General features: G+C 71.2%; 50 protein-coding genes and 2 pseudogenes (1 of these 52 cut by a window edge). 27 read left to right on the top strand and 25 right to left on the bottom strand.

All coding sequences use genetic code 11. The annotated features are described in order from the left end of the window. On the bottom strand, window positions 1-419 hold the 5' portion of the coding sequence (locus ACQEWB_RS21795; RefSeq protein WP_432833500.1) for a Uma2 family endonuclease. Its footprint begins 166 nt before the window's first position; the window shows 419 of its 585 coding nt (coding positions 1-419); it begins with the start codon at window positions 417-419; the stop codon falls past the left edge of the window. A 90-nt stretch (window positions 420-509) separates the two neighbouring features. Here ACQEWB_RS21795 and ACQEWB_RS21790 point away from each other — a divergent pair, with 90 nt between their 5' ends. Then, window positions 510-1,250: an aminoglycoside adenylyltransferase family protein gene (locus ACQEWB_RS21790; RefSeq protein WP_432833498.1), complete on the top strand. Its 741-nt coding sequence runs from the start codon at window positions 510-512 to the stop codon at window positions 1,248-1,250. Here ACQEWB_RS21790 and ACQEWB_RS21785 read toward each other — a convergent pair. Beyond that, a complete protein-coding gene (locus tag ACQEWB_RS21785) occupies window positions 1,238-1,912 on the bottom strand; it encodes an SGNH/GDSL hydrolase family protein (RefSeq protein WP_432833496.1) in 675 nt (224 codons plus the stop codon). The two genes, ACQEWB_RS21790 and ACQEWB_RS21785, sit on opposite strands and share 13 nt — an antisense overlap. 133 nt (window positions 1,913-2,045) lie before the next feature. Here ACQEWB_RS21785 and ACQEWB_RS21780 point away from each other — a divergent pair, with 133 nt between their 5' ends. Both ACQEWB_RS21780 and ACQEWB_RS21775 read left to right on the top strand, forming a co-directional pair. Next, complete coding sequence (locus ACQEWB_RS21780) at window positions 2,046-3,044, top strand: WD40 repeat domain-containing protein (protein ID WP_432833494.1); 999 nt, start codon at window positions 2,046-2,048, stop codon at window positions 3,042-3,044. Between the two features lie 133 nt (window positions 3,045-3,177). Next, window positions 3,178-4,686, top strand: coding sequence for a cellulase family glycosylhydrolase (locus ACQEWB_RS21775; protein ID WP_432833492.1), 1,509 nt, complete (start codon window positions 3,178-3,180; stop codon window positions 4,684-4,686). On the opposite strand, the gene ACQEWB_RS21770 is transcribed toward ACQEWB_RS21775, so the two are convergent. Together ACQEWB_RS21770 and serC are read right to left on the bottom strand one after the other, a co-directional pair. Further along, complete coding sequence (locus ACQEWB_RS21770; protein ID WP_432833490.1) at window positions 4,667-5,149, bottom strand: hypothetical protein; 483 nt, start codon at window positions 5,147-5,149, stop codon at window positions 4,667-4,669. The two genes, ACQEWB_RS21775 and ACQEWB_RS21770, sit on opposite strands and share 20 nt — an antisense overlap. A gap of 243 nt (window positions 5,150-5,392) precedes the next feature. After that, entirely contained in the window at window positions 5,393-6,511 is a 1,119-nt protein-coding gene (serC, locus tag ACQEWB_RS21765; RefSeq protein ID WP_432833488.1) for a phosphoserine transaminase, read from the bottom strand. 139 nt (window positions 6,512-6,650) lie between these two features. On the opposite strand from serC, the gene ACQEWB_RS21760 reads away from it, so the two are divergent. Then, window positions 6,651-8,135 carry a serine/threonine protein kinase gene (locus tag ACQEWB_RS21760; protein WP_432833485.1) on the top strand — a complete coding sequence of 495 codons (1,485 nt, stop codon included), beginning with the start codon at window positions 6,651-6,653 and terminating at the stop codon, window positions 8,133-8,135. An 8-nt stretch (window positions 8,136-8,143) separates the two neighbouring features. Here ACQEWB_RS21760 and ACQEWB_RS21755 read toward each other — a convergent pair whose 3' ends face one another. From ACQEWB_RS21755 to ACQEWB_RS21730, 6 genes are all read right to left on the bottom strand, one after another. Next, window positions 8,144-9,436, bottom strand: coding sequence for a cytochrome P450 family protein (locus ACQEWB_RS21755; protein ID WP_432833483.1), 1,293 nt, complete (start codon window positions 9,434-9,436; stop codon window positions 8,144-8,146). A 90-nt stretch (window positions 9,437-9,526) separates the two neighbouring features. Then, on the bottom strand, window positions 9,527-10,732 hold the full coding sequence (locus ACQEWB_RS21750) for a cytochrome P450 (RefSeq protein WP_432833481.1): 1,206 nt from the start codon (window positions 10,730-10,732) through the stop codon (window positions 9,527-9,529). Then, the gene (locus tag ACQEWB_RS21745; protein ID WP_432833479.1) at window positions 10,729-11,373 is read right to left on the bottom strand and encodes a GTP-binding protein; all 645 of its coding nucleotides are present in this window, start codon (window positions 11,371-11,373) and stop codon (window positions 10,729-10,731) included. The genes ACQEWB_RS21750 and ACQEWB_RS21745 overlap by 4 nt, the downstream gene beginning before the upstream one ends. Further along, complete coding sequence (locus ACQEWB_RS21740) at window positions 11,354-11,701, bottom strand: DUF742 domain-containing protein (protein WP_432833477.1); 348 nt, start codon at window positions 11,699-11,701, stop codon at window positions 11,354-11,356. Before ACQEWB_RS21740 ends, ACQEWB_RS21745 begins: the two co-directional genes overlap by 20 nt. After that, window positions 11,698-12,105 carry a roadblock/LC7 domain-containing protein gene (locus tag ACQEWB_RS21735; protein WP_432833475.1) on the bottom strand — a complete coding sequence of 136 codons (408 nt, stop codon included), beginning with the start codon at window positions 12,103-12,105 and terminating at the stop codon, window positions 11,698-11,700. The genes ACQEWB_RS21740 and ACQEWB_RS21735 overlap by 4 nt, the downstream gene beginning before the upstream one ends. After that, entirely contained in the window at window positions 12,102-14,000 is a 1,899-nt protein-coding gene (locus ACQEWB_RS21730) for a sensor histidine kinase (protein WP_432833473.1), read from the bottom strand. The genes ACQEWB_RS21735 and ACQEWB_RS21730 overlap by 4 nt, the downstream gene beginning before the upstream one ends. A gap of 266 nt (window positions 14,001-14,266) precedes the next feature. On the opposite strand from ACQEWB_RS21730, the gene ACQEWB_RS21725 reads away from it, so the two are divergent. The 4 genes from ACQEWB_RS21725 to ACQEWB_RS21710 all read left to right on the top strand — a co-directional run bounded on the left by ACQEWB_RS21725 (window position 14,267) and on the right by ACQEWB_RS21710 (window position 20,762). Then, a complete protein-coding gene (locus tag ACQEWB_RS21725; protein ID WP_432833471.1) occupies window positions 14,267-17,227 on the top strand; it encodes an FAD-binding and (Fe-S)-binding domain-containing protein in 2,961 nt (986 codons plus the stop codon). Window positions 17,228-17,435: 208 nt separating this feature from the next. Continuing rightward, on the top strand, window positions 17,436-17,570 hold the full coding sequence (locus ACQEWB_RS21720; RefSeq protein WP_432833469.1) for a hypothetical protein: 135 nt from the start codon (window positions 17,436-17,438) through the stop codon (window positions 17,568-17,570). A 98-nt stretch (window positions 17,571-17,668) separates the two neighbouring features. Beyond that, window positions 17,669-19,711, top strand: coding sequence for an ABC transporter ATP-binding protein (locus ACQEWB_RS21715; protein WP_432833467.1), 2,043 nt, complete (start codon window positions 17,669-17,671; stop codon window positions 19,709-19,711). Window positions 19,712-19,823: 112 nt separating this feature from the next. Next, window positions 19,824-20,762: an EamA family transporter gene (locus ACQEWB_RS21710; protein ID WP_432833462.1), complete on the top strand. Its 939-nt coding sequence runs from the start codon at window positions 19,824-19,826 to the stop codon at window positions 20,760-20,762. A gap of 9 nt (window positions 20,763-20,771) precedes the next feature. Here ACQEWB_RS21710 and ACQEWB_RS21705 read toward each other — a convergent pair whose 3' ends face one another. Then, a complete protein-coding gene (locus ACQEWB_RS21705; protein WP_432843935.1) occupies window positions 20,772-21,185 on the bottom strand; it encodes an antibiotic biosynthesis monooxygenase family protein in 414 nt (137 codons plus the stop codon). 33 nt (window positions 21,186-21,218) lie between these two features. After that, a pseudogene (locus tag ACQEWB_RS21700) lies at window positions 21,219-21,530 on the bottom strand (RidA family protein); the annotation flags it as partial. Between the two features lie 72 nt (window positions 21,531-21,602). Here ACQEWB_RS21700 and ACQEWB_RS21695 point away from each other — a divergent pair. After that, window positions 21,603-22,508, top strand: a complete 906-nt coding sequence (locus tag ACQEWB_RS21695) for a LysR family transcriptional regulator (RefSeq protein WP_432833461.1) — start codon at window positions 21,603-21,605, stop codon at window positions 22,506-22,508. Here ACQEWB_RS21695 and ACQEWB_RS21690 read toward each other — a convergent pair. Beyond that, on the bottom strand, window positions 22,483-23,478 hold the full coding sequence (locus tag ACQEWB_RS21690) for a helix-turn-helix transcriptional regulator (protein ID WP_432833459.1): 996 nt from the start codon (window positions 23,476-23,478) through the stop codon (window positions 22,483-22,485). The genes ACQEWB_RS21695 and ACQEWB_RS21690 overlap by 26 nt on opposite strands. A gap of 100 nt (window positions 23,479-23,578) precedes the next feature. On the opposite strand from ACQEWB_RS21690, the gene ACQEWB_RS21685 reads away from it, so the two are divergent. After that, entirely contained in the window at window positions 23,579-23,977 is a 399-nt protein-coding gene (locus ACQEWB_RS21685; RefSeq protein WP_432833457.1) for a VOC family protein, read from the top strand. On the opposite strand, the gene ACQEWB_RS21680 is transcribed toward ACQEWB_RS21685, so the two are convergent. Together ACQEWB_RS21680 and ACQEWB_RS21675 are read right to left on the bottom strand one after the other, a co-directional pair. Further along, the gene (locus tag ACQEWB_RS21680) at window positions 23,978-24,760 is read right to left on the bottom strand and encodes a class I SAM-dependent methyltransferase (protein WP_432833455.1); all 783 of its coding nucleotides are present in this window, start codon (window positions 24,758-24,760) and stop codon (window positions 23,978-23,980) included. 82 nt (window positions 24,761-24,842) lie between these two features. Continuing rightward, window positions 24,843-25,727: an SDR family oxidoreductase gene (locus ACQEWB_RS21675; RefSeq protein WP_432833453.1), complete on the bottom strand. Its 885-nt coding sequence runs from the start codon at window positions 25,725-25,727 to the stop codon at window positions 24,843-24,845. 115 nt (window positions 25,728-25,842) lie between these two features. Here ACQEWB_RS21675 and ACQEWB_RS21670 point away from each other — a divergent pair, with 115 nt between their 5' ends. Next, the gene (locus ACQEWB_RS21670) at window positions 25,843-26,415 is read left to right on the top strand and encodes a TetR/AcrR family transcriptional regulator (protein WP_432833451.1); all 573 of its coding nucleotides are present in this window, start codon (window positions 25,843-25,845) and stop codon (window positions 26,413-26,415) included. A gap of 3 nt (window positions 26,416-26,418) precedes the next feature. On the opposite strand, the gene ACQEWB_RS21665 is transcribed toward ACQEWB_RS21670, so the two are convergent. Beyond that, on the bottom strand, window positions 26,419-26,700 hold the full coding sequence (locus ACQEWB_RS21665; protein WP_432833449.1) for a DUF397 domain-containing protein: 282 nt from the start codon (window positions 26,698-26,700) through the stop codon (window positions 26,419-26,421). Beyond that, the gene (locus ACQEWB_RS21660) at window positions 26,660-27,505 is read right to left on the bottom strand and encodes a helix-turn-helix domain-containing protein (protein WP_432833447.1); all 846 of its coding nucleotides are present in this window, start codon (window positions 27,503-27,505) and stop codon (window positions 26,660-26,662) included. Before ACQEWB_RS21660 ends, ACQEWB_RS21665 begins: the two co-directional genes overlap by 41 nt. Window positions 27,506-27,623: 118 nt before the next feature. Between ACQEWB_RS21660 and ACQEWB_RS21655 the strand changes: the two genes are divergently transcribed. The 8 genes from ACQEWB_RS21655 to ACQEWB_RS21620 are packed head-to-tail and all read left to right on the top strand — an operon-like array spanning window position 27,624 to window position 37,778. Further along, complete coding sequence (locus ACQEWB_RS21655) at window positions 27,624-28,418, top strand: TIGR03084 family metal-binding protein (protein WP_432833445.1); 795 nt, start codon at window positions 27,624-27,626, stop codon at window positions 28,416-28,418. After that, window positions 28,415-30,157 carry an acyclic terpene utilization AtuA family protein gene (locus tag ACQEWB_RS21650; protein WP_432833443.1) on the top strand — a complete coding sequence of 581 codons (1,743 nt, stop codon included), beginning with the start codon at window positions 28,415-28,417 and terminating at the stop codon, window positions 30,155-30,157. The genes ACQEWB_RS21655 and ACQEWB_RS21650 overlap by 4 nt, the downstream gene beginning before the upstream one ends. Continuing rightward, window positions 30,112-31,752, top strand: coding sequence for an acyl-CoA carboxylase subunit beta (locus ACQEWB_RS21645; RefSeq protein WP_432833441.1), 1,641 nt, complete (start codon window positions 30,112-30,114; stop codon window positions 31,750-31,752). The genes ACQEWB_RS21650 and ACQEWB_RS21645 overlap by 46 nt, the downstream gene beginning before the upstream one ends. A gap of 13 nt (window positions 31,753-31,765) precedes the next feature. Beyond that, window positions 31,766-33,625 carry a biotin carboxylase N-terminal domain-containing protein gene (locus ACQEWB_RS21640; RefSeq protein WP_432833439.1) on the top strand — a complete coding sequence of 620 codons (1,860 nt, stop codon included), beginning with the start codon at window positions 31,766-31,768 and terminating at the stop codon, window positions 33,623-33,625. Next, on the top strand, window positions 33,622-34,755 hold the full coding sequence (locus tag ACQEWB_RS21635) for an acyl-CoA dehydrogenase family protein (RefSeq protein WP_432833437.1): 1,134 nt from the start codon (window positions 33,622-33,624) through the stop codon (window positions 34,753-34,755). Before ACQEWB_RS21640 ends, ACQEWB_RS21635 begins: the two co-directional genes overlap by 4 nt. Window positions 34,756-34,813: 58 nt before the next feature. Further along, a complete protein-coding gene (locus ACQEWB_RS21630; protein WP_432833435.1) occupies window positions 34,814-36,382 on the top strand; it encodes a 4-coumarate--CoA ligase family protein in 1,569 nt (522 codons plus the stop codon). Then, a complete protein-coding gene (locus ACQEWB_RS21625; RefSeq protein ID WP_432833433.1) occupies window positions 36,379-37,113 on the top strand; it encodes an enoyl-CoA hydratase family protein in 735 nt (244 codons plus the stop codon). The genes ACQEWB_RS21630 and ACQEWB_RS21625 overlap by 4 nt, the downstream gene beginning before the upstream one ends. Further along, entirely contained in the window at window positions 37,101-37,778 is a 678-nt protein-coding gene (locus ACQEWB_RS21620; protein WP_432833431.1) for a TetR/AcrR family transcriptional regulator, read from the top strand. The genes ACQEWB_RS21625 and ACQEWB_RS21620 overlap by 13 nt, the downstream gene beginning before the upstream one ends. Here the strand turns inward: ACQEWB_RS21620 and pdxH are convergent. Continuing rightward, window positions 37,768-38,436, bottom strand: coding sequence for a pyridoxamine 5'-phosphate oxidase (gene pdxH, locus ACQEWB_RS21615; protein ID WP_432833429.1), 669 nt, complete (start codon window positions 38,434-38,436; stop codon window positions 37,768-37,770). The two genes, ACQEWB_RS21620 and pdxH, sit on opposite strands and share 11 nt — an antisense overlap. 177 nt (window positions 38,437-38,613) lie before the next feature. Between pdxH and ACQEWB_RS21610 the strand changes: the two genes are divergently transcribed. After that, window positions 38,614-39,738, top strand: a complete 1,125-nt coding sequence (locus tag ACQEWB_RS21610) for a citrate synthase 2 (protein WP_432833427.1) — start codon at window positions 38,614-38,616, stop codon at window positions 39,736-39,738. Between the two features lie 45 nt (window positions 39,739-39,783). On the opposite strand, the gene ACQEWB_RS21605 is transcribed toward ACQEWB_RS21610, so the two are convergent. Further along, a complete protein-coding gene (locus ACQEWB_RS21605) occupies window positions 39,784-40,812 on the bottom strand; it encodes an isopenicillin N synthase family dioxygenase (RefSeq protein ID WP_432833425.1) in 1,029 nt (342 codons plus the stop codon). Window positions 40,813-41,263: 451 nt separating this feature from the next. Here ACQEWB_RS21605 and ACQEWB_RS21600 point away from each other — a divergent pair, with 451 nt between their 5' ends. Both ACQEWB_RS21600 and ACQEWB_RS21595 read left to right on the top strand, forming a co-directional pair. Next, on the top strand, window positions 41,264-41,704 hold the full coding sequence (locus ACQEWB_RS21600) for an N-acetyltransferase family protein (protein ID WP_432833423.1): 441 nt from the start codon (window positions 41,264-41,266) through the stop codon (window positions 41,702-41,704). A 146-nt stretch (window positions 41,705-41,850) separates the two neighbouring features. Next, window positions 41,851-43,257 (top strand): PAS domain-containing protein, encoded by a 1,407-nt coding sequence (locus ACQEWB_RS21595; protein ID WP_432833421.1) that lies wholly within the window; start codon window positions 41,851-41,853, stop codon window positions 43,255-43,257. 11 nt (window positions 43,258-43,268) lie between these two features. Here ACQEWB_RS21595 and ACQEWB_RS21590 read toward each other — a convergent pair whose 3' ends face one another. After that, window positions 43,269-44,024 carry an SIS domain-containing protein gene (locus ACQEWB_RS21590; protein WP_432833419.1) on the bottom strand — a complete coding sequence of 252 codons (756 nt, stop codon included), beginning with the start codon at window positions 44,022-44,024 and terminating at the stop codon, window positions 43,269-43,271. 302 nt (window positions 44,025-44,326) lie between these two features. On the opposite strand from ACQEWB_RS21590, the gene ACQEWB_RS21585 reads away from it, so the two are divergent. Together ACQEWB_RS21585 and ACQEWB_RS21580 are read left to right on the top strand one after the other, a co-directional pair. Continuing rightward, on the top strand, window positions 44,327-45,019 hold the full coding sequence (locus ACQEWB_RS21585) for a metal-dependent transcriptional regulator (protein ID WP_030941023.1): 693 nt from the start codon (window positions 44,327-44,329) through the stop codon (window positions 45,017-45,019). Between the two features lie 611 nt (window positions 45,020-45,630). Continuing rightward, a complete protein-coding gene (locus tag ACQEWB_RS21580; protein WP_432833417.1) occupies window positions 45,631-46,605 on the top strand; it encodes an alpha/beta fold hydrolase in 975 nt (324 codons plus the stop codon). 46 nt (window positions 46,606-46,651) lie between these two features. Here the strand turns inward: ACQEWB_RS21580 and ACQEWB_RS21575 are convergent. From ACQEWB_RS21575 to ACQEWB_RS21560, 4 genes and pseudogenes are all read right to left on the bottom strand, one after another. Further along, window positions 46,652-46,977 (bottom strand): annotated as a pseudogene (locus tag ACQEWB_RS21575) (adenylate kinase); the annotation flags it as partial. A gap of 16 nt (window positions 46,978-46,993) precedes the next feature. After that, a complete protein-coding gene (locus ACQEWB_RS21570) occupies window positions 46,994-48,604 on the bottom strand; it encodes a transporter (protein WP_432833415.1) in 1,611 nt (536 codons plus the stop codon). After that, window positions 48,601-49,371 carry an ABC transporter ATP-binding protein gene (locus ACQEWB_RS21565; protein WP_432833413.1) on the bottom strand — a complete coding sequence of 257 codons (771 nt, stop codon included), beginning with the start codon at window positions 49,369-49,371 and terminating at the stop codon, window positions 48,601-48,603. The genes ACQEWB_RS21570 and ACQEWB_RS21565 overlap by 4 nt, the downstream gene beginning before the upstream one ends. Window positions 49,372-49,489: 118 nt before the next feature. Beyond that, entirely contained in the window at window positions 49,490-50,152 is a 663-nt protein-coding gene (locus ACQEWB_RS21560) for a bifunctional DNA primase/polymerase (RefSeq protein ID WP_432833411.1), read from the bottom strand. A gap of 310 nt (window positions 50,153-50,462) precedes the next feature. On the opposite strand from ACQEWB_RS21560, the gene ACQEWB_RS21555 reads away from it, so the two are divergent. Beyond that, window positions 50,463-51,848: a transcriptional regulator gene (locus ACQEWB_RS21555; protein WP_432833409.1), complete on the top strand. Its 1,386-nt coding sequence runs from the start codon at window positions 50,463-50,465 to the stop codon at window positions 51,846-51,848. A 244-nt stretch (window positions 51,849-52,092) separates the two neighbouring features. Next, the gene (locus ACQEWB_RS21550) at window positions 52,093-54,111 is read left to right on the top strand and encodes a hypothetical protein (protein WP_432833407.1); all 2,019 of its coding nucleotides are present in this window, start codon (window positions 52,093-52,095) and stop codon (window positions 54,109-54,111) included. 44 nt (window positions 54,112-54,155) lie between these two features. Here ACQEWB_RS21550 and ACQEWB_RS21545 read toward each other — a convergent pair whose 3' ends face one another. Then, window positions 54,156-55,463 carry an ABC transporter substrate-binding protein gene (locus tag ACQEWB_RS21545; RefSeq protein WP_432833405.1) on the bottom strand — a complete coding sequence of 436 codons (1,308 nt, stop codon included), beginning with the start codon at window positions 55,461-55,463 and terminating at the stop codon, window positions 54,156-54,158. A gap of 117 nt (window positions 55,464-55,580) precedes the next feature. On the opposite strand from ACQEWB_RS21545, the gene ACQEWB_RS21540 reads away from it, so the two are divergent. Beyond that, window positions 55,581-56,081, top strand: a complete 501-nt coding sequence (locus ACQEWB_RS21540; RefSeq protein WP_432843933.1) for an SCO4402 family protein — start codon at window positions 55,581-55,583, stop codon at window positions 56,079-56,081. Window positions 56,082-56,103 lie beyond the last annotated feature (22 nt).

The raw sequence follows: 56,103 nt of genomic DNA, 5'->3' as shown, positions 1-56,103 counted from the left end.
GGGACCTCAGCGAGGGCGTAGGCGGCCTTCTTGGGACCGTAGTCGTTCTGGGCCGTGCTCTTTGAGATGACCTCGGCGACGAACTCGACGTCCTGGCAGTGCCAGAGGCCCTTCTCGTCCTTCTCGGCGTCCTCGGCCACGAGGGTCACGTCGGTGGCGAAGCCGTTGAGGTGACCGGGGTAGTCGATGCGGACATCGGACTTCACGCGCCTGCGCGGGTATTTGGTGCGCAGTTGCTCGTAGATGTCGGCAATGATCTCCCAGTGCGTGTCCCGCTGCGGCGACATGAAGATGGCCCCCTCGACGATCTCGACCTTGTAACCCTCGGGGGTGGTCCGCTCAAGCGACTCGAACAGGCGGTCCAGAGTCAGCTCGTCGTCTTCCTCGGCCATCTCGATCCTGTCTTCAAGGACGGTCATCGTGGCGCTCCTCCCCGGCTGCCCCACGGAAGAGTGCAGCCGCGCAGTACAACGATACGCACGGTCACCAGGACACGCGGAGAGGAACACATGCCCGAACTCGACCCCGTCCCCCTCCTCCGAGCCACTCTGGGCGACGACAACATCCTCGGCGTCCACCTCCACGGCTCCGCCGTCCTCGGCGGCCTGCGTCCCCACAGCGACCTCGATCTTCTGGTCGTCCTGCGGCGGCCTACGACGGTCGACGAACGCCGGGCGTTGACAAGGGAGTTGATGAAGGTGTCCGGCGGCGGCCATCGCCCCGTCGAGCTCATCGTCGTCGTACAGGACGAAGTGCGGCCCTGGCGGTATCCGCCCAACTGCGAGTTCCTGTACGGGGAATGGCTGCGGGGCGACTACGAGCGTGGGGTCGTTCCGGGGCCCGAGCCGATGCCCGATCTCGCGCCCCTGCTCACCATGACCCTCCTCGGGGACACCACCCTCCACGGGCCCGCGCCCGCCGAACTCCTCGACCCCGTCCCGCCCGTCGACCTCCGGCGGGCGATCGTCGCCGGGGTGCCCGAGCTGATGGCCGACCTGGAGACCGACACCCGCAACGTCCTGCTCACCCTCGCCCGGATCTGGAGCACCCTCGCCACCGGCCGTATCCGTTCCAAGGACGCGGCGGCGGACTGGGTGCTGGAGCGGTTGCCGGACGAACACAAACCAGTGATGGCACGCGCGCGTGCCGTCTATCTCGGGGAGGAGCGGGAGGGGTGGGGCGGCCTCAGGTCACGGGTGCGCCCCTGTGCCGAGGCCATGCGACGGGCCGTCGACGGTCACTCCTCGTAGCGCTCCCCGACGTCCCACGCCTGGTGCATCGCGTCCGCGAAGGCCGCCGCGATCCTGTGTTCGCCGTTCGCGTTCGGGTGCGTGCCGTCGTACGTGTCGAGATTGATGTCGTACGACGGTGGCGGCGACGCCAGGAGCAGGGGCGAGCGCGGCTCGTCCAGGTCGGCGATCGTCTTTGCGAGGAGTTCGTTGAAGCGGGTGACCTGGGCGGCGAAGGGGGCGTCCGACGTGGCGCGGACGTTCGGGATCACCGGCAGGACCGCCATGCGGATGCGGGGGTTGGCCGAGCGGGCCTCCGCCACGAAGCGGTGGACGTTCTCGGCGGTCTGCTCCGCGTTCGTGTAGAAGCCCAGGTCGATCAGGCCGAGGGAGACCAGCAGGACGTCCGCCCGACAGGAGCGCACCGCCTCGCCGATCAGCGGCACCATGTGCTGCCAGCCCTCGCCCCAGCCGGCCAGATGCGCGCGCGGGAAGTCGGGGTCGGCGTAGTCGTACGACGTCGGCGCGTCAGTCGCCTTGTCGTGCAGCGTCTCGCGCGGGCCGACCAGCGCGAACGGCCCGTCGTACGTGTCGCGCAGGTGCCGCCACATCCGGTATCGCCAGGTGTGTTCCCCCGCGCTCCCGATCGTCATGGAGTCGCCGACCGGCATGAACCTAAGCATCCGCTCATGATGGACGATCGACGGGGGAGGAAAGGGGCGGGTGGCGTGTGAAGCCTGACACCTTGCTGACAGCGCGCGTGGACAGCCCGGGTGCGCGTCTTGAACCGCTCGGCGGGATGGCAGGCTTGGGGGCATGCGCCGACCGTTCGCTCTCCTCGCCGGGATCCTGCTCGTGGGCGCCGTCGCCCTGCCCGCCTCCGCGGCCTCAGCCGCCGCCGACGACGGCAAGGGGGACCAGGGGTTCACCATCAAGGACCCCCGGATCACCGAGTCCAGCGGCCTCGCCGCCTCGCACCTCCACCCGGGCATCTACTGGACCCACAACGACCAGGACACCGGCAAGGGCGTCCACCTCTACGCCGTCGACAGCAGCACCGGCAGGACGGTCGCGACGATCACCCTGACGGGCGTGGGCACGCAGCGCGACGTCGAGGCCATCTCCATGGGGCCCGACAACCAGATCTACGTCGGCGACATCGGCGACAACGACGGCGTCACCTGGCCCTACGTCTGGATCTACAGGTTCGCCGAGCCCAAGGTCCTCAAGGACCAGTCGATCCGGGCCACCCAGTACGTCGTGAAGTACACCGACGGCTCCCGCGACGCCGAGTCCCTCCTCGTCCACCCCAAGACCGGGCGCGTCTACATCATCGACAAGCACGAGGACGGCGGACACCTCTACGAGGGCCCGGCCACCCTCTCCTCCACCGGTACGAACATCTTCAAGCCGGTCAAGCCCATCGACCTGTGGGCCACCGACGCCACGTTCTCGCCGAACGGCCAACAGATCGTCGTACGGGGGTACTTGGGCGGTATCTGGTACGACTGGAACGGCGGCGACCTCAAACGCGGCGGCCGCATCGACGTCCCCCTCGGGCAGGGGGAGTCCGTCTCCTACTCACCCGACGGCACGAAGATCCTGCTGGGCATGGAGGGTGCGAACAGCGAGGTGCAGGCGCAGGACGCGCCCGGCGGCGGGGGCGGCTCCGACTCGCCTTCGTCCAGCGGGAGTTCGGGGGCGTCGGGAAGTGGCGGCGACAGCGCGGGCGGGAAGCTGAAGGTCGGCGCCCTGGCCGTCGCGGTCGTGGCGGCGCTGCTGTTCGGCTTCCGTCGGCTGACGCGTCGTAACTAGTCATCGCTGGTCATAACTGACCCCGCCCAAGCGGTTGACGTGTTCATGTGAACTGACTTCCATGGGGGTGCAGGGTGGTGGGAGCGCTCCCATCAGGTTCCGGGCCTGCTCCCCCTTCGAGAGGAAGCAGCGAATGTTCCGCAGCTTGCGAAGAGTGCTGTGCGCGGCGGCGCTTGTCCTGCCGCTCCTGGTCGGAGCGCAGCCGGCGCACGCGGCCGAGGCGCCCGGTGCCGGGTACTGGCACACCAGCGGCCGGCAGATCCTGGACGCGGCCGGGCAGCCGGTCCGGATCGCCGGCGTCAACTGGTTCGGCTTCGAGACCGGCAACTACGTCGTCCACGGCCTCTGGTCCCGCGACTACAAGTCCATGATCGACCAGATGAGGTCGCTCGGCTACAACACCATCCGGCTCCCCTACAGCGACGACATCTTCAAGTCGTCCACCGTCCCCAACAGCATCGACTTCAGCAGCGGCAAGAACGCCGATCTCCAGGGCCTCAACTCCCTTCAGGTGATGGACAAGCTCGTCGCGTACGCGGGTCAAGACGGCCTCAAGGTCATCCTCGACCGGCACCGGCCGGACGCGGGCGGGCAGTCGGCGCTCTGGTACACGTCGGCGGTGCCCGAGTCGACGTGGATCGCGAACCTGAAAGCGCTGGCGGCTCGTTACCAGGGCCAGGACACCGTCGTAGGCATCGATCTGCACAACGAGCCGCACGATCCGGCCTGTTGGGGCTGCGGGGACGCGGCGACCGACTGGCGGCTGGCCGCTCAGCGGGCCGGGAACGCCGTGCTCGGCGTCAATCCCGAGCTGCTGATCTTCGTCGAGGGTGTGCAGACGTACAACGGTGTGTCGGGTTGGTGGGGCGGCAATCTGATGGGGGTGGCCCAGTACCCGGTGCAGCTCGAGGTCGCCAACCGGGTCGTGTACTCCGCCCACGACTACGCGACCAGCGTGGCCCAGCAGCCGTGGTTCAGTGATCCTTCCTTCCCCGACAACATGCCGGGGGTCTGGGACAAGTACTGGGGTTACGTCTTCAAGCAGAACATCGCGCCGGTGTGGGTGGGCGAGTTCGGTACGACGCTGGCGTCGACCGTCGACCAGAAGTGGCTTGCGACGCTGGTGAGTTACCTGCGGCCGACGTCGACCTACGGGGCGGACGCCTTCCAGTGGACGTTCTGGTCGTGGAACCCCAACTCCGGTGACACGGGCGGGATCCTGAAGGACGACTGGGTGACGGTGGACACGGTCAAGGACGGGTATCTGGCGAGCGTGAAGGCGCCGTTGTTCCCGAGCACGGGAGGGAGCTCAGGCGGCGGCGGTGGTGGTGGTGGTACGGCTGCCACTTGTAGCGCCGCCTACGCCGTCACCAGCGACTGGGGGAGCGGGTTCAACGCCGAGGTGAAGGTGAGCAACACCGGTACGACCGCGATCTCGTCCTGGAAGGTGACCTGGACCTGGAGCGGCGGTCAGCAGGTCACCAACATGTGGAACGCCTCGTACACCCAGAGCGGCGCGACCGTGACGGCCGTGAACGCCGCTCACAACGGGAGTGTGCCGGTGGGGAGTTCGGTGAGTTTCGGGTTCGGCGGGGCGCCGGGGGGCGGGGGTGTGCCGGCGGTCAGTTGCGCACCGGCATGATCCCGTGGAGCCGGCGTGGCCTGGGGGCGTCGAGCATGCTGACGCCGTTGTAGCGGCGGCCCTGGAGGAAGAGCACGGGGGCGGCGACGAACGTGACGAAGACGGAGACGACGCTGACGGGGAACAGGACCGGCAGCGACTGACCCTCGGGCAGCGTCTTGCCGCCCTCGTGGATCGCGTACCCGAACGCCACGAAGAAGACGATCGCGCTCACGGCGGCCAGTACCAGCAGGATGGTGCTGGTCCGGCGGGTGCGGGCCTCGTCGCGCACCTGGGCCAGCAGCGAGGCGTCGCACTCCGGGCAGGTCAGCTCCACGGTCTGCTTCCCGGACTTCGGCCTGCGCACCCGGTACAGGCTGTCCCGCCAGGTGATCCTGCGGGTCCGGGTGAAGACGCCGGTCGTACGGTCACTGAGGATGTGGCGGACGGCGACCTGCACGGTGCCGGGTATCGGTCTGTTCATGCCACGGCCGTACCCAACGGCGGGGGCACTGTCACCGACGGGGCCTTGCAACAAGTTGCGGAACCGGGGGGTTTGCGCCGACGGGTCGGGGAGAGGCGCACCGGGGCGGAGGCTGGGAGCGGGTGGGTTCCTGCTCGCTGTCGAGTCGCGGAGCCTGGTTCGGACCCGGTACGACGAAGGGCGCCCCGCGGAGTGCGTACCGCCGCCGGGCGCCCTTCGTCGTCGTAACCCTCAATACGACGGCTACAGCTTCTCGATCACATAGTCGATGCACTTCGTCAGCGCGTCCACGTCCTCCGGGTCGATCGCCGGGAACATGGCGACGCGGAGCTGGTTGCGGCCGAGCTTGCGATAGGGCTCGGTGTCGACGATGCCGTTGGCGCGCAGGACCTTGGCCACGGCGGACGCGTCGACCTCGTCGGTGAAGTCGATCGTGCCGATGACCTGCGAGCGCTTGGCCGGGTCGGTGACGAACGGCGTCGCGAACTTCACGTCCTCCGCCCAGCCGTACAGGGTGCGGGACGAGGTCGCCGTGCGGCGGACCGCCCAGTCCAGGCCGCCCTGGCCGTTGATCCACTCCAGCTGCTGGTTCAGGAGGAAGAGGGTGGAGAGGGCGGGGGTGTTGTACGTCTGGTTCTTGCGGGAGTTGTCGATCGCCGTGGGGAGCGAGAAGAACTCCGGGATGTGGCGGCCGGACGCGTGGATACGTTCCGCGCGCTCGATCGCGGCCGGGGAGAACACGCCGATCCACAGGCCGCCGTCGGAGGCGAAGGACTTCTGTGGAGCGAAGTAGTAGACGTCCGTCTCGGACACGTCCACCGGCAGGCCGCCGGCGCCCGACGTGGCGTCGACCAGGACCAGGGCGCCCTCGTCGGCACCGGCCACGCGCTTGATCGGCATGGCGACGCCGGTGGAGGTCTCGTTGTGGGTGAAGGCGTAGACGTCGACGCCCGCCTCGGCGGCCGGCTCCGGGTGCGTGCCGGGGTCGCTCGCGATGACCGTCGGCTCGGCCAGCCACGGGGCGAGCTTGGCCGCCTTGGCGAACTTCGAGCTGAACTCGCCGAAGTTCAGGTGCTGCGACTTGTTCTCGATCAGGCCGTGCGTCGCGACGTCCCAGAACGCGGTGGAGCCGCCGTTGCCGAGGACGACCTCGTACCCCTCGGGCAGCTGGAACAGCGCGGAGACGCCCTCGCGCACCTGGCCGACCAGGTTCTTGACCGGGGCCTGGCGGTGGGAGGTGCCGAGCAGGGACGCACCGGTGGCGGCGAGCGCGTCCAGCGCCTCGGTCCGCACCTTGGAGGGGCCCGCGCCGAAACGTCCGTCGGCGGGCTTGATGTCAGCGGGGATCTGGATATCAGCCACGGTCCGGAGCCTAGTCGTTTGAGGAAACGTGGGCGAAACGTCGTCCGTCGGGTGAGACACGTGCGGGTTCGTACGGCCTCTCGTGGAGGGTCGCGTTCCGCGTCACACTCGGAGGTCTGGGCGCAGGGGGGCGGGGCTGATGGACAGTGTGGACAACGGGAAGTACGAGCTGCGGCGGAAGCTCGGCGGCGGGGGCATGGGCGTCGTGTGGGAGGCCATGGACCTGGTGATGGAGCGCTCGGTCGTGGTGAAGCTGGTCCGCAAGGACCGTCGGGCGGACAAGGAGATGGGGGAGCGCTTCCTGCGGGAGTGCAAACTCATCGGGCGATTGCAGCACCGCAACGTCGTACGCGCCTACAGCTGTGGGTGGGACAAGGTCGACGGCCGCAGCGTGATGTACCTCGTCATGGAACTGCTCGACGGCAGCTCCTTGGGGGATCTGATACGGGCGAAGAGCAGGAAGAAGCACCGGCTCTCGGTGGAGGACACACTCCGCTGGAGCGCCGACATCTGCCGGGGGCTCACGGCCGCCCACAAGCAAGGGCTCGTCCACCGCGACCTCAAACCGGACAACGTCCAGATCACCGCCGACGGCACCGCGGTCATCCTCGACTTCGGCCTCGCCTGCCTCCAGGAGGACGAGCAGGGGACCCGGATCACCGACAGGGGCCAGATCGTGGGGACCGCCGCCTACATGTCCCCGGAACAGACCGAGGGCCCGCGGGTGGACCAACGCTCGGACCTGTATTCGCTCGGTTGCCTCCTGTACGAGATGCTCACCGGCGAGCCGCCCTTCTCGGGCTGGAACGTCATCATGGAACACCGGACGAAACCTCCGCTGCCGCCGAAGAGGCTCCGCCCGGACATCCCGGACGCTCTGGAAGAGCTCGTGCTCGACCTGTTGGAGAAGCTGCCCGACAACCGTCCGCGGACAGCCGCCGAGGTGCGCCAGAGGCTGAGGGGCATCGACGTGGTGCAGGCGCACCGCGAACCGGGACTGGACTCCGGTCCCCGAGCTCCGGAGAGGTCGCCCGACCCTCCGCCCACGTCGGTCGAGGAGTGGAGCCCGGGACCCGAGAAGTGGTACGAGGTGACCGGCACGAGCCTGATCACCGGTCTCGGCGCCTTCGGGTTGCTGTTCGGGGCCGGCGCGGTCGGCGCGGTTGCCTCGGTCGTCTGGGGTGCGGTGTTCACCGCCGTTCTCTTCTTGGTCGGGGCGGTGGCGAACTGGATGAGCGCGGATGCGGACACGGAGGCGGCGTGGAGTTGCCTCGGGGTTCTGGGCTGGCTCGCGAGCCTGGTCGGATGCGTCTGGCTCATGGCGGTCAGAGGCGACTTCCCCTGGTACTACGACTTCCTGATCGGCCTGGGCCTGAGCGCGGTCGTGCTCGTTCTCGAGTTCTCAGCCGTCGTGGTGGGTGACGAGTGGGGCTGGAGCAGGGGCTCCGGCACGATGGCTCTGCTGGGCTCGGGCCTGCTCGCCGGTCTGGGCTGCGTACTCTTCGCCGGGCACTTGCACTTCGTGTGGTGGACGACCGTCCTGACCGGGCTCGGCCTGTGGGCCGGGACGCTCGCCCTCACCTCGATCGCATCCGGAATCGCGTACGAAGTCGCCCACCGCTGACCGCGCCCTCAGCCCTCCGACGCCCCCAACCGCACCGGCACCTCGAACAGATCGTTCTGTGTCACCACCGGCTTGTTGCGGAGTTCCGTCGCCGGGACTGCCAGGTCGAGGTTCGGGAAGCGGGTGTACAGGGCCGGGAGGGCGACGGTGGCCTCCAGGCGGGAGAGGGCCGCGCCGGGGCAGACGTGGGGGCCGTGGCCGAAGGAGATGTGGCGGTTCGGGGAGGTGCGGGTGATGTCGAAGTCCGTCGCGGTCGGGCCGTGGGCCCGCTCGTCGCGGCCGATCGCGGCGTACGACACGATCAGCGCGTCGCCCGCCGGGAGGACCTTGTCGCCGACCTGGACGTCCTCCGTCGCGAAGCGGATCAGGACGTGCGAGGTGGGGGTGGAGTGGCGGAGGGTCTCCTCGACCACCGAGGACCAGTCCGCCTTGCCGGCGAGGACGAGCGCGCGCTGGTCGGGGTGGAGTGACAGCTGGACCACCGCGTTGACGATCAGGGAGATCGTGGTCTCGTGGCCCGCCGCGACCATCAGCTGGAGCGTGGAGACGATCTCCTCGTCGGTGAGGTGGTCGCCGTTCTCGGAGGCCAGGATCAGGGCGGAGGTGAGGTCGTCGCCGGGGGCCGCGCGCTTGGCGGCGACCGTGGCCGCCATGATGCCCGCCAGTTCCGTGAGGGTCGCGATGACCTCCGCCGGCGGCGTCTGCGTCGAGAAGAACTTCTCGAACAGCTCCTTGAGGCGCGGGAGTCGGGCCTCGTCGATGCCCATGAGGTCGGCGATGACGTACATGGGGAGGGGGTAGGCGAAGGCCGCCTTCAGGTCTACGACGGCGCCCGCGTCGCCCGCGTCGGCCTTGTCGGCGCCCGCGCTCTTGAGGTCGTCCAGGTCGTCCAGGAGGCCGTCCGTCAGCGCCGCGATCCGCTCCCGCATCCGCTCCACCCGCCGCGGCGTCAGTGCCTGCGCGACCAGCGTGCGCATCCGGCGGTGGTCGGCGCCGTCCACGGTGAGCATGGAGCGGCCGGGGTTGGCGAGCCCGATCAGTGGCCAGTCCGCCGGGATCTCGCCGCGCTGCCACGCACCCCAGACGTTGATGTCCTTCACGAGGCGGGGGTCGGTGAGGAGTTCCTTCGCCTCGGCGTGACGCGTGACCGCCCAGACGGGGACCCCGCCCGGGAGCTCCACGGCGGCCAGCGGCCCGGCGGCGCGCAGCCGTTCGCTCTCGCCGTCGAGGTCGGTGACGAAGGGGTCCAGGGCGATACGGGTCTCTTCCGTACGGTTCTCGTCCATACCGGTGGTGGTCATGGGGAAGCGCCTCCAAGGGCGGCCGGGGGCATGGTCGTAGGAGCGCTGCGCCTGTCTCTCGGGGACTCGGGGGGACTCGGTGGGGTGGGATCAGAGGGCCGGTACGGGAGTGAAGCGGACGGGCAGGCGGGTCAGGCCTCTGAGCCAGGGTGAGGGGCGGCGGGCCAGGGCGTCGGCCGGGACGGCCAGGTCGATGTCGGGGAGGCGGTCCAGTACGACCTCGATGCCGGTGCGCGCGATGACCTCGGCCACCTCCTGCGCGGGGAAGGGACAGCGGTGCTCGCCGTGCCCGAAGGAGAAGTGCGCGCTGTTGCCGCCGGTGAGCGCGGAGCCGTCGGTACGGACCTGGGGGTCGGAGTTGGCGCCCTGGAGGCCGAGCAGCAGCAGGTCGCCGGCCCGGATGCGGCGGCCGCCGAGCTGGGTGTCGCGGGAGGCCCAGCGGCCGGCCACGTTCTGCGTGGGCGTGTCCTCCCACAGCACCTCGTTCATGGCGTCCGCGACACTGTTGCGGCCGCCGAACAGCGAGGCCGCGAAACGGTCGTCGGTGAGCATCAGCCGCAGCGAGTTGCCGATCCAGTCGGCCGTCGGCTGATGGCCCGCCGCCATCATCACCATCAGGTCCTGGGCGATCTCCTCGTCGGTGAACCCACTGCGGTCGGCGAGCATCCGCGACACGACGTCGTCCGCGGGCCGGGCGCGCCGCTCGGCCAGCAACCGGGCCATGGACGCGGCCACATGCCCCTGCCCCGCGATCGCCCGCTCCCGCCCGTCGATCATGTCGTTGAGCGCGGTCACCAGCCCCGGTCCCTGCTCGTCCGGGAAGCCGAACAGCCGCGCGAGCACCCGCACCGGCAGCAGCATCGCGTAGTCGGCGACGATGTCCGTCTCGCCCCGAGCGCAGATCCCGTCGATCAGCTCGTCCGCGAACTTCTCGGCGTACGTGCGCAGTTCGGACGGGTTCACCGCCTCCAGCGCGTCGCTGATCATCGCCGCGCGCTCGCGGTGACGCTCCCCGACCGTGTAGAGGATGGACGGCTGCCGGCGGCCGATCATCGGCAGCAGCGGCCAGTCGCCGGGGATGTGCTCCCACTGGTTCCACAGGTCCGAGTCCCGGCTGAACAGCACCGGATCGCCGGTGACCTGGTGCAGCTCGCGGTAGCCGAGCACCAGCCAGGCCGGTACGTCCCCGTCCAGCACGACCGGCGTCACCGCGCCGTGCTCGCGCCGCATCTCCCGGTACAGCTCGGCCGGTTCGGTCTGGAACCTGGGTCCGCTGAGCGGCACGGGGGCGGTCACAGGGCGAACTCCTCACGAGTGGCGGCGACTTGACCGGCGTACCGGCTCCGGACGTGTTCTACGAGCGTGATCAGGACCTGCTTGCCCGAGGCGCGGGAGCGGGCGTCGCAGTCGAACAGCGGGACGTGCGGGTCGAGGTCGAGGGCCTCGCGGATCTGCTGCGGGGCGTGGGCGGGGCCGCCGAAGTCGTTGCAGGCCACGACGAACGGGGTGCCGTGGGTCTCCAGGCGGTCGATGGCGTACCAGGAGTCGTCGATCCGGCGGGTGTCGACGAGTACGACCGCGCCGAGCGTTCCGGCGAACAGCCGGTCCCACAGGAACCAGAACCGCTCCTGCCCCGGCGCCCCGAACAGGTACAGCACATTGCGCGAGTCGAGTGTGATGCGCCCGAAGTCGAAGGCGACGGTGGTGGCCTTCTTGTCCCTGACCTCGCTGATGTCGTCGACGCCCTCGCCGGCCCGGGTCATCGTCTCCTCGGTGCTGAGGGGACGTATCTCGCTGACCGAGCGGATCAGGGTCGTCTTGCCGACGCCGAAGCCGCCGACGACCACGATCTTCAGACCGTTGTCGGCCGAAGTGCCTAGCGGAGTACGGGAGTCGGGGCTTGGGTCAGAGGTCGTCTCAGAGGTTGCGGAGTCCAACGAGCACCTGTTCCAGGACGTCGGGATCGGGGACGGCGGCTTTCCTGGGGTGGCGGGCGCTGACGCGGCCCGCCGCGAGGAGGTCGGAGAGCAGGATCTTGGTGATGCTGACGGGCAGCCCCAGCTCGGCGGCCAACTCGACCACCGCGGTGGGGAGTTGGGTGAGCCGCAGGATCGCCGCGTGCTCCGACTGCATGCCGGTGGTCGGATCGCACTCGGCGACCACGAGGGTCACCAGGTCGAAGGGGTTGTCCGGGGCGGAACGGGCGCGGCCACCGGTGAGGGTGTAGAGGCGGTCGGGTGAGTCGTCCCTGCCGGGGCGGCTCATGACGTCCGGGGCTGCGCGGTCAGATGACGGCCGAGTTGCTCGACGAGTTCGCTCATGTTGTGGCCGACCAGTCCCGCGTCGGCGTCCTCGGCGGTCACGACGGCGAGATGAGCGCCGTCGCCTGCCTCCACGATGAACAGAACACCCCCGTAGAACTCGGTCATGGCCGACCGCACACCCCCGGTCCCGTCCCCGAACTCCATCGACGCCCCGTGCGACAGCGACTGGATTCCGGCGGCGATCGCGGCGAGCTGGTCGGCCTGGTCGACGGTGAGTTCGGGCGTCCGGCACAGCTTCAGCCCGTCCCGGGACAGCACGAGTGCGTGCCGCGCACCCGGGGTTCGCTCCAGCAGACCCTCGATGAGCCAGGTGAGCTTCTCGTCGGCGGTGGACGTGCCGGTCATGAGGTGGCGGGGCCTTCCTGGTGGGAGGGGGTGGCTGGTTCGGGGGTGCGGGTGGGGACTTCGGTGGTGTCGGTCGTACGTGCGCGGGTCTCGTCGCCGTCCGATGTGTGTACGTCCGTGTCGTGGGCGTTCTCGTCGGGTGCCGGCGGGGCCTGGTCGGAGAGGGAGCTGCGCACGGCCCGGCGGAAGCTGCCGAAGCGGGCGGCGCGGGTGAGCGGGTCGTCGAGGGAGACGCGGGCGGACTCGGGCGCGGAGTCGTCGGGACCGCCGAAGCCGCCGGAACCTTCGGCGAGCGCGCGCGTGCGCCCGTGCTCCCGGTCGTACTCGACGGCACGCGCGCGTGCCCGCGCCCGCTCCCGCTCGGCCTCGGCGAGCGCGTGCCCGCGACGCCGCTTGGGCAGGTCCGCGGGGAGCCCGTTGGGGAGCGTGTTGGAAAGCGTGTTGGGGAGCCCGTCGGGGAGCGAAGCGACGCTCCGTTCCGACCGTTCCAAGGACTCGTGCGTCGATACGGGGTCGAGGCCGGCGTGGGTGCGGTGGTCGTCGTCGGGCACGTGCCCGTGGCCGTCGTACGACACGCGCGCGTGGCCGTCGGAAGCCCCCGGCGCCTGCTCGTCCCCCGACACCCACGGCTTCCCGTCGGCGGGCATCCGGGGCGCCGCGCCGCCCGTCGGCCTTGCCTGCCCGTCCTCCGAACCAGCACCCTCATCCGCGGGTCGCGGCCTCGCCGACGGCAGCCCCTCCTGCGGGCCGTTCGCGTACTGCTCCGGTACGAGGATGTCCTGCGGGACCAGCATCAGGACGCCCGTGCCGCCGCGGGCCGAGGGGCGGTAGGAGACCTTGAGGCCGTATTTGCGGGACAGCCGGCCCACGACCGCGAGGCCGAGGCGGGTGCCGGTCAGGCCGCCGAGGTCGGCCTCGTCGCCGGAGACCGCGCGTTCGGCGCGGCGGAGCTGGACGTCGCCCATCACCAGGCCGCTGTCCTCGACGGAGACGATGACGCCGGCCGGCACCTCCTCGACGTAGACATGCACCTCCGCCGTCGGCGGCGAGAAGTTGGCCGCGTTGTCGAGGAGTTCGGCCAGGGCGTGCATCACGCCCTCGGCGGCGTGCCCGGCGACCGCGGCCTCGCTCGCGGAGTGCACCCGCACCCGCCGGTAGCCGCTGATCCGCCCCATCGCACCGCGCAGGATCGACTCCATGGCGATGGGCCGGGCCCAGCGACGCCCGGAGCGCGCGCCCGCGAGCACGGCCACGGAGTCCGCGAGCCGTCCCGCCTGTGCCGTGCGGTGGTCGAGATGGAGCAGGTCGGTGAGGACGTCCTCGTCGTCGTGCCGCTCCTCCATGGCGCGCAGGTCGGCGAGCATCCCGGTGGCCAGGGCCTGCATCCGCCCGGCCGCGTTGGCGGTCGCCGAGATCGCGGTGGCCCGCTCGGTGTCGGCGCGCCGGGCCCGCTCGGCCAGCCGCCCGTTCTCCGCGGTGAGCCGCGTCCGTTCCTCGGTGAACTCGGCGCTCAGCACGGCCCGTTCGTGCGCGAGCTCGGCGGCCAGCCGCCCCCGCTCATGGGTCAGCTCCTCGGTCAGCCGTACCCGCTCCTGGTCGAACTCCGCGCTCTGCCGGATGCGGTCCTGCAGCAGTCGCCCGGTGTCCGCGGTGACGGAGTCGAGCCGGCGCCGGGTGATCCGCGCCGTCACGACCGCGTGCGTGGCCACCGCGACGGCCGCGCACAGCAGCAGCGCGCCGATGCCCGCGCCTAGACCGAGCGCGGCGCGCTGCGACCTAGGCGCGAGGGCGACCGCTCCGGCGACCGCGAGCGCGGCGAGAAGGGCGGTGAGCAGGGGTACGGGCGCGAGGCTGCGAAGGCCGGGTCGTTCGCCGGGCAGGGAGGGGGCGGTCATGAATCGGGTCCTCGGTCGGTGTCCGCGGTCGGATCCGCGGGCGGGTCCTCGGTGGTTCGATCGTGCCGGTCGTGTTGCTGGGCGAGAAGCGACACCTGATGCTCAACTGGCGGTCACTATATGGGAGTTCGTGATCGAATTGGGAAGGTTCCGGATGCGTTCACAGATTCCTCGGGGCGCTTCGCGGAGCACCCGGCGCGACCCTCGCGGACGGTGATGTGGACAGAGGCATCGTCACTGTCAGTGGTGGGATGCATGCTGGGTGCATGACGGATCTGGAGCGGGTGCTGCGGGGGGTCGTCCGGGGTGAGGTCGGGTTCGGCGTCACCGACCGGGCGCTGGTCACCATGGACGCGTCGAACTACCGGCGGGTCCCGCTGGGGGTGGTGGCTCCTCGGGACGCCGAGGACGTGGCGGCCGTCCTGGCGGTGTGCCGGGAGCGCGGGGTGCCGGTCGTGGCGCGGGGCGGTGGCACGTCGATCGCCGGCCAGGCCACCGGCACGGGTGTCGTACTGGACTTCACCCGCCACATGAACCGCCTGGTCTCCCTGGACCCGGCCGCCCGTACCGCCGTGGTCCAGCCCGGCCTGGTCCTCGACCGCCTCCAGGAGGCCGCCGCCCCGCACGGCCTGCGCTTCGGCCCCGACCCCTCCACGCACAGCCGCTGCACCCTCGGCGGCATGATCGGCAACAACTCCTGCGGCTCGCACTCGGTCGCCTGGGGCACGACGGCGGACAGCGTGAGCGAGCTGGACGTGCTCACCGCGCGCGGGCAGCGCCTGCGCCTCGGCCAGGGCTGGGAAGGCGCGCCGGAAGGCCTGCGACCGCTGGTGGAAGGCGAGTTGGCCCGTCTGCGCACCGGCTTCCCGGACCTGCCCCGCCGCATCTCCGGCTATGCGCTGGACGCCCTGCTCCCCGAGAACCACACCGACGTGGCCCGCTCCTTCTGCGGCAGCGAGGGCACGCTGGGGGTGCTGACCGAAGCGGTCGTACGACTGGTCGAGGCACCCCGCGCGCGTGCGCTCGCCGTCCTCGGTTACGCCGAGGAGAGCGCGGCGGCGGAGGCCGCGTCCGGCCTGTTGCCGTTTGGCCCGCTGACCGTGGAGGGAATGGCGGCCGACCTGGTGCCTCCCGATGCGTCCGGCCTGCCCCGGGGCGGGGCCTGGCTCTTCGTGGAGACGGGCGGGGATTCGGCGGACGAGGCACGCGCGCGTGCGGAGGCGATCGTGCGGGCCGCCGATGTCGTCGACTCGCTCGTGGTCACCGACCCCGGCGACCAGCGGGCTCTGTGGCGGATCCGGGAGGACGCGAGCGGTACGGCGACGCGGATGCCGGACGGCAGCGAGGCGTGGCCGGGCTGGGAGGACTGCGCGGTGCCGCCCGCTCAACTCGGCGCGTACCTAAGGGACTTCCGGGAACTCCTGACCACCCACGGCCTGCGAGGCACCCCGTACGGCCACTTCGGGGACGGCTGCATCCACGTCCGTATCGACTTCGACCTGCTCACGGAGGCGGGCATCGCACGCTTCCGCCGCTTCTCGGAGGAGCTGGCCGAGGTGGTGGTGGCCCACGGCGGCTCCCTCTCCGGCGAGCACGGGGACGGACAGGCCCGTGCCGAGCTGCTGCCGAAGATGTACGGCGACGAAATGGTCGCCCTCTTCGAGCGCGCGAAGTCCGTCTGGGACCCGGACGACCTCCTCAACCCCGGCATGCTGGTCCGCCCGTCACCCCTGGACTCGAACCTCCGCTTCTCGGTCCTGCCCGGCAAGCCGGTCGACGTGGCCTTCGGCTACCCGTCCGACGGCGGCGACTTCTCGGCGGCGGTACGGCGCTGCGTGGGCGTGGCGAAGTGCCGTACGACCACCGCCCCCGGCCCATCCGTCATGTGCCCGTCCTTCCGTGCGACCGGCGAGGAGGAGCACTCCACGCGCGGGCGTGCCCGGTTGCTGCACGAGATGCTCGCGGGCGAGGTGGTCACCGACGGCTGGCGGTCGGCGGAGGTGCGGGACGCGCTGGACCTGTGCCTGTCCTGCAAGGGCTGCCGGTCCGACTGCCCGGTCGGGGTCGACATGGCCACGTACAAGGCGGAGTTCCTGCACCACCACTACGAGGGACGCCGCCGTCCGGCCGCGCACTACAGCATGGGCCGGCTGCCGGTGTGGCTGAACTGGGTGACACGTACGCATACGGCCGGGCTGGTCAACTCCCTTTCCTCCGTGGGGGCGTTGGCGGCGCTCGCCAAGCGGCTCGGGGGGATCGCGCCCGAGCGGGGGATTCCGCGGGTGGCGGGGGAGACGTTCACGAAGTGGTACGGACGCCGGGCCAGAGCGGAGGTGCGGCGGATGATCCGGGAGAAGGGGCTGGAGTACGAGGAGGACTCGCCCGAGGGCGTCGACGGTCTGCCCAAGCCGGTCTTCCTCTGGCCGGACACCTTCACGCAGCATCTCTCGCCTGAGGTCGGGAAGGCGGCCGTGCGGGTCCTGAAGGCGGCCGGACTGGCGCCGGTTCCGCTGCCGATGATGCCCAGGCACGTGAAGGAGACGAGGGAGGAGGACGGCAGCACCTCGTACACGCTCCGCCTGCGCCCGGCCCGCCGCCACCGCGTCTGCTGCGGCCTGACGTATGTCTCGACGGGCCAACTCGACCGTGCCCGCGAGGTGTTGCGGCGCACGCTGGACCAGTTCGGCGTGTTGATCGACCCCGAGGTGGCCGAGGAGCCCATCCCCCTGGTCGTCCTGGAACCCAGCTGCGCGGCAGCCCTCCGCAGCGACCTTCCCGAACTCCTCCACGACGACCCCCGCGCGGCCCGCCTCGCCGCCTCCGTCCTGACCTTCGCGGAGGCCCTGGAGCGCTACGCCCCCGACTGGACCCCACCCCACCTGAACCGCCCGGTCACCGGCCAGACCCACTGCCACCAGCACGCGGTCCTCGGCGACGCGGCCGACCGCCGCCTGCGCGAGGCAGCGGGCCTCACCGGCGAACTGGCGGGCGGCTGCTGCGGCCTGGCAGGCAACTTCGGCTTCGAGAAGGGCCACTACGAGGTGTCCCGGGCCTGCGCCGAGGACCAGCTGCTGCCGGCGGTCCGAGAGGCCCCGGAGGGCGCGACGGTCCTGGCCGACGGCTTCTCCTGCCGCACCCAACTGGAGCAACTGGCCGGAGTGCGGGGCCGGCATCTCGCAGAAGTGCTGGCCGAAGGGCTGGAGGAGCCGGAGGGGCGCCGATCGTAAAGGTCGCTCTCAGGTTCATAAGGGAACTCTCAGGCTCGGTGGCCTCTCTCAGGAAGCACAAAGGTATTCACAGGGCCTGTTTGCCTTTCCCTCGCCGACTTTGCCGTCCCTTGAGTTGTGGGCCGTGTAAGTTCTTCGATGTCGGGTACCGGCGACGGAATTCGACACCAAAGGCATCACATGTACAGCGCGAACCAAGGAGTCGGAAATGAGCCTCAAGAAGCTCGCCCCGCTGCCCCCCAAGCCGAAGAACAAGCAGCTGCCGCCCCCGCCCCCGCCGAAGCCGAAGAAGAAGCACCAGCCGAAGCCGGCGCCCAAGCCGCTGCCCGGCCAGGACAGCTGAACCAGCTGATCCGGACTTGATGAAAGGGGTCGATGGTGCACCGTCGACCCCCTTTCTGATTTCCAGGGAGATTTTCCAGGAAAGCGAAGGGGAGCGGAATGAGCAGGGATTATGAAGGCGATGATGACGAGGACCTCGAATATGAGGAAGACGAATTCACCCCCACCATTCCTTCCCGCGTCGCTTTCCGTCGTTTCTGGCCGCTGACCAGAGGCCTGCGCCGCTGGCTGGTCCTCGTCTGGGTGTGCACGGTCGTCGCCGCACTCGCCGAGACCGAGGCGATCCTGGTCTTCAGCGACCTCACCGACAACGCCCTGCAGAAGGGCTCGCTGGCCGCGTTCTGGGGCCCGGCCGTGAAGTGGCTGGGCGTCGCCGTCGTCGGCGCGATCGTCGCGTACGGCGGCAACTCCATCGCCGCCTGGGTCACCGAACGCTTCGTGATGAGACTGCGCGAGCATGTCTTCGACCACGTACAGCAGTTGCCGCCGCACTTCTTCCAACGCCACCGCCAGGGCGACCTGTTGTCCCGCCTGACCAGTGACGTCGACGCGATCGAGACCATGGTCGTGTCCGGCCTGGTGGGCGCCGCCTCCGCGGCCTTCTCCGCCCTCTTCTACGCGGCCGCCGCGTTCTGGCTGCGCTGGGACCTCGCCGCCGCCACCTTCGTCCTCGCCCCCCTCTTCTGGCTCGCGGCCCGCCGCTTCTCCGGCTCCATCAAGGACGTCTCCCGCGACGGCCGGGTCGCCGACGGCGCGATCACCTCCGTCGTCGAGGAGTCGCTCGGCAACATCGTGCTGACCCAGGCGTACGACCGCCGGGACGCCGAACGCCGGCGGCTGCACGAGGAGGCGACCGCCTGGTTCCGCGCCTCGGTCCGCTCCACCCGCCTCAACGAGGCATACGAGCAGCTCGTGGCCGTCATCGAGACGGTGTGCGTGCTCGCGGTCATCGGCATCGGCGCCTGGGAGATCTCCACCGGCCGGATGACCCTCGGCCAGCTCCTCGCCTTCTCCGCCTTCCTCGGCTACCTCTACCCGCCGGTCCGCGGCCTCGCCCAGCTGGGCCTCACGGTCACCGCGGCGACCGCGGGCGCCGAACGCCTCATCGAGATCCTGGACGTCGAGCCGTCCGTCACCGACCCCCGCCACGCCACCGAGACCGGCCGCCCCGACGGCACGGTCGAGCTCCGCGGCGTCACCTTCGGCTACCCCGGCGCCGACACCACCGCCCTCAACGACCTCTCGTTCACGGTCAACCCCGGCGAGCTGGTGATCGTCACCGGCCCCAGCGGCGCCGGAAAGTCCACCGTCTCGAAACTCCTCCTCCGCTTCTACGACCCCGAAGCGGGCGAAGTGCTCCTCGACGGCGTCCCGCTGCGCGACTTCCCCCTCGCCCGCCTGCGCGAGTACGTCACCCTGCTCCCGCAGGAGACCCTCGTCCTGCACGACACCGTCCGCGCCAACATCGCCTGCGGCCGCCCCGGCGCCAGCGACCAGGCGATCGAGGACGCGGCCCGCGCGGCCGACGCGCACGACTTCATCACCAGGCTGCCCGAGGGCTACGACACCCGGGTCGACCCCAACTCCGCCCGCCTGTCCGGCGGCCAGCTCCAGCGCCTCGCCATCGCCCGCGCGATCCTGCGCGACGCCCCGGTCCTGGTCCTCGACGAGCCGACGACCGGCCTCGACGCGATGGCCGCGCGCAGGGTGGTCAAGCCCCTGCGCCGCCTGATGACCGGCCGTACGACCATCATGATCACCCACGACCTCAACCTCGCCCCCGACGCCGACCGCATCCTGGTCGTCGACCGCGGCCGGATCGTGGAGACCGGCCGGCACGACGAGCTGCTGGCGAGGGGTGGGGCCTATGCCCGGCTGCACCGTTCGCAGAACAGCTCGGTGATGGACACGGGCGAGCTGCGGATGCCGCTGTTCGTGGAGCAGCCGGTGGCTCCGGTGCCGCAGCCGACATATGGATACGAGGGCTACGAGGCGTACGGAGCCTGGCAGACACCGTCGTACACGTATGACGCCTACCAGCAGTACGGCCACGACCAGTACGCCCCGCTGACGACAGTCCCCACCACCCTCCCCGACGGCCGCCCGCTCTTCCGCGACGAGGAGCCCTGGCCCGGCATCTGAGACGTCTCACATTCCAGGACAGCTGCAAAACGGGTTTACGTGCCTGACCCAGGTTATTACTCTGGACTCGACAGTGCACCAAGATGAACGAACCCGAGCACCTGGACCGCCCGTGACCACGCCCAGTACGACCACGACGACCTCACCCGCGGCGGTGCGGTCCGCCGCCGGCGCGAGCCGCCGCGGCGCCCTCGGCCCGGTCGGCCTGGTGCTGGCCGGTGGCGTGTCCGTGCAGTTCGGCGCGGCGCTCGCGGTGAACCTGATGCCGCGGGCCGGCGCGCTCGGCGTCGTGACCCTGCGGCTCGCCGCGGCGGCCGTGGTCCTGCTGCTGTTCTGCCGGCCCCGGCTGCGCGGCCACTCGCGCGCCGACTGGGGCACCGTGGTCGCCTTCGGCGTCACCATGGGCGCGATGAACGGCCTGTTCTACCAGTCGGTCGCCCGCATCCCGCTCGGCGCGGCCGTCACCCTCGAAGTCCTGGGCCCGCTCGCGCTCTCGGTCCTCGCCTCCCGCCGCCTGGTCAACGTCGTGTGGGCCGGGCTGGCCCTGGCCGGCGTCTTCCTCCTCGGCGGCGGTGGCTTCGGCGACCTGGACCTCGTCGGGGTGGCCTTCGCGCTGGCCGCGGGGGCGATGTGGGCGACGTACATCGTCTTCAGCGCCCGCACGGGCCGCCGCTTCCCGCAGGCCGACGGACTGGCCCTCGCCATGGCGGTGGCGGCCGTGCTCATGCTCCCGCTGGGCATCGCGGAATCGGGTACGAAGCTTCTCGACCCCACGACGATCGCGCTCGGCTCGGCGGTCGCGGTGATGTCCTCGGTCCTCCCCTACACCCTCGAACTCCTCGCCCTGCGCCGCCTGCCCGCGTCCACCTTCGCGATCCTGATGAGCCTGGAACCGGCCCTCGCCGCCACGGCGGGTTTCCTCATCCTCGGCCAGGCCCTCAGCCCGGTGCAGGCGGCCGCGATCGCCCTGGTCATCGCGGCGAGCATGGGCGCGGTGCGGACACAGGTGGGCCGGGGCAAGGCGCGTCCGCCGGTGGCGCCGGAGGCGTGACGGCCACGCTCATCTGCTGAACCCGTGGCTCCGCTCCACCTTCGCCACATGCAGGGTGTAGCTCTCGTACCACTCGGCCCGCCCGCGCCGCTGCGCCGCGCGGTGCTCGGCGTCGCTCCGCCACCGAGTGAGGGCGTCGGCGTCGCGGAAGTAGCTGACGGTGATGCCCAGCCCGCCGGGAGTCTGCGCGTGGTCCATCCCCAGGTACCCGGGGATGTCCCGCACCAGCTCGGCCAGACGGGCGTCGGTCTCGCGGTAGCCGTCCTGGTCCCGGGTCCGCACGGTGGTGAACACGGCCGCGTAGTAAGGGGGTTCGAAGGCTCCAACGGGTACGGGTACGGCGGTCGCCGCCGGGTGACTACTCGTGGCGCTGTCGTCGGGAGGGACGCGCCGCCGCGCCTCCACCTCGATCTCGATCCTCATCCGCGGGTCGGCGAGACCGCACACCAGCATCGTGGCGGCCGGCCGGACCTCGCCGAAGTGGCGGCGCAGGATCGGCCGGCAGAGTTCGAAGTCGGCGCGGTCGGGCAGCAGGTAGCGCACGCGCACCACGTCGGCGAAGGTGCAGTCCGCCTCGGCCAGCGCGGCTCCGATGTTGCGCAGACACTGTTCGGCCTGCTCCACCACGTCGTCGGAGATCGTCATGGTGGCGTAGTCGAACCCGGTCGTCCCTGACACATGCACCCGGTCGCCGTCGACCACGGCACGGGCATAGCCGATCCGCTCCTCGAAGGCCGAGCCGCCGAGGATCGCGCGTCGCTCCGTCATGCGCCGAACGCTAGAAGACCCGTACTCATACGTCTAATACGGCGGTACGCATGACCTGATATCTCTGGGCGTATGGAGCGCCCCGAACTCCCCCTGCCTCAGCTGCACGCCTTCGTCGTACTCGCGGAGGAACTCCACTTCGGCCACGCGGCCGCCCGCCTGGGCATCGCCCAGCCGCCGCTGAGCCAGCAGATCCGCCGCCTGGAGGACAAGGTCGGCCACGCGCTGTTCACCCGGGCCCCGGGGCGGGTCACCCTCACCCCGGCCGGCCGTGAACTGCTGCCCGCCGCCCGGCGGGTACTCACCGACCTCGCGGACGGTCTGGCCACGGCCCGGGCCGTCGGCAGCGGCCGGGCCGGCCGCCTGCGGATCGGCTTCGCCGCCTCCCTCGCCCTGACGGTCCTGCCCGGCCTGCTGCGCACCTTCCGGCACCGGTTCCCCGAAGTGCGCCTGGACATCCACGAGATGACCACGGCTCCGCAGATCACCGCCCTGCACGACAGGACCATCGACATCGGCCTGCTCCGCGAACCCCCCGCCGACGAGCCGGAACTCGGCTTCAGGACGGTGCTGACCGAGCCCTTCGTGGCCGTACTGCCGTCCACTCACCCTCTGGCCGCCCAACGGACGGTCCGGCTCGGGCAGTTGGCGGACTCGCCCTTCGTGCTGCTGCCCCGCGCGGTCGGTCCGCCGCTGCACGACCAGATCATCGGCCTGTGTACGGCGGCGGGGTTCACGCCGGAGGTGGTCCAGCACGCGGTGGAGTGGCAGACCGTGTGCGCCCTGGTGGAGGCCGGTCTGGGCGTCTCCCTGGCTCCGGCGAGCATCCGGCGCATCCGCCTCAAGGGCGTCGCCTTCCGCGGGATCGAGCCCGGCACGGCCCGTACCGAAGTGGCCGTCGCCTGGCGCGAGAACGACCACAACCCCCTGGTCGCACACCTGTTGGCGACCATCAGCCAAGAACGGCGCAGGACGTGAGGCGGCCGGCGAGCGCGGTGACCAGGTCGCGGAGTTCGGCGGGGCGCTCGATGACGAACGGCCGGTCGAGGGAGGCGAGTACCGGGGGCAGCCAGTCGAGCCGCTCCGCCCGCAGCTCGACGCGCAGCCAGCGCTCCTCGGTCGCCGGGTCCTCGTCGGCCGCGGGCTCGTACTCCTCCACGGTCGCGACGCTCGCCGGAATACGGGCGCGGATCTGGTCGACCGTCCCGTGGATCCGCAAGGTCACCTCATGCCGGTACTCGGCCGTGGCGAATCCCGACAACACGCGCTGTGCCGGATCGGCTCCCACGGGCGGCGCTTCGAACGAGCCGGGCAGGGTCCGTGCGTCCGTGATGCGGTCGAGCCGGAAGGTCCGGTCCTCGCCGACCCGGGCGTCCCCGCCCGTGACGTACCACCGGCCCGCGTGGGCGACGATCCCGTACGCGTGCAGTGTGCGTTCGCTGCGCCGTCCGTCGCGGTCGGTGTAGCGGATCGCGACCGGTCGGCGGTGGCGCACCGCGTCGGCGATCGTGAGCAGGACCTCGGCGTCCGGGGTGTCGAACCCGCCGGGCTGGTCCGTGAAGGCGAGAGCGTCCAGGAGGGTGTCGAGCCGGCGGGCGACGTGCTTGGGCAGCACCCGGCGGATCTTCGCCGCTGCCGTCTCGCTCGCCGTGTGCTCGGTCGTCGTCAGCCCTGTTCGGCGGCCGGCGACCAGGCCGAGCAGCACGGCCAGTGCCTCGTCGTCGCTGAGCATGAGCGGAGGCAGGCGGTAGCCGGGGGCGAGCCGGTAGCCGCCGTAGCGGCCGCGCACCGACTCCACGGGCACGTCGAGATCGATCAGCTGGTCCACGTACCGGCGCACGGTGCGGCCTTCGACGCCGAGGCGGTCGGCGAGTTCGGCGACGGTCCGGGTGCCGCCCGACTGGAGCAGCTCCAGGAGGGTCAGCACGCGGGCGGTGGGGCGGGGCATGTGCAGAACCTAGCGTGAATACAGGACCGATTCTGTCCTCTATTTCTCCTAGCCTGCGACGTGCACGCCCGCTTTGAGCAGCACGGCCAAGGAGATTGCCATGGACTTCGTCTCGATCCGCATCATCACCGGCGACGTGGCGCGCCTCGTCGAGTTCTACGAGCGCGCCACCGGGGCGAAGGCGAGGTGGGCCACCGAGGACTTCGCCGAACTCAGGGCCGCGGGCGCCACCCTCGCGATCGCCGGTACCCGCACGGTCCCGCTGTTCGCCCCGGGCTCCGCCCGCCCGGCGGAGAACCACAGCCTGATCACCGAGTTCCTCGTCGACGACGTGGACCGCGTCCACAAGGACCTGACCGGTTTCGTCACCGACTTCGTCGCCGGGCCGACCACGATGCCCTGGGGCAACCGGTCCCTGCTGTTCCGTGACCCCGACGGCAACCTCGTCAACTTCTTCACGCCCGTCACGCCGGAGGCCGTCGAGAAGTTCGCGCGCTGACTACTCGGCGACCTTCTCCCACACCGACACGTGCTGCCGGCTCTCACCGGTGAAGGGCTCCCGGGTCCACCCGTCCCACCGCTCCCGCAGCCGCATGCCGGCCAGCCGGGCCATGAGGTCGAGCTCCGACGGCCATACGTAACGGAAGGGGACGGCGAGATACGACCCCCGGCCGTCCTTGTCGACCCGGACGTGGTGCGAGCTCACCGACTGGGTCGCCAGGTCGTCGTACAGGTCGAACCCCACCCGCCCGTCGCCCACCCGGAACGGCACGGCGTTCTGCCCGGGCGGCAGCCGCCGCAGATCGGGGACGCCGACCTCGACGACGAAGTGCCCGCCGGGCCGCAGGTGTTCGGCGACGTTCCGGAAACAGTCGACCTGGGCGTCCTGCGAGGTCAGATTCATGATCGTGTTGAAGACGAGGTAGGCGAGGGAGAAGCCCCCGTCGACCTCGACATCGGCCTCGACACCGGCCTTGGCGTCGACCTTGGCGGTGGCGAAGTCTCCGATGGTCACGCCGATCGCGTCGCCGCCGGGCTTGGCCCGCAGCCGCTGCACCATCGCGCGGGACATCTCGATGCCGTGCACCTCGACACCCCGCTCGGCCAACGGCAACGCGATCCGCCCGGTCCCGACCCCGAGTTCGAGAGCCCGCCCGTCACCGGCCAGCCCGGCCAGCAGATCCACGGCCGGCTCGACCACGTCCGACGCGAACATCCCCGCCGACGACTTGTCGTAGTTCGCGGCGACCGACTCTCCGAAGTAACCGTCTTCATCAAGCACCGGGTGACCGTACTTCGGGGGTGGGGGGTGGCGCGCGGGAATTTCGGGGCGCACGGCGGAACACGCGCGGGGTGGGGCGAGGTCAGCCGGTGGTGAAGTAGTGGCCGGCTTCGAGGTCGGCGACCAGGCCGGGGTGCACCGGCTCCCAGCCCAGCGACCGCCTGGTCTCCGCGTTGGACATCGGGACGTCGAGCGTGATGAACGGGAAGCCCTTGAAGTGGTCCGCGGCCCGATCGGCGGGGATGCTCACGGCCGGGACGTCCAGATGGCGGCCGATGGTCTCGGCGATCTCCCGCACCGTGATCCCTTCCTCACCGGCGGCGTACAGCTGGGATCCGGCCGGGGCGTGCTCCAGTGCCAGCCGGAAGAGGCGGGCGACGTCCAGGGTGTGGCCGGCGGCCCACTGGTTGCCGCCGTCGCCGACGTAGCCGGACACGCCCGACTCACGGGCGATCCTGACCAGCATGGGGATGAAGCCGTGCCGGTCCCGTGTGCTGTGGGTGACCGGCGGGACCGCGACCAGCGCGGTCCGCACGCCCTGCCCGGTGAACCCGGCGATCGTACGCGCCACGGCGGAGCGGGGGTTGGCGTCGATCGCCGCGTCCCGCTTCGCGTCGCCGGTGTGTGTCAGGCCGACGCCTATGAGGGCCTTGCCCGTGCCGGTCAGCGCGTCGCCGAGGGCGCGTACGACGGCCAGGTCCGCGGCCACGGCGGCGGCGAACTCCCCGCGGAAAACGGCGTCATGGTCGAAGGCGAGATGGATGACCGCGTCCGCGTCGGCCGCGGCCGTACGCAGGCCGTCCGGGTCGGCGATGTCGCCGCGGTGCACCTCGGCGCCCATGGCTTTCACGGCGAGGGCCGAGGCGTCGGAGCGTGCCAGACCGACGACCTCGTGTCCGGCCTGGATCAGCTCGGGTACCACGGCCGATCCGATGTGGCCGCCGGCACCGGTGACGAATACACGCATGAGTAGTCCTCCTGAGATGGAGCACCCCGCCAGGACGGAGCGAGGGGTGATGTGACTCGGTACCGTCACTCTACCCGGTGTGACGGTACCAAGTCACATCACTTAGGCTGTTCTCATGGCTCGATGGGAACCGAACGCGCGGGAACGGCTGGTGCGCGCCGCACTCGACCTGTTCACCGAACAGGGCTACGAGGCCACCACCGTCAACGGAATCGCCGATCGGGCCGGTCTGACCAAGACCACGTTCTTCCGGCACTTCCCCGACAAACGGGAGGTGCTCTTCGCCGGCCAGGACATCCACGCCCGGCTCCTCGCCGACGCGATCGCCGAAGCGCCCGGGTCGGCCACGCCACTGGAAGCGGTCGGCGCGGCCGTCGACGCCATCACGGCCACCTTCACGGACGACCGCCGCGAGTTCAGCGCGGGGCTCCGCTCGGTCATCGCAGGCAACAGCGAACTCCAGGAGCGCGCCGCCTTCAAGCGCGGCCGGCTCACCGAAGCGGTGGCGGTTGCGCTGAATGAACGCGGCGTATCGGAACCGACGGCGAGTCTCGCCGCGGAACTCGGCATCCGCGCCTACTACGACGCCTTCGCCCAATGGGCCGACCCGGCCAACCAGCGGCCGCTCACCGAACTCGCCCGCCACACGCTCGACGAACTCCGAGCCGCGGTGGCCGCGCTCGACTGAGACTTACCTGGTGAGCCCGCCCCCGACAGCGGCACGGACCAAGGCCGAGAAGGCGGCGGGCGAGAGGGCCAGCACCCCGGCGGCGGGGTTCTTGGAGTCGCGGACGGCTATGTGGGGGGTGAGGTCGGCGACCTCGACACAATCACCGCCGCTGCTGCCGCTGTGCGAGGACTTGAGCCAGGTGGCGGTGCCGAGGGGGGCGCACTCGACGCAGTCGCCTCCGGTGTCGCCGCTGTGAGAGGACTTACGCCATGTCGCGCCCGGCAGGTCCAGGTTCGTTCCCATAACGCTCCTCCATCACGCGGGCGATCAGTGCGGCCGAGTCTCGCGGTGACAGGGCTGCGGCCTGCAAATGATCGTAACGGGCCGAACCCTCCTTGATGGCTTCGGGATTGGCCGTCATATGCCCCTGGACGAAGTCCTCGGTGTAGACGATGGCGGGGTCGTTCTCGAAGCGCAGCAGGTTGAACGAGCCCATCAACCCCGTGTGTGCACCCGCTTCGAACGGCAGCACCTGGATGTCCACCCACTTGCGCTGCTGCATGGTCAGCAGGTGCGCCAACTGCTCCCGCATGACCTCGCGACCGCCCACCTCCTGATGCAGCACGGCCTCGCTCAACACGACCCAGATCACCGGTGGTTCATCCCGGTCCAGGATGCGTTGACGATCCAACCGCGCAGCCACCTTGGCGTCGAGGTCGCCGTCCTCGCGAACCCCGAGTAGGGCGCGTGCGTACGCCTTGGTCTGGAGAAGTCCGTAGACCACCTGAGCCTGGAACGCGGAGATGTAGGCCGCCTTCGCCTCCATCTCCGCATACGGCTGAAACCAACTCGGCAACTGGCTCCGCAGAACCAGCCCCACCAACCGCGAGAACACCCCGTCCGTCCCCAGCGCCACATCCACCCGCTCGGAGAACTCTCGTGTGGGCACCTTTAGCGTCGTCTCGATCTGTCCGATCAGCGAGCCGGAACAGAAGACGATCGAGCCGAGCGCGTTCTGAGTGAGCTCCGCCCCCTCCCGAGCCCGCCGCAGCTCGAACCCGTAGTAGTCCAACGGCGACGCACTCGGATCAAGTTCGCGAATGTGCATGCAGACCACCTCCCGTCACCGACGGTAGCCGATCGACTGCGCACAGATCCCGGCATGTGGAAAACTAAATAATGCAAGCACGCTTGCTTGTTTCCGGCGCCGGTGCCATGCTCGCCCCATGGCAGACCCGACGCCCGTGATCGACGATCTCCGCGCGGAGGGCGACGAACTCGACGCCCTCGTGGGCGAGTTGAGCCCGGACCAGTGGGCGCTCGACACCCCCGCCGCCGGCTGGACCGTCGCCCACCAGATCGCGCACCTCGCCTGGACCGACCACCACTCCGTGCTGGCCGTCACCGATCAGCCCGCCTTCTCCCGCGAGGTCGAGAAGGCGCTCGCCCAGCCCGGCGACTTCGTCGACAACGGCGCCGAGGAGGGGGTACAGAAGCCCCCGGCGCAGCTGCTCACGGACTGGCGGGCCGGCCGGCACGCGCTCGCGGACGCCCTCCGCGCCGCCCCCGACGGCGCCCGTTTCCCCTGGTACGGCCCACCCATGGCGACCGCGTCCATGGCCACCGCCCGCCTCATGGAGACCTGGGCCCACGGCGGCGACATCGCGGACGCGCTCGGCGTCACCCGTGCCCCCACCGACCGCCTCCGCCACATCGTCCGCCTCGGCGTCCGCACCCGCGACTTCGCCTTCGGAGTGCACGGACTGGAGACGCCCTTCGAGGAGTTCCGGGTCGAACTGACAGCGCCGTCCGGTGAGTTGTGGGTGTACGGCCCCGAAGACGCCGACGACCGCGTAACCGGCCCCGCCCTCGACTTCTGCCGCCTCGTCACCCAGCGTGCCCACCGCACCGACCTCGCCCTCGAAGCCGTCGGCCCCGACGCCGACCGCTGGCTGGACATCGCCCAGGCCTTCGCCGGGCCTCCGGGCGGCGGACGCCCGCCGAAGGGAGACGGAGCGTGACCCTCCGTACCTCCAGTACCCCCAGTGCCTCCAGCACCCCCGGTACCCCCCGCACCCTTCGTATCGGCAACGCGTCCGGCTTCTACGGCGACCGTTTCGACGCCATGCGCGAGATGCTCACCGGCGGTGAACTGGACGTCCTCACCGGCGACTACCTCGCCGAGCTGACCATGCTGATCCTCGGGCGGGACCGGCTGAAGGACCCCGGCGCCGGGTACGCGCGCACGTTCCTGCGGCAGTTGGAGGAGTGCCTCGGGCTCGCCCATGAGCGGTCCGTCAAGATCGTGACGAACGCCGGTGGGCTGAATCCGGTCGGACTCGCCGATGCAGTAAGGGAGTTGGCCGGCCGTCTCGGCCTTCCCGTCCGCGTCGCGCACGTCGAGGGCGACGATCTCAAGGCCCGGTATCCCGACCGCCTCGCCGCGCACGCCTACCTCGGCGGCTTCGGGATCGCCGAGTGTCTGAAGGCGGGCGCGGACGTCGTCGTGACCGGGCGGGTGACGGACGCCGCGCTGGTCACCGGGCCCGCCGCCGCCCACTTCGGCTGGCAGCCCACGGACCACGACCGGCTCGCGGGCGCCGTCGTCGCCGGGCATGTGCTGGAGTGCGGGGCGCAGGCCACCGGCGGCAACTACGCGTTCTTCAACGAGCGCTCCGGCGACCTCCGCCGCCCCGGCTTCCCCCTCGCCGAGCTGCACGAGGACGGCAGTTGCGTCATCACCAAACACCCCGGCACCGGCGGTTTCGTCGACGTCGGCACGGTGACCGCGCAGTTGTTGTACGAGACCGGGGGCGCCCGGTACGCGGGACCCGACGTCACCGCCCGGCTGGACACCGTACGGCTCACCCAGGACGGGCCCGACCGCGTCCGCGTCGAGGGGGTCCGCGGCGAGGCCCCGCCGCCCACCCTCAAGGTCGGCCTCAACCGCCTCGGCGGCTTCCGCAACGAGGTCGCCTTCGTCCTCACCGGCCTCGACATCGAGGCCAAGGCCGCGCTCGTACGCGAGCAAATGGAGGCCGCCTTCAGCGAGGCCAAGTCCGCGCCCGCCGACGTCCGTTGGGACCTCGTCCGGACCGACCGGCCCGACGCCCCGACCGAGGAGACCGCCAGCGCCCTGCTGCGGCTCGTCGTCCGCGACCCGGACGAGCGCGTCGTCGGGCGGGCGCTGAGCGGAGCCGCCGTCGAACTGGCCCTCGCCAGCTACCCGGGCTTCCATGTGCTCGCGCCACCGGGAAAGGGCTCGCCCTATGGGGTCTTCGAGGATGTGTACGTCCCCCATGGCGCCGTCGACCATGTGGCCGTCCTCCACGACGGGCACCGGGTCTCTGTGGCGCCGGCCCACCGCACCCTCGTACTCGAAGACCTTCCGGAACCGCTGGCTCCGGAGCCTCTGGCCGATGACGGGCCCGTCCGACGTGCCCCCCTTGGGCTCCTCGTCGGCGCCCGCAGTGGTGACAAAGGCGGGAACGCCAACGTCGGGGTCTGGGCCCGTACGGATGAGGCCTGGCGGTGGCTCGCGCACACCCTCACCACCGACCGCTTCCGCGAACTCCTCCCGGAGACCGCCGAATTGACCGTCACCCGGCATCCGCTCCCCAACCTCCGCGCCCTCAACTTCGTCGTCGAGGGCATCCTCGGCGCCGGTGTCGCCGCGCAGCACCGTTTCGATCCGCAGGCAAAGGCGCTCGGCGAATGGCTGCGCTCCCGCCACCTGGACATTCCGGAGGCCCTTCTGTGACGGTCATCAACTCGGGCCTGGACACGGCCGGTTCGGACTACCGGGCCAACCGTGAGGCCATGCTCGGCAAGCTCGCCGACCTGGACGTCGAGCACGGGAAGGCGCTCGCGGGCGGCGGGGAGAAGTACGTCCAACGGCACCGGAAACGCGGGAAGCTGCTGGCGCGGGAGCGTATCGAGCTGCTCCTCGATCCGGACACGCCCTTCCTGGAACTGTCGCCGCTGGCCGCCTGGGGCAGCGACTACACGGTCGGCGCCTCGCTGGTCACCGGCATCGGGGTCGTCGAGGGCGTGGAGTGCCTGATCACCGCCAACGACCCGACGGTGCGGGGCGGCGCGAGCAATCCGTGGTCGCTGAAGAAGGCCCTGCGCGCGAACGACATCGCCCTCGCCAATCGCCTTCCCTGCATCAGCCTGGTGGAGTCGGGCGGCGCCGATCTGCCCTCCCAGAAGGAGATCTTCATCCCCGGCGGCGCCATCTTCCGGGACATCACGAGACTGTCCGCCGCCGGCATCCCGACCGTCGCCGTCGTCTTCGGGAACTCCACCGCCGGGGGCGCCTACATCCCCGGCATGTCCGACCACGTGATCATGGTCAAGGAGCGCGCGAAGGTCTTCCTCGGCGGTCCGCCGCTGGTGAAGATGGCGACCGGCGAGGAGAGCGACGACGAGTCGCTCGGCGGTGCCGAGATGCACGCGCGCGTGTCGGGGCTCGCGGACTACTTCGCCGTGGACGAGCAGGACGCGCTGCGGCAGGCCCGGCGGGTCGTCGCCCGCCTCAACCACCGCAAGGCGTACGCCGATCCGGGCCTCGCCGAGCCGCCCAAGTACGACGCGGAGGAGCTCCTCGGAATCGTCCCGGGGGATCTCAAGACCCCGTTCGACCCGCGCGAGGTGATCGCCCGGATCGTCGATGCCTCGGACTTCGACGAGTTCAAGCCGCTCTACGGGACGAGCCTGGCGACCGGCTGGGCCGCCCTGCACGGCTGTCCGGTCGGCATCCTGGCGAACGCCCAGGGCGTGCTCTTCAGCGAGGAGTCCCAGAAGGCCGCCCAGTTCATCCAGCTCGCCAACCAGCGCGACATCCCCCTCCTCTTCCTCCACAACACCACCGGCTACATGGTCGGCAAGGAGTACGAGCAGGGCGGCATCATCAAGCACGGCGCGATGATGATCAACGCGGTCAGCAACAGCAGGGTGCCGCATCTCTCCGTCCTGATGGGTGCCTCCTACGGCGCCGGGCACTACGGCATGTGCGGGCGGGCGTACGACCCGCGCTTCCTCTTCGCCTGGCCCAGTGCCAAGTCGGCCGTCATGGGCCCGCAGCAGCTCGCCGGCGTGCTGTCGATCGTCGCCCGGCAGTCGGCCGCCGCGCGCGGACTGCCGTACGACGAAGAGGGCGACGCCGCCCTGCGCGCCATGGTGGAGCAGCAGATCGAGTCCGAGTCGCTGCCGATGTTCCTGTCCGGGCGGCTGTACGACGACGGCGTCATCGACCCGCGCGACACCCGCACCGTCCTCGGCCTGTGCCTGTCGGCCATCCGCACGGCGCCCTACGAGGGCGCGCGCGGTGGCTTCGGCGTCTTCCGGATGTAAGGGATCAGATCACGTGATTGGGACTGTGCTCGTCGCCAACCGGGGCGAGATCGCCTGCCGGATCTTCCGCACCTGCCGTGAGTTGGGAATCCGGACGGTCGCGGTGCACTCGGACGCCGACGAGAACGCGCTCCACGCGCGCGTGGCCGACACGGCGGTACGGCTGCCGGGCGCGGCGCCCGCGGAGACGTACCTCCGCGCCGACCTGGTGGTGAAGGCGGCGGTGAGCGCCGGTGCGGACGCCGTGCACCCCGGCTACGGCTTCCTCTCCGAGAACGCCGACTTCGCGCGCGCCGTCGTCGACGCCGGGCTGGTGTGGATCGGGCCGCCCCCGGAGGCGATCGAGGCGATGGCGTCCAAGACGCGCGCCAAGGAGCTCATGGGGATCGCGCCTCTGGGGGAGGTGGCTGAGACCGACCTGCCGGTGCTGGTGAAGGCGGCCGCGGGCGGCGGGGGGCGCGGGATGCGGATCGTGCGCCGCCTTGAGGAGCTGGGCGCCGCGCTGGAGGGCGCGCGCGCCGAGGCCGCGAGCGCCTTCGGGGACGGGGAGGTGTTCGTCGAGCCGTACGTGGAGGGCGGTCGGCACGTCGAGGTGCAGGTGCTCGCGGACGCGCACGGCACGGTGTGGGCGCTGGGCACGCGCGACTGCTCGCTCCAGCGCCGCCACCAGAAGGTGATCGAGGAGGCGCCGGCGCCCGGGCTCCCGGAGGGGCTCGCGGACGAGTTGTGCACGCTGGCCGTGCGCGCCGCGCGCGCCGTCTCGTACGTCGGCGCGGGCACCGTCGAGTTCCTCGTGGCGCCCGACGGCAGGGCGCACTTCCTGGAGATGAACACCCGCCTCCAGGTGGAACACCCCGTCACGGAGGCGGTGTTCGACGTGGACCTGGTGGCCGCGCAGATCCGCGTCGCCGAGGGGCACCCCCTCGAAACCGACCCTCCACGCGCGCGTGGCCACGCGATCGAGGCCCGCCTCTACGCCGAGGACCCGGCGAACGACTGGGCCCCGCAGACCGGCACCCTCCACCGCCTCACCGTCCCGGAAGGCGTCCGCCTGGACACGGGCTTCGGCGACGGCGACGGTATCGGCGTCCACTACGACCCGATGCTCGCCAAGGTCGTCGCACACGCCCCCACGCGCGCCGAGGCGCTCCGCAAGCTGGCGGGCGCCCTGGAGCGAGCCACGATCCACGGCCCGACGACCAACCGCGCCCTCCTCGTCCGCTCCCTGCGCCACGAGGAGTTCACGGGGGCGCGCATGAACACGGGCTTCTACGACCGCCACCTCGCGGAACTCACCACCGCCGCCCCCGACCCGCACGCCCCCTTGGCCGCAGCCCTCGCCGACGCGGCGACGAACGGCTCCCGCTTCGGCGGCTGGCGCAACGTTCCGTCACAGCCGCAAACCAAGCGGTACGAGATGGCGGGAGAGGAACACGAGGTCCACTACAGGCACGCCCGCGCGGGCCTGGAGGCAGACGGGGTGCGGGTCGTCCACGCCGGCGCCGACCTCGTCGTACTCGAAGTGGACGGTGTACAGCGGAAGTTCGAGGTGACGAGGTACGGCGACGAGGTGTACGTGAACGCGACGGCACTCAGGGCCCTGCCCCGCTTCCCGGACCCGACCACGCAACACGCGCCGGGCTCCCTCCTGGCCCCGATGCCCGGAACCGTCGTGAAGGTGGCGGAGGGCCTGGCGGTAGGGGCCGAGGTGAAGGCCGGAGAGCCCCTCCTCTGGCTGGAGGCGATGAAGATGCAGCACAGGATCACAGCGCCGCTCACGGGCACGCTGACGGCCCTGCACGCCGTAGTGGGCCAGCAGATCGAGGTCAACGCGTTGCTGGCGGTAGTCGAGGCTTCTCAGGAGGACAAGTGAGCGCCACGTTGGAAACGGATGAGCACAAGGCTCTGCGATCGGCTGTTGCCGCCCTGGGCAAGCGCCACGGCCGTGACTTCAGTCGTGAGGACCTGTGGTCCGAGGCGGCCAAACTCGGCTACCTCGGCGTCAACCTTCCCGAGCAGTACGGCGGCGGAGGCGGCGGCATCTCCGAACTCTCCATCGTCCTCGAAGAGCTGGGTGCCGCCGGCTGCCCCCTGCTCATGATGGTCGTCTCCCCGGCGATCTGCGGCACGGTCATCGCCCGCTTCGGCACCGAGAAGCAGAAGCAGGAGTGGCTCCCGGCCCTCGCCGACGGCTCCCGCACCATGGCCTTCGGCATCACCGAACCCGACGCCGGTTCCAACAGCCACCGCATCACGACGACAGCCCGGAAAGACGGCACCGACTGGCTCCTCACCGGCCGCAAAGTCTTCATCTCCGGTGTGGACCTGGCCGACGCCACCCTCATAGTCGGCCGCGCCGAAGACGCCCGTACCGGCCGTCTCAAGCCCTGCCTGTTCATCGTCCCGCGCGACGCCGAAGGCTTCTCCCGGCGGCAGATCGACATGGAACTCCAGGCCGCGGAGAAGCAGTTCGAGCTGACCCTGGACGACGTACGGCTGCCGGCGGACGCGCTCGTGGGGGACGAGGACGCAGGGCTGCTCCAGCTCTTCGCCGGCCTCAACCCCGAGCGCATCATGACGGCGGCCTTCGCGATCGGGATGGGCCGCTACGCGCTCTCCCAGGCGATCACGTACGCCCGCGACCGCACCGTCTGGAACACCCCCATCGGCGCCCACCAGGCCATCGCACACCCCCTCGCACAGGCGCACATCGACCTCGAACTCGCCCGCCTGATGATGCAGAAGGCGGCGGCGCTCTACGACGCCGGGGACGACGTCGGCGCAGGTGAGGCGGCGAACATGGCGAAGTACGCGGCGGGCGAGGCATGCGTGAAGGCCGTCGACCAGGCCGTGCACACCCTCGGCGGAAACGGACTCACCCGGGAATTCGGGCTCGCCAGGTTGATAACGGCCGCCCGCGTGGCTCGTATTGCTCCGGTGAGCCGGGAGATGATTCTCAACTACGTCTCCCACCAGACCCTGGGCCTGCCCAAGTCGTACTAAAGCAACCCTGGGGAAGTTCAGGCACGCCCCGGCCCTCTTCGGCCGCCTTGGAGGAACCGTGTTCCGCAGCGAGTACGCAGACGTCCCGCCCGTAGAACTCCCCATCCACGAAGCCGTGTTGGGCCGGGCCGCGGAGTTCGGTGACCGGCCCGCCCTGATCGACGGGACCGACGGCACCACCCTCACGTACGACCAACTCGACCGTTTCCACCGGCGGATAGCCGCCGCGCTCGCCGAGGCGGGCGTGCGCAAGGGCGATGTGGTCGCCCTGCACAGCCCGAACACGGTCGCCTTCCCGACGGCGTTCTACGCGGCCACGCGCGCGGGTGCCTCTGTCACGACCGTGCATCCGCTGGCCACCGCCGAGGAGTTCGCCAAACAGCTGCGGGACTCGGCGGCCCGCTGGATCGTCACCGTGTCGCCGCTCCTGGAGACGGCACGACGGGCCGCCGAACTCGCGGGCGGCGTCGAGGAGATCTTCGTCTGCGACAGCGCGCCGGGACACCGTTCGCTGATCGACATGCTGGCCTCCGCCGCGCCCGAACCGGCCGTCGACATCGACCCGGTGGAGGACGTGGCCGCGCTGCCGTACTCGTCCGGGACGACCGGCATCCCCAAGGGCGTGATGCTCACACACCGTCAGATCGCCACCAACCTCGCCCAGTTGGAACCCCTCGTACCGATCGCCCCCGGCGACCGTATCCTCGCCGTCCTGCCCTTCTTCCACATCTACGGCCTCACCGCCCTGATGAACGCGCCCCTCAGGCAGGGCTCCACGGTCGTCGTACTGCCGCGCTTCGAGCTGGAGACCTTCCTCGCGGCGATCCAGAACCACCGCATCACCGGCCTGTTCGTGGCCCCGCCGATCGTCCTCGCGCTCGCCAAGCACCCGCTGGTCGCCCAGTACGACCTGTCGTCCCTGAAGTACATCGTCAGCGCCGCGGCCCCGCTCGACGCCCGGCTCGCCGCCGCCTGCTCCCAGCGGCTCGGCCTGCCGCCCGTCGGCCAGGCCTACGGCATGACCGAACTCTCGCCCGGCACCCACATGGTCCCCGTCGATGCCATGAACGACGCCCCGCCCGGCACCGTCGGCAAGCTCATCGCCGGCACCGGGATGCGGATCGTCTCCCTCGACGACCCCGACAAGGACCTCGGCGTCGGCGAGTCCGGCGAGATCCTCATCCGCGGCCCCCAGGTCATGAAGGGCTACCTCGGCCAGGCCGACGCCACCGCCGCGATGATCGACCCCGACGGCTGGCTGCACACCGGCGACGTCGGCCATGTCGACGCCGACGGCTGGCTGTTCGTCGTCGACCGGGTCAAGGAACTCATCAAGTACAAGGGCTTCCAGGTGGCCCCGGCGGAGCTGGAGGCACTCCTGCTCACCCACCCGGGCATCGCCGACGCGGCCGTCATCGGCGTCTACAACGAGGACAACAACGAGGTCCCGCACGCCTACGTGGTCCGTCAGCCGACGGCGACCGACCTCTCCGAAGGGGAAGTCATGATGTACGTCGCCGAGCGCGTCGCCCCCTACAAACGCGTCCGCCAGGTCACCTTCATCGACGGCGTCCCCCGGGCCGCCTCCGGCAAGATCCTGCGCCGGGAACTCAGGGAGCGCACGTGACGTTGATCGGACGAGCACGCGCGCGTGGCGTCGAGACCCTCAGCCTCGACTCCCCGGCCAACCGCAACGCGCTCTCGGCGACCCTGGTCGGCGAGCTGTCCGACGCGCTCGCGGACTGCGCCAAGGACGGGGACGTCCGCGCGATCGTTCTCACCCACAGCGGCAACACCTTCTGCGCGGGCGGCGACCTGCGCGACGCGCCGAGCCCGGGCGGGCTGGTGGACCTGCTCCGGCAGATCCTCGAACTGCCCAAACCGGTCGTCGCCCGGGTGACCGGCCACGTCCGCGGCGGCGGCGTGGGTTTGGTGGCCGCCTGCGACATGGCGGTCGGCGCCACCGGAGCGACCTTCGCCCTGACCGAGGTACGGATCGGGGTCGCCCCCGCGGTCATCTCCCTGACGCTGCTGCCCCGCACCGACCCCCGCGCCCTCGCCCGCTACTGTCTCACCGGCGAGCGCTTCGACGCCCCCGAGGCCGCCCGCATCGGGCTGCTCACCGCGGCCGGCGACGACGTGGACGCCGTACTCGAACCGATCCTGGACGGTCTGCGCCGGTCCGCCCCCGAGGGGCTGGCCGAGACGAAAGCGCTGCTCACGGCTAGGGTGCTGGAGTCATTCGACCGGGACGCGGCCGGCCTCACCGCGCTCTCGGCCCGGCTGTTCGCCTCCCCGCAGGCCCGCGAGGGGATGACGGCCTTCCTGGAACGACGGGATCCACCATGGGTGCTGTGACCACGGACGCGGACGCCGAGCGCGTCGAACGCCTCCCCAAGCAGGACCGCAGCCGGGCCACCCGGCAGCGGCTCCTGGAAGCCGCCGTGGCCTGCCTCGCCGAACACGGCTGGGCGGGCTCCACGGTCTCCGTCGTCGCCGAACGCGCCGGCGTCTCCCGCGGCGCCGCCCAGCACCACTTCCCGACCCGCGAGGACCTCTTCACGGCCGCCGTCGAATACGTGGCCGAGGAAAGGTCCACGGCGATCCGCGCCCTGTTCCCCGAGGGCGCGGCCGGCGACCACCGTGCCGTGGTCTCCGCCCTGGTCGACCTCTACACCGGACCGCTGTTCCGCGCCGCCCTGCACCTGTGGGTCGCCGCCTCCAACGAGGAGCAACTGCGGCCGCAGGTCACCGAGTTGGAGGCCCGGGTGGGCCGCGAGACCCACCGGATCGCCGTGGACCTGCTCGGCGCCGACGAGTCCCGCCCCGGCGTACGGGAGACCGTGCAGGGCATGCTGGACATGGCCCGCGGCCTGGGCCTGGCGAACCTCCTCACCGACGACACCGGCCGCCGGGACCGCGTGGTCCGCCAGTGGACGGAGATCCTCGACCGGGAACTCAAGGAGACCCGAGAACTCAAGGAGACCCGAGAACTCAAGGAGACCCGGGAGCTCAAGGGCTGAGGCGCTCGACCCGCCAGCCGCCGTCCGGTTCCGCCACGTACCGGAGGCGGTCGTGGAGGCGGTTCTCGCGGCCCTGCCAGAACTCCACCGTCTGCGGGGCCACCCGGAAGCCGCCCCAGTTCGGCGGCACCGGCACCTGCTCGCCCTCGGGGTAGCGGGACTCCAACTCGGTGTACGAGGCGTCGAGTTCGGCGCGCGAGGAGATCACGCTGGACTGGGCGCTGGCCCACGCACCGAGCTGGGAGCCGTGCGGGCGGGTGCGGAAGTAGGCGGCGGTCTCGTCGCGGCCGGTGCGGCGGGCGATGCCGGTCACGATGACCTGGCGGGCCATCGGATGCCACGGGAAGAGCAGCGAGACGTACGGGTTCTCCGCGAGCTCGCGCGCCTTGCGGGAGTCGTAGTTGGTGTAGAAGACGAAGCCCTGCTCGTCGAACTGCTTCAGCAGCACCGTGCGCACGCTGGGCCGGCCCTCGGCGCTCGCCGTCGACACGACCATGGCGTTCGGCTCGAAGAGATGGGCCTCCGTCGCGGCCTGCTCGAACCAGTGCGCGAACTGCGCCACCGGAGTGGCGGCCAGCCCGGACTCGGCGAGGCCTTCGGCGCGGTACTGCTTGCGCATCGCGGCGGGATCGAGGGGGACGGCGTCTGGGTCGGTCACGCGGTCATCCTGCCGTATGGCACTCAGTGCCGCACTGTCTCCCCAAAAGTGGCACTCGGGGATATCGTGCTGATGAGGTTCCGGTACCGAGCCGCCGGCCGCTTCCTCCGCTATGCGCTACCCGCTGTCCGCTGTCCCGCCCTCCGACACGTCGCACACATCACGAGGAGCCGCCTGATGTCCGACTTCGACCCCGGCTTTGACCCCGGCTTTGTGCCTGGCCTCGAGGGAGTCGTCGCGTTCGAGACGGAGATCGCCGAACCGGACAAGGAGGGCGGCGCCCTTCGGTACCGGGGCGTCGACATCGAGGACCTGGTCGGTCACGTCTCGTTCGGCAACGTCTGGGGGCTGCTGGTCGACGGCACCTTCAACCCCGGCCTGCCGCCCGCCGAACCGTTCCCGATCCCCGTCCACTCCGGCGACATCCGGGTGGACGTCCAGTCGGCGCTGGCCATGCTGGCGCCGGTGTGGGGCCTCAAACCCCTGCTCGACATCGATGCCGAGCAGGCCCGCGACGACCTGGCCCGCGCCGCCGTCATGGCCCTGTCGTACGTCGCCCAGTCGGCCCGTGGCCAGGGGCGGCCGATGGTGCCGCAGCGCGAGATCGACAAGGCGCACTCCATCACCGAGCGGTTCATGATCCGCTGGCGGGGCGAGCCGGACCCGAAGCACGTCGCGGCCGTCGACGCGTACTGGACCTCGGCCGCCGAGCACGGCATGAACGCGTCCACCTTCACGGCGCGGGTGATCGCGTCCACGGGCGCGGACGTGGCCGCGGCGCTCTCCGGTGCCGTAGGAGCGATGTCCGGTCCGCTGCACGGCGGGGCACCCTCCCGCGTCCTCGGCATGATCGAGGAGATCGAGCGGACGGGGGACGCGGAGGCGTACGTCAAGCAGGCCCTCGACAAGGGGGAGCGGCTGATGGGCTTCGGCCACCGGGTGTACCGGGCCGAGGACCCACGCGCGCGCGTGCTGCGGCGTACGGCGCGTGAACTGGGCGCTCCGCGGTTCGAGGTGGCGGAGGCGCTGGAGAAGGCCGCGCTGGCGGAGCTGCACGCGCGCCGTCCCGACCGGGTCCTTGCCACGAACGTCGAGTTCTGGGCGGCGATCGTGCTCGACTTCGCGGAGGTGCCGGCGCACATGTTCACGTCGATGTTCACGTGTGCGCGGACGGCGGGATGGTCGGCGCATGTGCTGGAGCAGAAGCGGACGGGGCGGCTTGTGCGGCCGTCCGCGCGGTATGTGGGGCCAGGGGTGCGAGGGCCGCAGGACATCGAGGGGTTTGGGGACATCGCCCACTGAGGGGGTGCTCGCGCCCATGGAAAACGGGCCCGACGGGCCCGTCTTTCACGCCGCCGTGAGCAAGTCCGCGTGGTGTCGCTCCGCGACCAGCGGATGTGCCCTCAGCTTGCCCTTGAGCTCGTTGTAGCCGTACTCGGCGAAGAGGGGGTTGGTCGGGTCGTCGGTGATTCCCGGGGCCGTGCTCGCGTGCGGGAACGGCAGCGGTGCCACCCTCGCGTCGAGCCTCGGGTTGTAGAAGAACGGCACGGAGAAGCGCTCCGTGGCTCCCCGCGGACTCACCACTCGGTGATTGGTGGCCAGGAGGTACCCGTTGGTCGCCACCTCCAGCAGCTCGCCCAGATTGACCACGAAGGCGCCGTCGACCGGCGGCACGTCATGGAACAACCGGTCCCCGCGCTCCACCTGCAGGCCGCCCACCTGGTCCTGGAGCAGCAGCGTCAGGAAGCCGTAGTCCTTGTGCGCCCCCACCCCCTGATCGGCGCCGTCACTCGCGCTGCCCGGGTACCGGACGAGCTTGAGGTGCGGGTGGGCGTGGGCGCCGAAGACCGGGTCGTAGAAGTCGGCGGGGGCGCCGATGGCGGTGAGGAGTTCGTGCAGCAGCCGCTGGGCGACGGCGCTCAGCCGGTCCATCCAGCCGAGCGCGGCGGTACGAAGCTCGGGAAGCCCGTCAGGCCACTGGTTCGGCCCCTCCAGCCACCAGTACGCGGGCTCACCGGGCCCGGGCGTCCGGGCCGGCCGCTCGGCGCCGATGTCCAGCTGGTCCCGCCAGTCCCGGCTGCCGCCCGTGCGCTCGTCGCCGGTGCGGGTGTAGCCGCGGAAATGGGGGGAGTTGACGTTGTCGAGGGCGAGCCGCTCGGCCTCGGGGAGCCGGAAGAAGGCGTGCATGGCGCGGACGAGCCGTTGGGTCTCACCCTGGCTCACCCCATGCCCCACGAGTTGGAAGAAACCCACGTCGTGGGCGGCGGCGTGCAGCTGGGCGTGGAGCAGCGCGCGGGCCTGGGGGCCGCGGTCGGCCGCGGAGAGGTCGATGATCGGGAGTTGGGCGTACGACGGGGTCGCCGAGGTGTGCGTCATGGGGTGCGTCCGAAAGGTGAAGGCGGGAAAAGGGGCTGGAACGCCGGATCAGGCGACGGAACCCCGACAGCCCATGCTCGTGACGCGCACGTAGTCCACGTGCCGGCGTCGAACGAGTATCGGAAGCATGCCCCCAGCCTACTGCCCCGCCCGACAAACGCAGACGACCCGCGAGCTCTGGTCCCTCCGCCTCGGCGAAGGAGCCGGCCGGACGTACCGGCGAGCTCACGGGTCGGGTGACTGCTTGGGATTGGGCCGGCTGCACGGTTCGCTCCCGCGCTGGTCCGGCACCGCACTCGGTGTGGTGGCGAGCCGCTAGCCCGCAGTCACCTCACGCGTCCGGTATTCATACATCTGCCGAACCACCTCCCTTCTTGTGTAGCCCACACACTAAGAACGGGTCGGCGTACGATCAACCGCTTTTTTCCGAGCGAAACGATGGGGGCCAAGGGTGGATGAGCTTCGCTTCGGGCGGGTCGTCGGGGACGGGATGGTCGAGGAGTGGCGGTATGTGCACAACCTGATCGTTCCGCCTGCCGCGATGTCTCTTGAGGCGGCGCGGGAGCGGGCCGGGCGGAACTGGCTCGAGAACGTGTATCTCGGGGATGTGCTGGTGGGGTGCTCCACCGTGCGGCCGCCGGAGGGGGTGGGCGGGGCGGCGACCGTGATCGCGCGGGTGCTGCCCGGCTGGAGGCGGCGGGGGATCGGGGGCGCCGTCTACGAGCGGGGGCTTGCCCGGGCGCGTGAGATGGGGGCCGGCGGGGTCGAGACGTGTGTGCTGGCCGCCAATGGGGACGGGTTGAGGTTTGCCCTGGAGCACGGGTTTGTCGAGGTGGAGCGGTATGTGCTCGACGGGGAAAGTGATCTGTGGGTTGATCTTCGGCTGGGGTAGGGCTGATTGTTGGGTGTGAGGCGCGTTGCAACGATTCCCTCAATCTTGGGGAACTCGGTGTGTGCTGCGTCACGTTCGAGTTAGATGATTGCGAGTGAGCGAACCGACGCGCCGTACGTGCGGACGCAGCTTGGCAGGGGGTCCAGGTGAGTGCTTCCCGGCGTAGTGGGACCACCGATGAGCTGGGGCCCGACGAGCCCGAGCCGGTCGGCCCCGTGGGCCCTGACGGCTCCGACCTGCTGGCCGCGCTGCTCGACGGGATGGACGCGGCGCTGTGCGCCTTCGACGCCGACGGGGTCGTAACCCATTGGAACCGTGAGGCCGAGCGGATTCTCGGGTGGACCGCGGCCGAGGCGGTGGGGCGGCACGGGTTCGCGGGATGGGCCGTGCGGGAGGCCGACGCCGAGGAGGTCGAGGGGCGGCTGATGGCCGCCATGCAGGCCCCCGGCCGGCAGGTGCACGAGTTCGCGCTGCTGACCAAGGACGGCGGACGGGTGCTGGTGCGGACCCAGTCCGCGGCGGTACGGGGGCCGGACGGCAAGCCCGCCGGGCTGTACTGCGCCTTCAGCGAGGTGCATGCGCAGATCGACCTGGAGCGGTCGATCGCGCTGAGCGAGGCGCTGTTCGAGGACGCCAGCTGGGGTGTGGTGCTGGTCGACGCCGACCTGAGGCCGGCCGTCGTGAACGCGCACGCCGCCCGCTCCCTCGGCATCGGGCGTACGTCCGCGCTCGGGCGGCCCCTCGGGGAGCTGCTCGCGCAGGGCGTGGAGGAACTGGAGAGCGCGCTCACCCATGTGCTCGCCGAGGGCGCGCCGCCGGCTCCCGCCGAGATCTGGGTCAGTGTGCGGACGTCGGACGGCGATCAGCGGCGGTGCTGGCGGTGCGGTTTCGTACGGCTGGCGTCACCGCTCGCGGAGGAGCCGGTTCCGCTGGGGGTCGGGTGGCTGTTCCAGGACGTGACCGAGGCCAAGCAGGGCGAGCAGGAGGCCGCGCTGCTGCGGTTCCGGACGAACCAGTTGCACCGTGCGGCGCGGGCGGCGGGGGAGTGCGAGGACCCGCGGGAGGCGGCGACGGTTCACCTGGACTTCGCGCTGGCCGGGTTCGCCGATCACGCACTGATCGACCGGGTCGCGGGTGGCGCGCTGGTCGACGGGGAGAGCGAGGGGCCGGTACGGCTGGTGCGGGTCGCCGCCACGCCTTCGGGGGCGCCGGGGCCGAGTCTGCCGGCCGGGCAGGCGGGACTGCCCGTGCGGTACGGGCAGGGGCATCCGGCCCTGCAGTGCGTGGAGCGGGCCGGGTCGGTGCGGGCCAGTGTGGGCGCGGTGGCGGCGGAGCAGGCCCGGGAGTGGGCCTTGGCCCGGCGGTGGCCGGGGGATTCGGTCCATGCCCTGTGCGCCGTGCTGCGGAGCCGCGGGCGGACGCTGGGGGTGGTGACCTTCCTGCGCGGGGGCGGGCGGAGCCAGTTCGAGCGGGCCGACGCGGTGTACGCGGAGGACGTGGCCGTTCGGATCGCGGCGGCCCTGGATCTGGCGGGGGTCGTGGGGCGGGAGTAGGCGCCGGCGTTTCAGCGCCGGTAGAAGATCCGGTCGCCGTACTCCTCGAACACCCTGCCGTTCCACTCGTGGCCGCCGTCCACGTTGCCCGAGCGCAGCAGCGGCGGCTCGATGCCCCGTTCCGACAGGACGCCCGCCGTGGTCGCCATGACCGACTGGAGGATCGCGCTGGTCACCACCGTCGACGCCGGGGCGAAGGGGGCCGGGATCGGGTCCAGGGTCAGGGTCGCGTCGCCGATGGGGATCTTGGAGTCCAGGACGATGTCGCAGTGGTCGCGCAGGTAAGTGCCGGACACGTGCCGGGAGCGGGTCTCCGTCGTGTACGCCACCGACGTCACGCCGATGACCTTCACACCCAGCGCCCGCGCGTTCATGGCCATCTCGACCGGGAGGGCGTTGCGGCCCGAGAGGGAGATGATGATCAGGGCGTCGCCCGCGCGCAGCGGCGAGGTGTCCAGGACCGCGCTCGCGAGGCCGTCGACCCGCTCCAGGGCGGAGCCCAGCGTGGCCGGCATCACGTCGACGCCCACGACGCCCGGTACCGCCAGCAGGTTCATCAGGGCGAGTCCGCCGGCCCGGTAGACGACGTCCTGCGCGGCGAGCGAGGAGTGCCCGGCGCCGAAGGCGAAGAGCCGGCCCCCGTCGGCGACGGTGTCGGCGAGCAGCGTGCCCGCCGCGGCGATGGCCTCGCCCTCCTCGTCGCGGACCCGTTCCAGCAGATCGATCGCGGCGTCGAAGAACTGGTCGGCCAGTTTGCCGTCGCTCATGCGGGTCCTTCCGGGGTGCCGGCGTGGGGTGTCTGCCTGTGTCGCGGATCACCGTGCGGTCTGGACCAGTGCGGTGTCAATACGGCCGTCGATGCCGGGCCCGCACCAGGACTCCCGCCCTGGCTCGCGCCGGCCCCCATACCTGCCCGAATCCGGGCGGCTACTCCCGAGTACTCGTCCGTAACCCCGTGGTTTCAACGGCGCGGCACGGTTGTCAGTGGTATGCGTCAGAATTGAATCCAGGGCCAGCGCACGCGCCGGGCAGCCGTCACGCTTCCGGCAGATCTCATCGAGGGGCACGTATGTCCGGACTGATCGACACCACGGAGATGTATCTCCGCACCATCCTCGAGCTTGAGGAGGAAGGTGTGGTCCCCATGCGCGCCCGGATCGCCGAGCGGCTCGACCAGAGCGGGCCGACCGTGAGCCAGACGGTGGCGCGGATGGAGCGGGACGGTCTGGTCTCCGTGGCCACCGACCGGCACCTGGAGCTGACCGACGAGGGCCGCCGCCTCGCCACCCGCGTGATGCGCAAGCACCGCCTCGCCGAGTGTCTGCTCGTCGACGTGATCGGCCTGGAGTGGGAGCAGGTGCACGCCGAGGCCTGCCGCTGGGAGCACGTGATGAGCGAGGCCGTGGAGCGGCGGGTGCTGGAGCTGCTGCGCCACCCGACCGAGTCGCCGTACGGCAACCCGATCCCGGGCCTGGAGGAGCTGGGCGAGAAGGACGGCGCCGACCCGTTCCTCGACGAGGGCATGGTGTCGCTGGCGGACCTCGACCCGGGCGCCGACGGCAAGACGGTCGTGGTGCGCCGTATCGGCGAACCGATCCAGACGGACGCGCAGCTGATGTACACGCTGCGTCGCGCGGGCGTGCAGCCCGGCTCGGTGGTGAGTGTGACGGAGTCGGCGGGCGGGGTGCTGGTCGGCAGCGGCGGTGAGGCGGCCGAGCTGGAGGCGGACGTCGCCTCCCATGTGTTCGTCGCCAAGCGCTGAGCCGCGGTGCCGGACCGCTCTCCGGGCTGGTGCGGGCGTCAACCACCGTGATCCGGGAGGCGGTTGAGGCGTCTCAGGGGTCCCTCGACGTCAAGATTTTATGCGCCGAAATCGGAGCGCTCGGACGTTTCGCGTGCGAGGCTGTCGCGTGAGGCATATGACCTGAGGGGGCGGGAGGATGTGCCGCAGACGTGTGGATGGCCCCGGCGCCATGCGGCGCCGGGGCCTGTCCTCCCCTGTGCTGACCCGGAGCCCCGAGCTCCCAGGGTCATCCCCTTCGGACCGTTTTCCCCGAGCGGTCCGCCTCCCGCTGAAGATCTCCCCTCGGCTGCGACGATCATTCCTTGAGTGTGGTCACTCGAACGAGGGGTGTTGCTCACGGAGACGGCATTTTCGAATACCCATTCGATAGTCTGCGAGTGACGGGAACCGCGGAGCGTGCGCTTCAGGAGTGAGTGCGAGTGAGCGCGAGGAAGCGCGAGCGGGCGCACGCCAGGTGGAACCCACACGACGGAAGGCAGCTGCACGGCACGGCAGGACACGGTTCACAGGACCGGCCGGCTCGAAGCGGGAGCGAGCGGTCCGAGCGGAGCTAGGGGGGTGCCAGGACGATGGCGCGACGCATCGACGTGACCGGGGCGGGTGGGGTACGCCTCGCGGCCTGGGAGTTCGGCGACCCTCCCAAGACCGACCCGGCAGGACTCGCGACGGAGCAGTCGGGGCTCGTACCGGAACAGGCCGGGCCGTCGGAGCGGACGGGATCCCCGGACCGGACCGGCCCCCGGGAGCGGGCCGCCCCGCCCGGCGGGCACGAGTGCGGACCCGGCGTGCTGTTACTGCACGGCCTGATGGGCCGCGCCTCGCACTGGGCGTCCACCGCCCGCTGGCTGTCCGAACGGCATCGCGCGGTCGCACTCGACCAGCGCGGGCACGGACAGAGCGAGAAGCCCCCTCAGGCCGCGTTCACCCGTGAGGCCTACGTCGAGGACGCGGAGGCCGCGCTGGAACAGCTGGGGCTCTCCCCGGCCGTCCTCATCGGACACGCGATGGGCGCGCTGACCGCCTGGCAGCTCGCCGCGAAACGGCCCGACCTGGTGCGGGGCGTGATCATCTGCGACATGCGGGCGTCCGCACTGGGCGCGGCCTCGCAGCGGGAGTGGCAGGACTGGTTCAAGGCCTGGCCCGTCCCCTTCGCCACCCTCGCCGACGTACGGAAGTGGTTCGGCGAGGACGATCCCTGGGTGGAGCGGCCCAACCCGGCGCGCGGCGAGTTCTACGCCGAGGTGATGCACGAGTCCCCCGACGGCTGGCGGCCGGTGTTCGACCCCGCGCAGATGCTCCAGTCGCGCGAGACATGGGTGTACGACGCGCACTGGGAGGAGCTGGCCCAGGTGCGGTGTCCCGCGCTGGTCGTGCGCGGGCTGGACGGGGAGCTCGGCCGGGCCGAGGCGCAGGAGATGGTGCGGGTGCTGCCCCGGGGGGAGTACGCGGAGGTGGCCGATGCGGGGCACCTGGTGCACTACGACCAGCCGGAGGCCTGGCGGGTGGCCATCGAGCCGTTCCTCGACGCCGCGCTGGCCGTGTGACGCCCACCGGTTCGGGGCTGCCGGGTCAGAGGGACGCCGGCCAGGCGCGGGGCCCGTGCTGGGACCACGCCCACCAGGCCGGGTGCTCCCGGCTCGGCCGGCCCGTCCAGGTCTCCCGGTTGCCGCCGAAGAGGGTCTCGCGGGTCACGGTGCGCCGGACGGACCGGCGCAGTACCCGGGGCATGATCACGCGCTGGGATCGGCGGTGAGCCTCGACACGTCCTCGGTCAGTTCGCCGTTGACGGCCCGGTCGGGACCGTTGAAGTACAGCGAGTCCACCTCGTGGTACGGCAGGCCCAGCCGACCGCTCAGGGCTCTGGCGAGCGTGGATTTGCCCGCGCCGGTGACGCCCACCACCAAGATCCGCTCCACCGGCGCACCTCACTCCTCAGCCCTTGCTCACCGCCGCCAGGATTTCCGGCAGCCGGGCCGCCGTCCGCGGGGCGGCCAGGCGCAGGCCGGCGAGGGTGATCCCGGCCCCGTACGCCGCGCCCACCGGCAGCAGCAGCCAGCCCCACTCGTCGCCGTCCTGTGTCACGTTCACCCAGATCGTCGCCACGATGACGGGCGCGGTCAGCAGGGCGGCCGAGACCATGCCGCCGAAGATGGAGATCCAGGCCAGCCCGGTCTGGCCGGGGGCCACGTTCTTGTAGCCCTCCTGCGGGATGGAGTACGGGAAGCGGGCCGAGGTCCAGGCGCCGGTCGCCAGCATCGCGCCGAGGAGGGCGAAGGAGAGGCCGAGGACCTCGGGCAGGCGCGGCCAGTCGCCGAGCATCGCCGTGGTCGTGACCGTGACGAGGGTGGCGTAAGGGAGCGTGATCACCAGCAACGCCAGCGCCCGGCCACGGAGTTCGACGTACGCGTCGTGCGCGGAGGAGATGGTCGTCGCGACCATCCAGAACGCGGAGGTGTCCTGCCCGAACTGGTTGTACATCTGGATGCCCAGCATCCCGGCGGCGAAGCACGCGAAGTAGATCGAGCCGGTGCCCTGAAGGGCGTTGAAGACGGGCACGATCAGGCCGATCGCGAGTGAAGTCACCCACGCCGCCTTGGTCTTGGGGTCGCGCCAGACGTAACGCAGGCTGCGCTCCATGACGGTCCCGGTGCGGCCGGCCGGCAGCAGCCGGGCGAGGCCGCCGGCGCCGCGGTCGCGGGTGGGCTGCTCGCCGGCGGCCTGGAGCGTCGACCCGTCGGGCGAGGTCATCAACTTCGTGAGGTGCCGCGTCCATACGCCGATCAGCGCCACCAGCGCGCCCGCGCTCAGCGCCAGTTGGAGCACCGCGACGCCGTACGACCCCGCACTCACCGAGTCCACCGCGCCGATCGCCGACGCGGGCGGCACCCACTTCAGCACGTCCCCCGCCGGTTCGAGCTGGGACAGCCCGCTCGAACCCAGCCGCTGCGCCCCGAAGTTGACCAGCTGCGCCCCGATCGCGATCACCAGCCCGCTCAGCACCGCGAGATCGCGGCCCTTGCGGCTGGTCAGCAGCCGGATGTTGGCGGCGGCGACGGTCCGTGCGAGGGCCACGCACACCAGCAGCGCGAGCACGACGGCGACGACCGCGACGACGTAGGCCGCACCGCCGTGCGCGACCGTGATCACCGAACCGGTCAGCAGGAGCAGCGTGAACAGCGGCCCGATGCCCACCAGGGAGGCCGCGAGCAGCGCCCGTACCAGCGGCCGGGGCCGCAGCGGCAGCATCACCAGGCGGGTCGGATCCAGGGTCTCGTCGCCGCCGGGGAAGAACAGCGGCATCACCGCCCAGCCGAGCGCCAGCACGGCCACCAGCAGCACCACCACCGCCTCGACGTGCGCGTGGCCGCGCAGCGCGACGAGACCGAGCAGTTGGAGCGCGCCGAAGAACAGCACGACGACCGCCGACACGACATACGCGGCCCGCCGCCCGCCCGACTGCCGCAGCCCGTTCTTGAGCAGGGACAGCTTCAGTCGTACGACGACGGGGGTGATGTCGGTGACCGGGGTGACGTCGCCGGTCATCGCGGACCGCCGCCCAGCCAGTCGAGATCCGAACCGGCGTCGCGCGCGCCCGCGCCGACGAGTTCGAGGAAGGCCTTCTGGAGGGTGGGCGCGTCCCCGCGGACCTCGGCGAGGGTGCCCTGGGCGCGGATGCGGCCCGCGGCCATCACGGCGACCCAGTCGCACAGGGATTCGACGAGTTCCATGACGTGGGAGGAGAAGACGACGGTGGCACCGGAGGCCGTATAACGCTCCAGCACACCCCGGATGATCTGGGCGGAGACGGGATCGACACCCTCGAACGGCTCGTCCAGGAACAGCACTTCGGGATTGTGCAGGAGCGCGGCCGCGAGCCCGATCTTCTTCCGCATCCCGGTCGAGTAGTCCACGACGAGCTTGTGCTGGGCCCCCGCCAGGTCGAGCACGTCGAGCAACTGAGTGGCCCGCCGCTCGACCTCGTCCCCCGGCAGCCCCCGCAACCGCCCGCTGTATCCCAGCAGTTCGCGCCCCGACAGCCGCTCGAACAACCGCAGCCCCTCGGGCAACACCCCGATCCGGGCCTTCACGGCCACCGGATCCCGCCACACGTCATGCCCGACGACCTCGACGACCCCATGATCGGGCCGCAACAGCCCGGTCACCATGGAGAGGGTGGTGGTCTTCCCGGCCCCGTTCGGTCCCACGAGCCCGATGAACTTCCCGGCAGGCAACTCGAGATCGATCCCGGCAACGGCAACCTGCTGCCCAAACCGCTTCCAGAGCCCACGCACGCTTACGGCCGACGTCATGGATGCCAACCTAGGGGCGCGGGGCTGTTTTTGACATGCGGCTCTGCCGCGTGGGCGCGACCAGCCACAAACGACCCGCACCCGCCGACGAAAGAGCACCAGGCAGACGAATCCGCGCCTATCGATCCCGGCCACACGCATAAGCAAGCGGCGAGATCAACTCCTCACAGTCCGGCAGCCACCGATTCGCAGGCGTAGGCCGACAAGCCCACTGCACAGCCCCCCGCGACCCGAACCGCGTAGGCGGCGCGGCCACCCAGCTCCCCTCCCCGAGCGCCACGAGATCGAGCGACGACGGAGACCACCCGAGCTTCCTGACGAGTTCGGGCAACTTCGCGGCGGCACCCGGCAGCACGAAGAACCGCATCCGCCGATCCGGAGCAAGCGTCACCGGCCCGAGCGTCAACTCCATCCGCTCCATACGCGCCAGCGCGAGGAACCCCGCGGTCTCGGGCACGTCGAGCGCGTCGAACGTACGCCCCGTGGGCAACAGGATCGAGGCCAGCGGCTGCTTCGACCACATCCGGCGCGCGACGGTCGCGGACCCCGTGGCCTGCGTGGCCCAGTCCTCCCGCGCCGGATGCGCCCCCGGCGCATCGCACGCCGCGTCGCCACAGGAGCAGCGCTGCACCCCGTCGGCGGCTTCCAGCCAGGTCCCGGGGAACACGTCCCAGTGCCGCTCCTCGGCGTAGCGTACGGCGGTCTCCAGCAGCGATTCCCCACGCTGCTTCGGAATCTGGGCGGCTTCGGTGCTCGCGATCGTCTCTTCCACGCTCAACACAACTCCCGCATCCACCTCGGGTTACGGGGGTAACGCGCGCGGGGGAGGGGCATCGATTCCTCATCTGGGGCGCATGGATGCATGTGTGGGGGCGCAGAGGAGGAACGTCGGCTTGATCTGGGTAGCCACGAGTGGGGTCGGCTTCGGTCTTTACCCCGGCAATCCTCGCATGCCTCGCATTTTCGGTATGTCCGCGGGGCATTGATCTTCACGGCCGGATCTTTTCGCTCAGGGGAGCAGGGGAGTCCGGCCACGGAAGACACGCCAACTCGGTGCGTGGGCAGGTACCGCAGCCACAGGGGGTACGCCAATGGCCGCAAGGCCTCTCGTCGCGCGGCAGCCGAACGAACGGTTGCAGGCGCTCATCCAGGAGGCGGGGTGCTCGAACGCCGGGCTCGCCCGCAGGGTCAACATGTGCGGTGCCGAGCACGGTCTCGACCTGCGCTACGACAAGACGTCCGTGGCCCGCTGGCTGCGCGGCCAGCAGCCGCGGGGCCGGGCGCCGGCGATCATCGCGGAGGCGCTGGGCCGCAAGCTCGGCCGTACGGTCACGATCGACGAGATCGGCATGGCCAACGGCAAGAACCTCGCGTCCGGCGTCGGTCTCCAGTTCTCGCCGACGGTGCTGGGGGCCATCGAGCAGGTCTGCGAGCTGTGGCGCAGCGACGTGGGGCGCCGGGACTTCCTGTCCGGCTCGTCCGTCGCCGCGTCCGCGCTGGTCGAGCCCAGCCGGGACTGGCTGATCTCCTCGCCGGACTCGCAGGTGGCGCGCTCGGCGGGCCCGCGGGTCGGGCAGTCCGACGTGGCGGCCGTGAAGGCGATGACCCAGGCTCTCGTGGACCTCGACCACCAGTACGGCAGCGGGCACGTCCGCCCGGTCGTCGTGCACTACCTCAACAGCGTCGTCTCGGGGCTCCTCGCGGGCTCGTACCGGGAGGCCGTCGGCCGTGAACTGTTCGCGGCCGTCGCCCGACTCACCGAACTCGCCGGGTACATGGCCGTCGACACCGGCCAACCGGGCCTGGCCCAGCGCTACTACATCCAGGCGCTGCGGCTCGCGCAGGCGGCGGGCGACAGAGGGTACGGCGGTTACGTCCTCGCCGCGTCCATGAGCCATCTCGCCGCGCAGCTCGGGAACCCGCGGGAGATCGCCCAGTTGGCGCGGGCGGCGCAGGAAGGGGCGCGGGGGCGCGTGACACCGCGCGCGGAGGCGATGTTCTACGCGGCGGAGGCGCGCGGGCACGCGTTGATGGGCGACGCGCGGGCGGCCCAGGTGGCGTCCGGGCGGGCGGTCACGGCGCTGGAGGGGGCCGACGCGGCCTCCGGGGACGACCCGGCGTGGATCTCGCACTTCGACGAGGCCTATCTGGCCGACGAGTTGGCGCACTGCCACCGGGACCTCGGACAGGCCGAGGCGGGGGCGCGGCGCGCGGAGGAGGCGCTGGCGAAGCTCCCCGAGTCCAAGGCCCGCCGCCGGGCGATCGGTTACGTGCTCCTCGCCACGGCGCAGGTGCAGCAGCGGGAGATCGAACAGGCCTGCAACACGGGACTGAAGGCCGTGGAGCTCCTCGAGTCCCTCCGCTCCAACCGGGGCGCCGAGTACCTGGAGGACTTCCAGCAGCGGCTGGAGCCGTACCGGGAAGAGCCGGTGGTACGGGAGTTCGGGGCGCGGCTGGAGTTGCAGGCGGCGGCGTGAGGGCGGGCGACCGGCCGGGCCGCGGATGCGTGAATCTGCGGGAAACGGCCGGTTGCCGCGCGGGATCGCGCACGGGGCGCACAGCCGGCCGACAGGAGGTGGACATATGCAGCGCGTTGTAGAGCGCTGCTGTTACTGCTGTCACAGGGAGGGAGGTTGCGGCCTGAGCTGCGTGGCACCCGGCTCGGGGGACCCGGTAGCGTGAGCCGACGATTCACAAGGTCCCCCATTAGTAGGAGTCCCGGTGACGCAGAGTGGACAGAGCGAGGAGCCCTCGCAGCGCCAGGCGCGCGAAGGCATCGTGCTGCCCTCCGACGGCGGCGAACCATTGCTGCCGGGCATGCTGGGCGCCCAGCCGATCACCCCGACCGGCGCCCACCCACCACACCAGGGCGGCTCGCAGGCCGGATACCAGGGTGGATCGCAGGCCGGCTACCAAGGCGGCCCGCAGAACGGGTACCAGGCCGGATCGCAGCCGGGTCACCAGGGCGGATCGCAGAACGGTTACCAGGGCGGCGGTCCCCAGGCGGGCCCCTACGGCGGCTCCGCCCCGGGCGAGTACGGCGGCCGACCCGCCGCCCCCTACGGCGGCTCGCCCGCAGGCCCGTACGGCTCCTACCCCGCCCCCCAGTCCGGCCAGCAGGCACCGGCCTCGGCGCCGCCCGGGGGCCAGTCCTGGGGCACCCCGTGGGGCCCGGACCAGCAGCAGACCCCGCCCCCGCCGCAGGACCAGGCCTGGCCGACCCCGCCGCCGGCCCAGCAGTGGGCCACGGACCCGCAACAGAACCAGTGGAGCACCCCGCCGGCGGACGGCATCCCGTCCCAGGCCCTGCCCCCGGAGGCCACACCGACGCCGTACGGCAGCCCGGCCCAGCCGATGCCGGGAACCCAGCAGCCGCCGACGACTTCGTACGACGCCCCGCCTCAGCAGCCGACCGGCCCCACCGCTCCGGGAGCACCTCAGCCGTACCCCGGGCAGCCGGGCGCGGCCCTGCCGCCCGCCGCCGATGCCTACGGCAACCCGGGGGCCGGGGCCGCTCTGCCGCCCGCGGTGCACGGAGGCCCCGGTGCCTACGGCGCTCCGGGCGCCCCCCTGCCGCCCGCTGTCGGCGAAGGCGCCACGCAGTACATCCCCCCTGTCCCCGCCGCCCCCGAGGGGGCCACGCAGTTCCTGCCGCCCGTCGTCCCGGTCGCGGACGAAGGGGCGACCCAGTTCATACCGCCGGTCGGGCCCGGGGCGTTGCCGCCCGAGGTCGGTGGGCAGTCCTCGGCCGGTGCCACCCCGTTCCTCGGGCATACGGCGCAGGGCGGGCCCGGGCCGTTGCCTCCCGTCGCCGATCCGGACGCGCAGGCCACGCAGTTCATCGCGCCGGTGACCGACGGGCCGGCGCCTTACGGGGCGCAGCCCGGTGGTGCGGACCGGCAGCCGCCCGCCGAGTTCGACAGCCTGTTCCGGAGCGGTCCGGGCGGTGAGAGTCCCGCCGGGGCCACCCAGCAGCTGCCGCGGTTCGAGCAGCCGCAGCCTTCCTACGACCGGCCCCAGCCTCAACCCGCCTACTTCCCGCCCGGCGGGCATGGCGGGCACGACGGCCGCGACGGCCGCGACGACGACGGGTACGGCGGCCGCGGTGGCCGCAGCCGTTCGAAGGTGCCGCTCATCGCCGCCGTCGGGATCGGCATCGTTGTCCTCGGTGTCGGCGCCGGTGCGCTGCTCAGCGGCGGTGGCGGCGGCGACGGGCAGGACAAGAACCAGACCGTGTCCGCCACCGCCCCGGCCACCGACGGTTCCGCCTCGCCGTCCGCCGACCCGGCCAAGCAGCAGGCGGTCGCCCTGGACAAGCTGCTCGCCCAGAGCGGCGACAGCCGTGCCTCGGTGATCGCCGCGGTCGCCAGCGTCAAGGGGTGCAAGAACCTGGACACGGCCGCCTCGGACCTGCGCGCCGCGGCCAAGCAGCGCACCCAGCTCGTCACCAGCCTGTCCGGCCTGTCCGTCGACAAGCTCCCGGACAACGCCGCCCTGACCACCGCCCTCACCCAGGCCTGGCAGGCCTCCGCGGCGGCCGACAACCACTACGCGGCCTGGGCCGACCAGGTGAGCGGCAGGAAGGGCTGCAAGAAGGGCCAGGCCCGCTCCACCGGCCAGACGCAGGCCGGCAACCGCGCGAGCGGCACCGCCAGCCAGCAGAAGGCCAAGGCCGCCCAGCTGTGGAACGCGATCGCGAAGACGTACGGCCTGACCCAGCGCCAGCCGACCCAGCTGTGACGCCGGCGGCGCGGACGCGGCCGTAACCGCGCCCGCGTGTCCGGTCAGTCGACGTCGGCGCCCTGGAGGGTCTTCGTCACGTCCACGAAGCCCTTGTCGACCGCCACCAACTGCCCCTGCTGCACGGCCTGGAGGGTCACGTCGGCGTTGACGACGCGGGAGAGGCCGATGCTGGCGAGCGGGCCCTGGCCGCCCCAGTCCAGCGTCGGCGTGAGCCCGCCGGTGGTGATCTTCAGGCCGTCGTCCAGCTTCCGCCGTATCGAGTCGGAGCTCACGTCGTCACTGGCCAGCGACTCGACGACCTTCTTGAACACGGTGTAGGCGATCCAGGTCGTCTGCACCCCGGCGTCCGCCGCGTCGATGCGGTTGTCGCCGAAGGCCTGCTCGCTGATCACCTTCTTCATCGGGTCCCAGCGAGCGTCGCTCGCCGCCGGGTACCAGCCGGTGATGTACGAGCCCTCGTACGGCCCCGACGCCCCGCCGGACTCGTTGATCACGGTCTGGTCGACGCTGTCGAGGGTGGCCGCGGTCTTCACCGCGGGGAAGTCGTCGCGGGCGCGCCGGAAGGAGTCCATGAAGGTGTCGGTACGGTCCCCGAGCGCGGGTATCACGCACCCCTTCTTCGCCGGGTCGGTGGTGGTGGCGCTCAGCGCCTTCTGCGCGGGACCCTCGTACTCGCTGGTGTCGTCCGCCGCCCGCTGGTCGACCGCGTCCGTGTGACTGCCCGCCTTGAGGCCGGAGTTGAGCATGGGCGGCAGCTCGTCGCCCGCGATGGTGTCGGGCCGTATCAGCGCCACCGGGCCGCAGCTCGCGGCGAGTTCCTTGCCGAGGCCGGCCAGCAGCGTGGGCTGTCCGCCGTTGACGGGGTAGGACAGCGGGCTGGTGAACTCGGCGGTGGTGACGCCGTAACCGCCTATGTAGGGGATGCCGGCGCCCTCCAGGTCGGGGAGGTAGGAGTCGCCGTACTGGCTGTAGGAGCCGACCACCGCGACGACGTTCCGCTTGACCGCGATCCGGGCGCACTTCGCGGCGGCCACGCTGTCGTTGTGGTCGTTGCAGGTCAGGACCTTCAGCTTGCGGCCGTGGATACCGCCGTGGGCGTTGATCCAGCGGGCGTAGGCCTGCGCGAAGGCGGGCATTCCGGGCTTGTTGGTGGCGCTGGTGTTCTGCGGGGCCCAGGTCATCACCGTGATCGTGTCGTCCCCGGAACCCCCCGAGGTACCGGGGACGACCCCACAACCGGCGGCGAGCGACGCACACGCGGTCAGCGCCAGCGCCGCGAGGACGGTGGATCTGACGGGCCGGGTGTGCGTGGGGAGGAAGGTGCTGCGGTCGAGTCGCCTGCCGGTCATGGGTCGACACGCTTCCGCCACATCCGGAACCCGGGGATGACCCATGGTTATTGATCGGTGACGTGCAGGTGAATTACGGGGGTCGGTGAGGCGCCGGAAAGGAAGAACGTACGATCTATCACCGTGCAAGGCTCGGAGAACTCTTCCCGTCGTGGCCGTCGCTCGTCCACCATGGGCGGCATGCCACTGAACGACATGCCGTGGTGGCGCTGGCGCAGCAATGTGCGCTCCGCGCTGCACATGCTCTCCGACCCCACCTTCCAGAGAGACGTCTGGCTGGCCGGTGTCGACGGGTACGGGGACGTCACCGACGCCGTCTACCGCCTCGTCGAGGACACCTGGCTGGACAACTGGTCCGCCGAGAAGTACGTCGGCACGATCTTCCGGGACTCCCAGGAGGCGGCCCTCGTCGACACCGCCGTGCTGCGGGTGCTGCGGATCATGCACCAGGTCGGGCCGGACGCCCCGGTCTCCGCCTACCTGGAGGACCAGGCGTGGCCGGAGGCGGTGCGGGCGGCGCGGGACGCGCACGTCCGGATGGCGACGGCCGACGGGGACGACCCGGACGCGCCGCCGCGCACCCTCGAGGTGCTGCGGATCATGACGCGGTCCGCGTGACGGACGGCTTCCCCTGGTCGCG

It is taken from the genome of Streptomyces sp. CA-249302 (genome assembly GCF_050936785.1).
In the GTDB taxonomy this organism is placed as follows: domain Bacteria; phylum Actinomycetota; class Actinomycetes; order Streptomycetales; family Streptomycetaceae; genus Streptomyces.
This window is presented reverse-complemented; position numbering and strand designations above follow the sequence as displayed.

What these genes read in the sequence shown, in the direction of transcription:
- ACQEWB_RS21790 (WP_432833498.1), top strand. Translation starts at nt 510, where the DNA reads ATGCCCGAACTCGACCCCGTCCCCCTCCTCCGAGCCACTCTGGGCGAC.
- ACQEWB_RS21785 (WP_432833496.1), bottom strand. Translation starts at nt 1,912, where the DNA reads ATGCTTAGGTTCATGCCGGTCGGCGACTCCATGACGATCGGGAGCGCG.
- ACQEWB_RS21780 (WP_432833494.1), top strand. Translation starts at nt 2,046, where the DNA reads ATGCGCCGACCGTTCGCTCTCCTCGCCGGGATCCTGCTCGTGGGCGCC.
- ACQEWB_RS21775 (WP_432833492.1), top strand. Translation starts at nt 3,178, where the DNA reads ATGTTCCGCAGCTTGCGAAGAGTGCTGTGCGCGGCGGCGCTTGTCCTG.
- ACQEWB_RS21770 (WP_432833490.1), bottom strand. Translation starts at nt 5,149, where the DNA reads ATGAACAGACCGATACCCGGCACCGTGCAGGTCGCCGTCCGCCACATC.
- ACQEWB_RS21760 (WP_432833485.1), top strand. Translation starts at nt 6,651, where the DNA reads ATGGACAGTGTGGACAACGGGAAGTACGAGCTGCGGCGGAAGCTCGGC.
- ACQEWB_RS21755 (WP_432833483.1), bottom strand. Translation starts at nt 9,436, where the DNA reads ATGACCACCACCGGTATGGACGAGAACCGTACGGAAGAGACCCGTATC.
- ACQEWB_RS21740 (WP_432833477.1), bottom strand. Translation starts at nt 11,701, where the DNA reads ATGAGCCGCCCCGGCAGGGACGACTCACCCGACCGCCTCTACACCCTC.
- ACQEWB_RS21735 (WP_432833475.1), bottom strand. Translation starts at nt 12,105, where the DNA reads ATGACCGGCACGTCCACCGCCGACGAGAAGCTCACCTGGCTCATCGAG.
- ACQEWB_RS21730 (WP_432833473.1), bottom strand. Translation starts at nt 14,000, where the DNA reads ATGACCGCCCCCTCCCTGCCCGGCGAACGACCCGGCCTTCGCAGCCTC.
- ACQEWB_RS21725 (WP_432833471.1), top strand. Translation starts at nt 14,267, where the DNA reads ATGACGGATCTGGAGCGGGTGCTGCGGGGGGTCGTCCGGGGTGAGGTC.
- ACQEWB_RS21720 (WP_432833469.1), top strand. Translation starts at nt 17,436, where the DNA reads ATGAGCCTCAAGAAGCTCGCCCCGCTGCCCCCCAAGCCGAAGAACAAG.
- ACQEWB_RS21715 (WP_432833467.1), top strand. Translation starts at nt 17,669, where the DNA reads ATGAGCAGGGATTATGAAGGCGATGATGACGAGGACCTCGAATATGAG.
- ACQEWB_RS21705 (WP_432843935.1), bottom strand. Translation starts at nt 21,185, where the DNA reads ATGAGGATCGAGATCGAGGTGGAGGCGCGGCGGCGCGTCCCTCCCGAC.
- ACQEWB_RS21695 (WP_432833461.1), top strand. Translation starts at nt 21,603, where the DNA reads ATGGAGCGCCCCGAACTCCCCCTGCCTCAGCTGCACGCCTTCGTCGTA.
- ACQEWB_RS21690 (WP_432833459.1), bottom strand. Translation starts at nt 23,478, where the DNA reads ATGCCCCGCCCCACCGCCCGCGTGCTGACCCTCCTGGAGCTGCTCCAG.
- ACQEWB_RS21685 (WP_432833457.1), top strand. Translation starts at nt 23,579, where the DNA reads ATGGACTTCGTCTCGATCCGCATCATCACCGGCGACGTGGCGCGCCTC.
- ACQEWB_RS21675 (WP_432833453.1), bottom strand. Translation starts at nt 25,727, where the DNA reads ATGCGTGTATTCGTCACCGGTGCCGGCGGCCACATCGGATCGGCCGTG.
- ACQEWB_RS21670 (WP_432833451.1), top strand. Translation starts at nt 25,843, where the DNA reads ATGGCTCGATGGGAACCGAACGCGCGGGAACGGCTGGTGCGCGCCGCA.
- ACQEWB_RS21665 (WP_432833449.1), bottom strand. Translation starts at nt 26,700, where the DNA reads ATGGGAACGAACCTGGACCTGCCGGGCGCGACATGGCGTAAGTCCTCT.
- ACQEWB_RS21660 (WP_432833447.1), bottom strand. Translation starts at nt 27,505, where the DNA reads ATGCACATTCGCGAACTTGATCCGAGTGCGTCGCCGTTGGACTACTAC.
- ACQEWB_RS21655 (WP_432833445.1), top strand. Translation starts at nt 27,624, where the DNA reads ATGGCAGACCCGACGCCCGTGATCGACGATCTCCGCGCGGAGGGCGAC.
- ACQEWB_RS21645 (WP_432833441.1), top strand. Translation starts at nt 30,112, where the DNA reads ATGGCTGCGCTCCCGCCACCTGGACATTCCGGAGGCCCTTCTGTGACG.
- ACQEWB_RS21620 (WP_432833431.1), top strand. Translation starts at nt 37,101, where the DNA reads ATGGGTGCTGTGACCACGGACGCGGACGCCGAGCGCGTCGAACGCCTC.
- ACQEWB_RS21610 (WP_432833427.1), top strand. Translation starts at nt 38,614, where the DNA reads ATGTCCGACTTCGACCCCGGCTTTGACCCCGGCTTTGTGCCTGGCCTC.
- ACQEWB_RS21605 (WP_432833425.1), bottom strand. Translation starts at nt 40,812, where the DNA reads ATGACGCACACCTCGGCGACCCCGTCGTACGCCCAACTCCCGATCATC.
- ACQEWB_RS21590 (WP_432833419.1), bottom strand. Translation starts at nt 44,024, where the DNA reads ATGAGCGACGGCAAACTGGCCGACCAGTTCTTCGACGCCGCGATCGAT.
- ACQEWB_RS21585 (WP_030941023.1), top strand. Translation starts at nt 44,327, where the DNA reads ATGTCCGGACTGATCGACACCACGGAGATGTATCTCCGCACCATCCTC.
- ACQEWB_RS21580 (WP_432833417.1), top strand. Translation starts at nt 45,631, where the DNA reads ATGGCGCGACGCATCGACGTGACCGGGGCGGGTGGGGTACGCCTCGCG.
- ACQEWB_RS21570 (WP_432833415.1), bottom strand. Translation starts at nt 48,604, where the DNA reads ATGACCGGCGACGTCACCCCGGTCACCGACATCACCCCCGTCGTCGTA.
- ACQEWB_RS21565 (WP_432833413.1), bottom strand. Translation starts at nt 49,371, where the DNA reads ATGACGTCGGCCGTAAGCGTGCGTGGGCTCTGGAAGCGGTTTGGGCAG.
- ACQEWB_RS21555 (WP_432833409.1), top strand. Translation starts at nt 50,463, where the DNA reads ATGGCCGCAAGGCCTCTCGTCGCGCGGCAGCCGAACGAACGGTTGCAG.
- ACQEWB_RS21545 (WP_432833405.1), bottom strand. Translation starts at nt 55,463, where the DNA reads ATGACCGGCAGGCGACTCGACCGCAGCACCTTCCTCCCCACGCACACC.